General features: G+C 49.6%; 56 protein-coding genes and 1 riboswitch (1 of these 57 only partly in view). Of the genes, 24 read left to right on the top strand and 32 right to left on the bottom strand.

The genetic code is table 11. The features are described from left to right. Nucleotides 1–204: 204 nt before the first annotated feature. Nucleotides 205–588 (bottom strand): hypothetical protein, encoded by a 384-nt coding sequence (locus EKM75_RS01010; protein WP_125691278.1) that lies wholly within the window; start codon nt 586–588, stop codon nt 205–207. A 323-nt stretch (nt 589–911) separates the two neighbouring features. Here EKM75_RS01010 and EKM75_RS12680 point away from each other — a divergent pair, with 323 nt between their 5' ends. Then, nucleotides 912–1,073: a hypothetical protein gene (locus EKM75_RS12680; RefSeq protein WP_164508693.1), complete on the top strand. Its 162-nt coding sequence runs from the start codon at nt 912–914 to the stop codon at nt 1,071–1,073. Nucleotides 1,074–1,264: 191 nt separating this feature from the next. On the opposite strand, the gene EKM75_RS01005 is transcribed toward EKM75_RS12680, so the two are convergent. After that, the gene (locus EKM75_RS01005) at nt 1,265–1,531 is read right to left on the bottom strand and encodes a hypothetical protein (RefSeq protein WP_125683567.1); all 267 of its coding nucleotides are present in this window, start codon (nt 1,529–1,531) and stop codon (nt 1,265–1,267) included. A gap of 862 nt (nt 1,532–2,393) precedes the next feature. Between EKM75_RS01005 and EKM75_RS01000 the strand changes: the two genes are divergently transcribed. Further along, entirely contained in the window at nt 2,394–2,996 is a 603-nt protein-coding gene (locus EKM75_RS01000; protein WP_125691276.1) for a hypothetical protein, read from the top strand. Between the two features lie 134 nt (nt 2,997–3,130). Next, nucleotides 3,131–3,388, top strand: a complete 258-nt coding sequence (locus EKM75_RS00995; RefSeq protein WP_125683564.1) for a hypothetical protein — start codon at nt 3,131–3,133, stop codon at nt 3,386–3,388. A 54-nt stretch (nt 3,389–3,442) separates the two neighbouring features. Here EKM75_RS00995 and EKM75_RS00990 read toward each other — a convergent pair whose 3' ends face one another. Both EKM75_RS00990 and EKM75_RS00985 read right to left on the bottom strand, forming a co-directional pair. Beyond that, nucleotides 3,443–3,823: a MarR family winged helix-turn-helix transcriptional regulator gene (locus EKM75_RS00990; RefSeq protein ID WP_125683562.1), complete on the bottom strand. Its 381-nt coding sequence runs from the start codon at nt 3,821–3,823 to the stop codon at nt 3,443–3,445. A 238-nt stretch (nt 3,824–4,061) separates the two neighbouring features. Continuing rightward, the gene (locus EKM75_RS00985) at nt 4,062–4,850 is read right to left on the bottom strand and encodes a hypothetical protein (protein WP_125691274.1); all 789 of its coding nucleotides are present in this window, start codon (nt 4,848–4,850) and stop codon (nt 4,062–4,064) included. A 312-nt stretch (nt 4,851–5,162) separates the two neighbouring features. Here EKM75_RS00985 and EKM75_RS00980 point away from each other — a divergent pair, with 312 nt between their 5' ends. Further along, complete coding sequence (locus EKM75_RS00980; RefSeq protein WP_125691272.1) at nt 5,163–5,837, top strand: hypothetical protein; 675 nt, start codon at nt 5,163–5,165, stop codon at nt 5,835–5,837. A gap of 60 nt (nt 5,838–5,897) precedes the next feature. Here EKM75_RS00980 and EKM75_RS00975 read toward each other — a convergent pair whose 3' ends face one another. After that, nucleotides 5,898–7,268, bottom strand: coding sequence for a hypothetical protein (locus EKM75_RS00975; RefSeq protein ID WP_125691270.1), 1,371 nt, complete (start codon nt 7,266–7,268; stop codon nt 5,898–5,900). 948 nt (nt 7,269–8,216) lie between these two features. Between EKM75_RS00975 and EKM75_RS00970 the strand changes: the two genes are divergently transcribed. From EKM75_RS00970 to EKM75_RS00955, 4 genes are all read left to right on the top strand, one after another. Continuing rightward, nucleotides 8,217–9,485, top strand: coding sequence for a DUF5776 domain-containing protein (locus tag EKM75_RS00970; protein ID WP_125691268.1), 1,269 nt, complete (start codon nt 8,217–8,219; stop codon nt 9,483–9,485). 83 nt (nt 9,486–9,568) lie between these two features. Then, nucleotides 9,569–10,231, top strand: a complete 663-nt coding sequence (locus tag EKM75_RS00965; protein ID WP_125691266.1) for a hypothetical protein — start codon at nt 9,569–9,571, stop codon at nt 10,229–10,231. A gap of 99 nt (nt 10,232–10,330) precedes the next feature. Further along, nucleotides 10,331–10,915 (top strand): DUF5776 domain-containing protein, encoded by a 585-nt coding sequence (locus EKM75_RS00960; protein WP_125691264.1) that lies wholly within the window; start codon nt 10,331–10,333, stop codon nt 10,913–10,915. Nucleotides 10,916–11,013: 98 nt separating this feature from the next. Next, the gene (locus tag EKM75_RS00955; protein WP_125691262.1) at nt 11,014–11,760 is read left to right on the top strand and encodes a hypothetical protein; all 747 of its coding nucleotides are present in this window, start codon (nt 11,014–11,016) and stop codon (nt 11,758–11,760) included. Nucleotides 11,761–12,431: 671 nt separating this feature from the next. Here the strand turns inward: EKM75_RS00955 and EKM75_RS00950 are convergent. Further along, nucleotides 12,432–13,646, bottom strand: a complete 1,215-nt coding sequence (locus tag EKM75_RS00950) for an aminotransferase-like domain-containing protein (RefSeq protein WP_125691260.1) — start codon at nt 13,644–13,646, stop codon at nt 12,432–12,434. An 821-nt stretch (nt 13,647–14,467) separates the two neighbouring features. Here EKM75_RS00950 and EKM75_RS00945 point away from each other — a divergent pair. Beyond that, entirely contained in the window at nt 14,468–15,376 is a 909-nt protein-coding gene (locus tag EKM75_RS00945) for a LysR family transcriptional regulator (RefSeq protein WP_125691258.1), read from the top strand. 330 nt (nt 15,377–15,706) lie between these two features. Here the strand turns inward: EKM75_RS00945 and EKM75_RS00940 are convergent, their stop codons facing one another. The 3 genes from EKM75_RS00940 to EKM75_RS00930 form a co-directional block, all read right to left on the bottom strand. Continuing rightward, on the bottom strand, nt 15,707–15,961 hold the full coding sequence (locus tag EKM75_RS00940) for a DUF2922 family protein (RefSeq protein WP_125691256.1): 255 nt from the start codon (nt 15,959–15,961) through the stop codon (nt 15,707–15,709). A 36-nt stretch (nt 15,962–15,997) separates the two neighbouring features. Further along, complete coding sequence (locus EKM75_RS00935; protein WP_125691254.1) at nt 15,998–16,195, bottom strand: hypothetical protein; 198 nt, start codon at nt 16,193–16,195, stop codon at nt 15,998–16,000. A gap of 102 nt (nt 16,196–16,297) precedes the next feature. After that, nucleotides 16,298–16,858, bottom strand: coding sequence for a sigma-70 family RNA polymerase sigma factor (locus EKM75_RS00930; protein WP_125691252.1), 561 nt, complete (start codon nt 16,856–16,858; stop codon nt 16,298–16,300). Between the two features lie 324 nt (nt 16,859–17,182). Between EKM75_RS00930 and EKM75_RS00925 the strand changes: the two genes are divergently transcribed. Further along, nucleotides 17,183–18,295, top strand: a complete 1,113-nt coding sequence (locus EKM75_RS00925) for a hypothetical protein (RefSeq protein WP_191988779.1) — start codon at nt 17,183–17,185, stop codon at nt 18,293–18,295. Nucleotides 18,296–18,395: 100 nt separating this feature from the next. Continuing rightward, nucleotides 18,396–19,607 (top strand): hypothetical protein, encoded by a 1,212-nt coding sequence (locus EKM75_RS00920; RefSeq protein ID WP_125691248.1) that lies wholly within the window; start codon nt 18,396–18,398, stop codon nt 19,605–19,607. Between the two features lie 767 nt (nt 19,608–20,374). On the opposite strand, the gene EKM75_RS00915 is transcribed toward EKM75_RS00920, so the two are convergent. From EKM75_RS00915 to EKM75_RS00865, 12 genes are all read right to left on the bottom strand, one after another. After that, nucleotides 20,375–21,163 carry a CAP domain-containing protein gene (locus EKM75_RS00915; RefSeq protein ID WP_125691246.1) on the bottom strand — a complete coding sequence of 263 codons (789 nt, stop codon included), beginning with the start codon at nt 21,161–21,163 and terminating at the stop codon, nt 20,375–20,377. Nucleotides 21,164–21,560: 397 nt separating this feature from the next. Further along, nucleotides 21,561–21,689 (bottom strand): hypothetical protein, encoded by a 129-nt coding sequence (locus EKM75_RS12965; protein ID WP_263853478.1) that lies wholly within the window; start codon nt 21,687–21,689, stop codon nt 21,561–21,563. 12 nt (nt 21,690–21,701) lie between these two features. After that, the gene (locus tag EKM75_RS00910) at nt 21,702–22,091 is read right to left on the bottom strand and encodes a hypothetical protein (protein ID WP_125691244.1); all 390 of its coding nucleotides are present in this window, start codon (nt 22,089–22,091) and stop codon (nt 21,702–21,704) included. 275 nt (nt 22,092–22,366) lie between these two features. Beyond that, a complete protein-coding gene (locus EKM75_RS00905; RefSeq protein WP_125691242.1) occupies nt 22,367–22,759 on the bottom strand; it encodes a hypothetical protein in 393 nt (130 codons plus the stop codon). 14 nt (nt 22,760–22,773) lie between these two features. Continuing rightward, nucleotides 22,774–23,097, bottom strand: coding sequence for a hypothetical protein (locus tag EKM75_RS00900; RefSeq protein ID WP_225426617.1), 324 nt, complete (start codon nt 23,095–23,097; stop codon nt 22,774–22,776). Continuing rightward, the gene (locus EKM75_RS00895; RefSeq protein ID WP_125691240.1) at nt 23,075–24,373 is read right to left on the bottom strand and encodes a Y-family DNA polymerase; all 1,299 of its coding nucleotides are present in this window, start codon (nt 24,371–24,373) and stop codon (nt 23,075–23,077) included. The genes EKM75_RS00900 and EKM75_RS00895 overlap by 23 nt, the downstream gene beginning before the upstream one ends. Nucleotides 24,374–24,937: 564 nt before the next feature. Further along, a complete protein-coding gene (thiE, locus tag EKM75_RS00890) occupies nt 24,938–25,591 on the bottom strand; it encodes a thiamine phosphate synthase (protein WP_125691238.1) in 654 nt (217 codons plus the stop codon). After that, on the bottom strand, nt 25,591–26,406 hold the full coding sequence (gene thiD, locus EKM75_RS00885) for a bifunctional hydroxymethylpyrimidine kinase/phosphomethylpyrimidine kinase (RefSeq protein WP_125691236.1): 816 nt from the start codon (nt 26,404–26,406) through the stop codon (nt 25,591–25,593). Before thiD ends, thiE begins: the two co-directional genes overlap by 1 nt. Nucleotides 26,407–26,428: 22 nt before the next feature. Then, nucleotides 26,429–27,217, bottom strand: coding sequence for a hydroxyethylthiazole kinase (gene thiM / locus EKM75_RS00880; RefSeq protein WP_125691234.1), 789 nt, complete (start codon nt 27,215–27,217; stop codon nt 26,429–26,431). Nucleotides 27,218–27,636: 419 nt separating this feature from the next. After that, a riboswitch (TPP riboswitch) is annotated at nt 27,637–27,741 on the bottom strand. A 47-nt stretch (nt 27,742–27,788) separates the two neighbouring features. Further along, nucleotides 27,789–28,625 (bottom strand): oxidoreductase, encoded by an 837-nt coding sequence (locus EKM75_RS00875; protein WP_125691232.1) that lies wholly within the window; start codon nt 28,623–28,625, stop codon nt 27,789–27,791. A gap of 11 nt (nt 28,626–28,636) precedes the next feature. Further along, nucleotides 28,637–29,404: an ABC transporter permease gene (locus EKM75_RS00870; RefSeq protein ID WP_125691230.1), complete on the bottom strand. Its 768-nt coding sequence runs from the start codon at nt 29,402–29,404 to the stop codon at nt 28,637–28,639. After that, entirely contained in the window at nt 29,401–30,054 is a 654-nt protein-coding gene (locus EKM75_RS00865; RefSeq protein ID WP_125691228.1) for an ABC transporter ATP-binding protein, read from the bottom strand. Before EKM75_RS00865 ends, EKM75_RS00870 begins: the two co-directional genes overlap by 4 nt. Nucleotides 30,055–30,797: 743 nt before the next feature. Between EKM75_RS00865 and rlmD the strand changes: the two genes are divergently transcribed. From rlmD to EKM75_RS00840, 5 genes are all read left to right on the top strand, one after another. Next, the gene (rlmD, locus tag EKM75_RS00860; RefSeq protein ID WP_125691226.1) at nt 30,798–32,351 is read left to right on the top strand and encodes a 23S rRNA (uracil(1939)-C(5))-methyltransferase RlmD; all 1,554 of its coding nucleotides are present in this window, start codon (nt 30,798–30,800) and stop codon (nt 32,349–32,351) included. A gap of 82 nt (nt 32,352–32,433) precedes the next feature. Next, on the top strand, nt 32,434–32,883 hold the full coding sequence (locus EKM75_RS00855) for a hypothetical protein (RefSeq protein ID WP_125683016.1): 450 nt from the start codon (nt 32,434–32,436) through the stop codon (nt 32,881–32,883). Nucleotides 32,884–33,938: 1,055 nt separating this feature from the next. Further along, complete coding sequence (locus tag EKM75_RS00850; RefSeq protein WP_125691224.1) at nt 33,939–34,796, top strand: DUF368 domain-containing protein; 858 nt, start codon at nt 33,939–33,941, stop codon at nt 34,794–34,796. Between the two features lie 136 nt (nt 34,797–34,932). Continuing rightward, on the top strand, nt 34,933–35,124 hold the full coding sequence (locus EKM75_RS00845; protein WP_125691222.1) for a toxin HicA: 192 nt from the start codon (nt 34,933–34,935) through the stop codon (nt 35,122–35,124). A 19-nt stretch (nt 35,125–35,143) separates the two neighbouring features. Beyond that, the gene (locus EKM75_RS00840; RefSeq protein WP_125691220.1) at nt 35,144–35,545 is read left to right on the top strand and encodes a type II toxin-antitoxin system HicB family antitoxin; all 402 of its coding nucleotides are present in this window, start codon (nt 35,144–35,146) and stop codon (nt 35,543–35,545) included. A gap of 115 nt (nt 35,546–35,660) precedes the next feature. Here EKM75_RS00840 and glpK read toward each other — a convergent pair whose 3' ends face one another. From glpK to EKM75_RS00825, 3 genes are all read right to left on the bottom strand, one after another. Beyond that, complete coding sequence (glpK, locus tag EKM75_RS00835; RefSeq protein ID WP_125691218.1) at nt 35,661–37,178, bottom strand: glycerol kinase GlpK; 1,518 nt, start codon at nt 37,176–37,178, stop codon at nt 35,661–35,663. 135 nt (nt 37,179–37,313) lie between these two features. Beyond that, complete coding sequence (locus EKM75_RS00830; protein WP_225426616.1) at nt 37,314–37,862, bottom strand: endonuclease III domain-containing protein; 549 nt, start codon at nt 37,860–37,862, stop codon at nt 37,314–37,316. Between the two features lie 218 nt (nt 37,863–38,080). Beyond that, complete coding sequence (locus EKM75_RS00825) at nt 38,081–38,326, bottom strand: hypothetical protein (protein WP_125683000.1); 246 nt, start codon at nt 38,324–38,326, stop codon at nt 38,081–38,083. Nucleotides 38,327–38,486: 160 nt separating this feature from the next. On the opposite strand from EKM75_RS00825, the gene EKM75_RS00820 reads away from it, so the two are divergent. From EKM75_RS00820 to EKM75_RS00810, 3 genes are all read left to right on the top strand, one after another. After that, complete coding sequence (locus tag EKM75_RS00820; protein ID WP_125691216.1) at nt 38,487–39,221, top strand: gamma-glutamyl-gamma-aminobutyrate hydrolase family protein; 735 nt, start codon at nt 38,487–38,489, stop codon at nt 39,219–39,221. 76 nt (nt 39,222–39,297) lie between these two features. Next, a complete protein-coding gene (locus EKM75_RS00815) occupies nt 39,298–39,954 on the top strand; it encodes a hypothetical protein (RefSeq protein ID WP_125691214.1) in 657 nt (218 codons plus the stop codon). A gap of 170 nt (nt 39,955–40,124) precedes the next feature. After that, nucleotides 40,125–40,727 carry a hypothetical protein gene (locus EKM75_RS00810; RefSeq protein WP_125691212.1) on the top strand — a complete coding sequence of 201 codons (603 nt, stop codon included), beginning with the start codon at nt 40,125–40,127 and terminating at the stop codon, nt 40,725–40,727. A gap of 148 nt (nt 40,728–40,875) precedes the next feature. Here the strand turns inward: EKM75_RS00810 and EKM75_RS00805 are convergent, their stop codons facing one another. Together EKM75_RS00805 and EKM75_RS00800 are read right to left on the bottom strand one after the other, a co-directional pair. Beyond that, nucleotides 40,876–42,720 carry a S53 family peptidase gene (locus EKM75_RS00805; protein WP_125691210.1) on the bottom strand — a complete coding sequence of 615 codons (1,845 nt, stop codon included), beginning with the start codon at nt 42,718–42,720 and terminating at the stop codon, nt 40,876–40,878. Between the two features lie 256 nt (nt 42,721–42,976). Further along, nucleotides 42,977–43,864, bottom strand: coding sequence for an alpha/beta hydrolase fold domain-containing protein (locus EKM75_RS00800; RefSeq protein ID WP_125691208.1), 888 nt, complete (start codon nt 43,862–43,864; stop codon nt 42,977–42,979). Between the two features lie 164 nt (nt 43,865–44,028). On the opposite strand from EKM75_RS00800, the gene EKM75_RS00795 reads away from it, so the two are divergent. Continuing rightward, nucleotides 44,029–44,829, top strand: a complete 801-nt coding sequence (locus EKM75_RS00795; RefSeq protein ID WP_125691206.1) for a tyrosine-protein phosphatase — start codon at nt 44,029–44,031, stop codon at nt 44,827–44,829. Nucleotides 44,830–44,900: 71 nt separating this feature from the next. Then, on the top strand, nt 44,901–45,833 hold the full coding sequence (locus tag EKM75_RS00790) for an alpha/beta hydrolase (protein ID WP_125691204.1): 933 nt from the start codon (nt 44,901–44,903) through the stop codon (nt 45,831–45,833). A 376-nt stretch (nt 45,834–46,209) separates the two neighbouring features. On the opposite strand, the gene purB is transcribed toward EKM75_RS00790, so the two are convergent. Further along, a complete protein-coding gene (gene purB, locus EKM75_RS00785) occupies nt 46,210–47,508 on the bottom strand; it encodes an adenylosuccinate lyase (protein WP_125691202.1) in 1,299 nt (432 codons plus the stop codon). A gap of 274 nt (nt 47,509–47,782) precedes the next feature. On the opposite strand from purB, the gene EKM75_RS00780 reads away from it, so the two are divergent. Both EKM75_RS00780 and EKM75_RS00775 read left to right on the top strand, forming a co-directional pair. Then, entirely contained in the window at nt 47,783–49,069 is a 1,287-nt protein-coding gene (locus EKM75_RS00780; protein ID WP_125691200.1) for an adenylosuccinate synthase, read from the top strand. Nucleotides 49,070–49,096: 27 nt separating this feature from the next. Further along, nucleotides 49,097–50,083, top strand: coding sequence for a GMP reductase (locus EKM75_RS00775; protein WP_125691198.1), 987 nt, complete (start codon nt 49,097–49,099; stop codon nt 50,081–50,083). A 70-nt stretch (nt 50,084–50,153) separates the two neighbouring features. Here the strand turns inward: EKM75_RS00775 and EKM75_RS00770 are convergent, their stop codons facing one another. From EKM75_RS00770 to EKM75_RS00755, 4 genes are all read right to left on the bottom strand, one after another. Beyond that, a complete protein-coding gene (locus EKM75_RS00770) occupies nt 50,154–50,585 on the bottom strand; it encodes a universal stress protein (RefSeq protein WP_125682980.1) in 432 nt (143 codons plus the stop codon). 12 nt (nt 50,586–50,597) lie between these two features. After that, nucleotides 50,598–52,160 (bottom strand): Nramp family divalent metal transporter, encoded by a 1,563-nt coding sequence (locus EKM75_RS00765; RefSeq protein ID WP_125691196.1) that lies wholly within the window; start codon nt 52,158–52,160, stop codon nt 50,598–50,600. A gap of 192 nt (nt 52,161–52,352) precedes the next feature. After that, a complete protein-coding gene (locus EKM75_RS00760) occupies nt 52,353–52,784 on the bottom strand; it encodes a universal stress protein (protein WP_125682976.1) in 432 nt (143 codons plus the stop codon). Nucleotides 52,785–52,787: 3 nt separating this feature from the next. Then, nucleotides 52,788–54,374 carry an Nramp family divalent metal transporter gene (locus tag EKM75_RS00755; protein WP_125691194.1) on the bottom strand — a complete coding sequence of 529 codons (1,587 nt, stop codon included), beginning with the start codon at nt 54,372–54,374 and terminating at the stop codon, nt 52,788–52,790. 383 nt (nt 54,375–54,757) lie between these two features. On the opposite strand from EKM75_RS00755, the gene EKM75_RS00750 reads away from it, so the two are divergent. After that, entirely contained in the window at nt 54,758–55,414 is a 657-nt protein-coding gene (locus tag EKM75_RS00750; protein ID WP_125691192.1) for a metal-dependent transcriptional regulator, read from the top strand. Between the two features lie 29 nt (nt 55,415–55,443). Here EKM75_RS00750 and nhaC read toward each other — a convergent pair whose 3' ends face one another. Continuing rightward, nucleotides 55,444–55,455, bottom strand: the end of a protein-coding gene (gene nhaC, locus EKM75_RS00745; RefSeq protein WP_125691190.1) for a Na+/H+ antiporter NhaC. The gene runs 1,434 nt beyond the window's last position; the window shows 12 of its 1,446 coding nt (coding positions 1,435–1,446); its start codon lies beyond the right edge, outside the window; its stop codon occupies nt 55,444–55,446.

Genomic DNA, 55,455 nt, shown 5'->3' with positions numbered 1-55,455 from the left:
TTGGCATACGAAAATCCCTCCGTCATTGTCAGATGAATTATATTATTTCATCTGACAACCACAGAGGGATCATAACAGAGGGTCAGCGCTTGACTGAAATTCATTCTTTTAGTAAATACATTTCTCAAAACTCAGACTGATTTTAGCCGTTTGCTAAACAACAAGCAGTTAGAGTCGGCCTAATTCAAACCGCCTAAGCACATCTTACTTCTTTAGCTTCAACCATAGATACCAAAACACACCAAACCAGATAATCAACAGGCGCAGAATAAAATCGGTCCCCCAGTTACTTAACCGACTATCACCGCTGGCATCACCAATCCGCCCGACACCCGTGTGCCCAGTATTGGCGTAATTGGCTCCCAACCGCATGGCTTCCTGATCTGACTTAGGGTGAAACTGCTTGATTTGCTTCACACTCCCAGTCCGTAACCAGCCGTCCACCGATGGGAAAAACAAGCCATAGTTGAGCAATAGATAAAGACTCCACCAGGTCCAAACTGGCTCAACCCCTGAAACGTCGAGTTTAAAATTAATCACTAACAGACTAATTACTAATGGCATGAGTCCGCGTAGATAGCGCCGCATCGCAATCTCCTCCAATAATCACACTTATTTAATTTAAGAATAAACCATTCTCCCGTTAACCACAATGTAGCGGCTGATTAGCCGCAATTGAATTAACCGTTAACAGTTACTGGCTTCAAGAAACCACTGCGTACTTGGACTAATCCTACTGCCAACAACAATCAACCCGCCATAAAATTCAGTCACTAAAACACGATTGCCAACGCCATTACAAATCATTAATCAAGTCGTGAATTAGACGAAACAAAAGTCGATGCACTATGACTTCGTAACAAACGGTGATAAAATTTCCACCAGATGACACCAATAGGAGGTTAGCAACCATGATCAAAGAAAACGGACTGCCTTTCAAACCAACCAATGACACGCTAGCTGCAGATTTCAAGCAAGCCTTAAAGGAAGTCAAAAATGGCGAAACCACAATAGTTTCAATCGATAAATTCATGAAAATTCTCGATGACCCGGACGGCTATACTAATGATTAAGCGCATCGAATATGTTCTTGCGAAATTGGAAAAAGCTCAAAAAGAAACGATTTCGAATTAATTCTAAATTGGTTTAAACCATCAATTAGACGGCTATACAGTACAGGGATTCAGACACGTTAAAGTCGTCTGAATCCCTTTTTGATCGTCAAATTAAAAAACACCATGATCTCAGATCACAGTGCTTCACCCTAAATCAACATTAAGGTTACGCCTTCAACGGGGTTCAGGCTGTCGCCTAAGTCACCGAAGACCAGTTCCTTTTGGAAAACTGGTTGGGCTAATTCACGTAAGTTCGATTTCTCAATGGTCAGATGATAACGGCCATGCTTATCGCGACTTAACTCGTAGTTCACGAATTCTTGTTCTGGGGCGTAGTTCGCGAAATGGACGGCGTAATGTCCGAGCTGGTGGGAAACGACCAGACGAATCCCGTTTTCATCTCTAAAGATATGCAAAATTTGTTCACTCCTATATTCATTCGACATTTCGGTGGTGCACGGCGTGAGTAACAAAAAGGAAGAGTCGCTAGGCGCCCCCTCCTTGATATCGGCGTTCGCTCAATCAAAGATTCATGGAAACACACCATGAAGGTGACCATCACGGCCAGCATTGTCTCGATTGACCTACCCGCGCACAGTGATGTCAGCCTGCCAAACCACGTCCAGTTTGGTTTCACCAGAAAGTTCTCTATGTACTCTGATTGTACCATACTTACTGTAAAATGATTAGTAACCGCAAAAACTCCCAAGTATTTCACGATTTTTGACATCAAACGCTTGTCAGCACCCCATAAATAATGCTTCAATATTAATAACAACGTCATTTAATTATTAATTAGTGAAGACGCAAGCGTGGCAGATCCATCTATCCCGGTCATAACACTAAAGAAGCAATGAACGCCACGCATAGTTAGCAGAGAATAATCACCCGCATCATTAGGAAAACTAACACTGTTTAAAGATACTAGAAATTCAACCGAGCAAACTGACTTCACCAGCTGCTAGCAACTCCCACCAGACCAATCGCCACCGTGGGTTCACGCATCCAATGGCATCATACATCCACGGTAGCGCTTGGCTGGGCAGGGCAGAGCCCAGTGAAGGTGGTCTTAGGGCGGGCGGTTTACCCGGTCTTAGACCACGGGCCGGCCTTGGAAACTCGCGGGTTTGAGCGAGGTTCCAAGGCGCCTGGGAGACCGCCCTTTGGCTCCCAGGTCTGCCCCACAGGGCGGCGCCCTGCCCAGCCAATCGCGACAAGCAAGCACAGCACTAACCAAATCAACCAGTATCCATCAACCCACACGGAGGCAAAAAAAGAATGGCAAATACCAAGAACAGTCAGGCTGCCAAGATTCGGCAGCAAATTATCGCATGGCTTCAAGACGACACCCAAACGGAAGTCGTATCCGAAGAAAAGTTCCCGGGTATCCGGGGCATCCGAGCCGTCACCCTGCGTCAAATGTTAGGCGAACAGGGCTACGTCTCCTCCGTCGTGATGGGCGCAGTCTCAGCCGCCCCTTCGATCGACCAACGGATCAAAAAGGCGGCACTCAAGCCGCGTGAGGTCTATTATTACTTTGACGCCAGCACCCCCGCACCTAAACGCGTTCAGGCGGCCACCTCAGCCGCTATGGCAGCGTCAACGTCTCAAGTGTCCGCTAAGACAGCTTCAGCACCAGTCGTCCACACAACGGCTGTCAGTGGCCTTCCCGCTACAACGGCATTTGGTGAGGTGTTGGCCACCAATCAACAGCTCCGCCAACAGGTCGATGACCTGCTCACGGCTGCGCAACGTCAACGAGGATTAAGCGATATTGATCTGAAGTTCCTGTCTGATTTCGCCGCCCAGGTTACCCAACAAAGTGAGTTACTTCAAACGTTCGCTACCCAGTCACGTATCGAGGCGTTACGGCGCGGTTAGTTTGTTGAACTAATCACTTACTAGGAAATCCCCTGAATATTTTCGCTATATTTATGTTTTGGCCAAAAAGTCCTTGACATTTTTCCATGAGACCATTACTCTGTTATAAATTACTTTTATGGGGGACGATTGCCATGGCATTACATGAAGATAATCGTGTGTTCTGCGAAAAGACTGAATTATTCTCAGATGCTTTCTACGGAACCATTACTAAGACTTACGAACATTCTGCGCTGGTGAAAGTCGAACCAGATCAATTATCCAAAAAAGAAACCGATAAGATCGATTCCTTCGGTGACTTGGTCGTGATTCGCTACAGTGAACTTCAATTGGTCGACGCCGCTGGCAAACCAATGGAAGAACCCGCTGAAGAATTAGAAGCAGCCGAATAATAACGAAACGGGCCTGAGACGTGATTGTCTCGGACCCGTTTTTGTTATGCCAAACTATTTGAGAATCTCCCCAAGTTGGGACATCAAGTCTGGCAGCGCACCGGATAAAACTTCACTGACGTGCTCCTCGACCCGGCGTCCCCGCGGGGTGATCTGGAAAACGTGGTATCGCCGATCGGTCGGTAACGTTTCATCCTGGATAAAGCCACCGTTCAACAGTCGGCTAATCTGAATGGAGACCATTGATTGACCGACATTCAACCGACGGGAAAGTTCGCTAGTACTGATCTTTTCTCCCGCCAGTTCGTGTAAGATCCGGTATTGCTCAAAGGTAATCGCATCCCCGGTGCTTGGCCGTTTGATGAAGGGCCGTAGAAGTGAATTCAGTTGGTGAATCCGCTCGACATCTACGGCTAGTTTGTTCGCTTCCATCATGACTCTCTCCTCCTCGTGACCACCGGTGGGCTGCCACCCCCACCGGTTTGTCTAAACATAGTCATCGCGTGAAAATTAGTTAGAGGCCAAAAAGGTTGACCCCCAAGCTGCCTCTCTTAAATATCCTACCATAGATAACCGACTATATTATAAACAAATCACATCTTAGCCAAACTTTTTATAATAATCATTGTATTTGGACTCACTGAGAGTACGTCACTCCCCATCTTTCCGCACGTTACGTGCCTAATTCGTCGTCCAGATGGCGTAGCCGCTGATTCTTGTCCTGGAGGATTTCCGCCGTTAAATCGTAAGCTTTCTGCTCAGTGATAGCGTAGCCTGATTTCCGAATTAATTTGAGGGCAAAACTGTAGTACAGCTCAAAATTAAAATTTTTTAGTTCTTCCCTCGGCGGAAAATAGCCACTATGACTAGGTATATTCTGTTGGCTTGCGTAAGCGTGGCGCTCCTGTTGAAAACCAAGAATCTGGTGAGCTTCCCCCATCTTCTTCCCTAAACGACTGACCGAATCAGCAATCACCATGCTCAAACCACAGTGTAAGAGGATTTTGACCCGATTTTCTTGAAAGGTCTGATTCACGTTACTCACAGCGTGAACCCCTAACCAGCTGAAATGATTTCCTTGCTTATTCTCGCTGGTCTTAATCGCCATCGTCTTCCCAAGCACCATTGGTAGTGGTCGCGATAGCTCGAGGACCTTGGCAATCGTTCCCAATTCATGCCAGTTCTGCGTGCCCGCATTCAGTTGCTGGTTAATCAAAGAACCAGACGTAATCTCCGTGCGGAAGAAGCCGTCCTTAGCAGTCCAAACAATCGTGTCCAAACGTTGACCCGTACGCCGACAATTCTTGATATAGATCAATGATTCCCAATCCATTTCAAGCGTCGTCCCCGGAACAAAGCGTTCCACGTCTGCCAATTGGAGCTTAGTCAGGTCGACTTCCCCTGTCTTTACCACACACGCCTGATATTCGGGCGTTAAACCATATAGTAGTGCACTTGTCATTCTATGTTCTCCGTTATTTTCTCGAAGACATTAAGGCACCGAAAAGCTTACCATGGCTGTCTTGTGGCTCAGCTATACAATCGCACAAAAACCGAATAATAGCAAGAAAAATACACTTATTTTTTAAAATATACATTTCTTCTCATTCGCACCATTTAGCTGTTTTAACGGTGTTGGGGCAAAATTATTATGTATATTCCCGACGAACTATAATTAAAATTATATAGAATTAATTCGTTTTCTCACTCCTCTATCATGTTGGCCACAGGATGGTTTGTTATACTGGGCCAAAACCTAAAGGAGGCCATGACGATGGCAAACGACCGACATTCCTTGGGAGAGATTCTGACGGTAGCCCGGGTAATCATGGGCGCCAACGTGTCGCCAGACGAGGTGCTGGCGGATGTGGACGTTCCCGGCTGGTACTTACGTGAGCTGGAACGTGACTGCATCTCGGTCCCCAACCCCGACGACCTGGAATTGATTCTCATAAATTACCAACTGACACACGCGGACGTGGCGCGACTACGACGGGTGACCGACCTGCACGAAGCGACCGCCCAACTCTTCTATCAGCGATTAGAAGCAGTGTTCGCTGACTTAACCAACCCAAGCACGGACCCCCGCGCGGCGATGACTCGTTGTGCCTTCTTAAAATCACCGGCGCCAGCCTTAACCGACCCGGCTGTCTGTAACGATTACCCCACCATCCTGCGGTGCCTGCGCACCCAGGTGGAACCTGAACTGGCGGAGAAAGTGGCAACCAAGGTCTACGCCGATGGCGACTACTTAGCCGTTGAGAGTGGCGAACGGCCCTTTACCATGTATGATCTGTACATGCTGGAATTTCGACTGGGTACCCACGACATTGCCAGCCTGCTGTACGTCAAGGATTTAGTGGCGGCTATTTGTGACGCTGTCGGCGTTAGTCGCAGTGAGTTACCCTTGCAGTTACCGAATTCCCGGAAGCTGCTGGCAAATCGTTGAGTACGCAAAAAAGGCATCGCCGGTGGGCGATGCCTTTCGTGTATTATCTAATTGTACGACTTAGGCAAAGTAACTTGCGCTATTAGTAGTCGTAGTCGTTGGCGTGTCAACTGGTGAAGCACCGTCAACAACAGTAGCCTTGTAAAAGGCTTGAGCGTTCTTAGTCGTGCTGTAAGTACCAGCTACGGCATTGTTGAACGTGTACTTGGTGTATACTTGCTTGCCATTAGCGTCCTTGTATGAAGGCGTGTTTAACGTCGTCAGACCGTTAGTGGTCAAGTAAGTTTGTAAGTCACTGCCAGTGAAGGCAGAGTCAGCGGCACCAGTGAAGGCAGCACTAACCTTAGGGAAAACAACCGTCGTAGCAGTTGCAGTATCAGAAGTGTATGCCTTCAGTTGATCAGCACCCTTAGTTTGGTCGCTGTTCAAGCCGTAAAATTGGATCTTCGTGTCAGCGTTGGCGTTTTGGTTAACGATCAATGAAAGCGTGTCACCAGTCTTAGCACCTGCAATAGCTGAAACGTTCGTTGAATCAGCAGCGGTGTAAGTGTACCCAGTACCAGCTAATAAGGCCTTGCCCCAAGCATCAGTAGCCTTAGTCTTAACATCAGCACTAACATCAGTACCCTTAGCAGTTGCAAGCTTGTTGTCAGACCCATTTAAGTTGCTTAAAGTGGTTGAGGCAACAGTCTTACCAGTAGCTGAGACAAAGTTAACCTTAACGTCAGTCTTTTCGTTGTAAGTGTCAGTTGCTGGCTTAGTAGCAGTAACGGCACCGCTGTAGATCCAACCATTGATAGTTGGGTTCTTAGCATCTTCAACGTAGTAGTACAGAGAACCTTCACGGGTCTTCGTAGCTGCCTTAGTAACCGTCAAAGTATCCGTAGCAAATGGCGTGGTGTCCTTAACTTGCTTAGAAGCCTTGTATTGGGTGTTCTTAGGAGCATCCCACGTAACGTTGGACTTGCCAGGCTTAGTGAAGTAAACCGTCGTGTTTGAAGGTAATGAAGCGTCCTGCATCGTCTTAGCAGACTTGATTCCGCCAGCAAAGGTACCTTGCTTCTTACCACCGTAAACATATCCACGGTACTTACCGTCCATGGAAACAACTTTGTAGTAAACAGTCCCCTTGTTCGTTACTTGTTGGTAGTAAGCACGGAAGTAGTCAGCTGACTTCTTTGATGAAGCCAACTTAGCCATGGTAGCCTTGGATGCAACAACCTTAGCACCCTTAACAGTACCTGGCTTAGTGTATAAAGCGTTAGTACCAGTAGCTTCGACGTTACGTTCTGCAGCGTCAGCCTTTAAAACAGTATAGGCACCGGCTTTAGCATATGACTTAGCTGAGGCAGTAGTTGAAACTGCAGCAACTGAGGCAAAGCTTAAAGCAGCGAGGCCCAAGTAAAGTGATTTCTTTAAACTTGATTGCATAATCTTTCTTCCTCCAAACATAAAATATGTAATTTATCAAGCAAGAATAGTATAACTGAAATTAGCGCTTTTGTTAAGAAATATATTCTTTAAAAGTACTAACTCGTCTGCTATCCCCTAACTACGACTATGATTATAGCTTGATAGTTGCGGGGAAACAAGGATTATGCTCTTTTTGTCGTTGGAATGAAATAATAAGCTGGCTTCTGTAACAGTATTGACATCTTTTTAAAAGCGGTACCAGTTAATGAAAACCTCCTGAAACCTATTGTTTAAGCGATACTTAAACCTTTAAAACCGTTTAAAGCTTAATGCACCTTTAAGGAAGGTCACTTTACTTGCATTTCTTTTCGGCTGGGTCCATACTGCTGTTATTAAAAGAAAGGGGGTGATGCTTTTTGGCAACAGGAAATTATTACCTTAAAGTGATCGCTTCCGCGGAGAACGGAAACGATTAACTTCTTTAAGGTAAAGGGTCGGCGAAGTCATATTCGTCGGCCCTTTTTGTTTTGCCTTGAATTTGGCTGTTGATGGGCATCCCTGTAGAGAACGATTGGACAGTCAGACCCCATTATTAATGGTCAATAACGCAATTACTTCCTATTAGTGAGACTTTGTCCCTGCTGTCACTTAACAACCAATATCTTCATTATGTGGAATACCCCGCGCTGACATGAGAACGTTCTAATTCTCTCACTCCTGTATCCTTGTTGCCACTTTGCTTGTAATTGGACGAACAAGTCCATTGATCACGGTATTCTCCACCAGACAGTCGCTTCGTCGACAGAATAAATCACTTATCGTATTCATAAATGTTTTCCGGGAAAACTCGTTGTCCTTTCCCCCGGTCTAACCCTATACTCAAGCTATAGGATTTCATATATCTCTACATAAGAAGGGAATTGAGTATTTCATGACATTCAAAAAATTGAGTTTATCAGCTTTGCTTTGCTCTTCTCCGCTACGTTACTAACTGCTGGTGTTGCCGTTCAGACAAATGCAACCGCTTCATCTACTGATACGCCAACGACCGGGACAGCTACGGCCACCAATACAATTGACGCCACTCATGGCATTGTTGACGGTGCCCACACCGTTTGGGCTGATTTGCCTGCCGGCTCCGTGGCTATTCTGGCTTCTGCCGCAAACGGCATCCCCACGTACGACGACCACGGCGTACAGAATGGAACAACCCCTGGTCCTAACGCACAAATTGTCACAAAAATCGCTGTTAATCTTGAACCCGACAACACTGACAGTTTATTATTACAACTCCAAGGTAATCCTACCCAGTGGATTAAGTTAAATTCAAAAGTCTCTATTTACATTGGTGGAAGTTCCGATGAATTATACTCTACCGGTGGAAAATCACCGATTAACTTTACCGTTAATTTTGTCGATCAAAACGACAAGGCCATTCAAAATCCTCTAATAGTTCCCATTGATTCATACCTTGGAGAAGACGATCCTAATAGTCATGTCAACGACTCCATCAAAACTGCCATGACCAGCATTCGTGACGACCTGCCACAAATGACGTACAGCATCGATGGCTACACCCCACGTGCCACTGATCCAGTCACCACCGATGGCGACTACACGACCACGTTCCACTACGTTTCCAAGGAGACACCGGTTAACCCTGATACTCCTGGTGGCAACACTGGCAACAACACCAGCAATACCACCAACACCGACAGCAATTCCAGCTCTTCCAGCAGCGAATCCTCATCCGCGGACCAGTCTGCCAATCAACCTGCTCCCGTCAAAAATAAAGCTGTCTACGCTACCAAGGCAATCGGTCTCTACAAGACGCCAACCTTCACCAAGGCTAACCGGCAACACTTCTATAGTAAGCAGTCCCGGATCAACCGGCCCAAATTTATCGTCACAGGGTACGCTCGCTCTAAGAATGGTGTCCTACGCTACCGGGTTCGCGACGTCCACAACGCTAAGCTGACTGGCTACATTACGGCCAACAGTGCTTATGTCACGAATACTTATTACCAGAGCAATCCCAAGACTATCAAAGTTCTGAGTCGCCACGGTATCAACGCCTACAGTCAGGCTAGCCTGAAGGGTAAAGCTCTGAAGCACTATGCCCGCGGCACCAGTCTGAAGATCAAGGCCGTTAAGTCGTACCACCTGACGAACCGCTTTGTCTTACCCAACGGCCATTACATTTCCGCCAATAAAACGTTAGTCATTAAGAAATAACCGCTTTAATCAAAATTGCTCACGCCAGCTGGTAACTAAATTTAGTTGCTGACTGGCGTGACTCTTAGGAGATGAACTGTATTATGACAATCAAGAAAATTGGACTTTCAACTTTACTCTTCTCAGCAGTCTTACTGACTGCCGGCGCCGCAACACAAGTCCAGGCGCACGCCGCTACTGGGGATTCCACCACCCCCACGACTAAAATCACCGCCGACAGTAGTGACACGGCAACTCATGGGGTCATGCCTGGTACGACTTACGCTGTGTGGACCACAATGCCTGATCGTGCAGGCTATAATAACGTCATAACGCTTACCGCTGACGAAAACACGACCTACCCTATCTTTGACCCACAGGGAGTTAGCCTAGAAGAAGTCCTGAACGGACAAACCTCGTACTCGGTTGATCAACTGCAACTCAGCCTTCAGCCACGCAACCCGAATGACAGTAAAGACTACAACACTGCTGGCTTATTTGCTCGTACCAGCACCTCTGAATGGGTCAAAGTTGCTGGTCCTGGTGTCAAAGATATCGGCCTAGATGCTGGGAACAGTACTCTGACCAACAACGATGGTGGTCTCAACCCCACCAACCTTGTAATCAACTTTACCGACCAAAATGGCAAGGACGCTCAGGCACCACTGGTTCTACCAATCAGTACGCCTCAGCCTGGTGACCAGCCAAGTGTCCTGGGTAGCGATATGACCGACATGGTGCACACCCTGCAGGCCGACCTCACCTAGGCCCACTATGACATTCCTGGTTACACGCTCCGCGACAATGACTCCGTCACTTCCGACGGCTTCACGACCACCATTCACTACATCAAGAACGCTGATCCGGTGAAACCCGGCGGTGGCGGTAACAGCAGTAGTAACAGTAGTAGCACCAACACCAGTAGTTCGTCCAGCAGTGCGAGTGAATCATCCACGGCAGACAAACCGGCTACTCAGCCCGTGGCCGTCAAAGGTGAGGCCGTCTACGCCACCAAAGCAATTGGCCTCTATCAGACGCCAAACTTTACCAAGGCCACCCGCAAACATTTCTACGCCAAGGAAAGTCGGACAAAGCGGCCACAATTTGTCGTCACCGGTTACGCCCAGAGTAAGAACGGTACCCTGCGTTATAAGGTCCGTGACGTCAACCACACCAAGACAACCGACAAACTCCGCGGCTACATCACGGCAAACAAGGCTTACGTCGAAAGTACCTACTATCAATCAACGCCCAAACGCATCAAAGTGGTAAGTCGCCACGGACTGAACGCTTACAAAACCGCTAGCCTAACTGGCAAGTCGCAACGTCACTACACCCGCGGCACCGTCCTGAAGGTCAAGGCCGTTAAGTCATACCACCTGGCTAATCGGTTCGTTTTACCAAACGGGCATTACGTTTCAGCCAACAAAGTGTTGGTGATCAAAAAGTAGTCTGACATTAACTAATATTTCAAATTCTTTAAAGTGTTGCATTTTGGCCACCCTTTATCGGTCTTAGCGTTAAACTAGTTAGTGGAGGGGGAATTACCATGAAATCATTAATCGTTTTAGGAACCGTTACGGCGGCGTTAGCTTTCCCACTACTGGTTAGCCAACCAACCACCGCACACGCTTCTCAATATTCAGCGGCCCGGGCCAATTCCGTTCGCCTAGTTTGGCGGCGGAGTATGAAGGCGCACCAATTCCACACGATGCGTGGGGCCCGTTACTCAAAGCACCTGGGCACGCGCTATGCGTACAACCGGGATAACATTACCTGGGTGACCGACGCGCATGAAAAGCTGTACAACAAGCGCAAGCATACGTCAGCCATTTACTACCACGTTCATACGCTCTATAGCCCACATGGTGGCTGGATCTGGCGCGGTTATTTGACACCGGGTGGCGTTGAACCTAAGGTCAGTCCAGCTGAAGCAGCCCAGGAGAAACAGGAACAGGTTTTGGTCAACGATTTACATAGTCTCTTCCCGGGAACCACTATGGATCAACAGTTATCTAATGATGCCGATCAGATTACCTACCCAACCGACGGTGTCGACGCACAATACGTCACCGCTGGCCCTGGCCAGAAACTAATCAAGTTCTCCTGTCCAGGGACGCCAAGCAACTACCTGAAGACCTACAACAAACTGTTGAAGAAGCAGGGGTACCCGGCAGCTACGCGGGCACAGTTCAAGGGTTGGCACATTGGAATCAGTGTCCAAACCGATCCCGATTACTACGAAGGTGGTTCTAGCCTTGGCGATGTCGCCATCTTCTTGGAACCAGCTAAGTAGGAACTTTGGCTTAATATGATTTTAAAATAGAATCACCCGCACGTTGGCGAGACTCGTTGCCAGCGTGTGGGTGATTTTTTTGATTACTATCTAAAGGTTGAAAGTTCGAAAACCGTTATCAAGTCAAGAATAGCAAGGCGTTACAGACTTAAATTTCGTCTCACCAGCCACCTGCGGCCGTCAGAGATTCCGCCTGCTGTGGGGAACGCCTACGGCCTGAAAAGCGGTCCTTCGGCTCGGTTTGAAGCCTGGAAAAACCGCCAGTCTCCAAACACGTCCCACGCTGTAAGCCGAAAATCGGCTAACACCGTCGACACAGCTGGCTCCACCTCTGACAGCCTCCGGTTAAACGTGTTCTTGAAACTAAGCTAGTTTAAACACCTGAATGACAGCACTTATTCAATATTTGCCGTTCCCCTAGGTAGCCGAGAATGAATCAAATTTGGCGAACGGTAAGACGGCAATTTCCCACTATGTCTGACTTACCCAATCCTGGTTGTATCAGACACAGTGGGTGTCTCAGTACTTTCAACCCTTAGTTACCATGAAGATTGATATCCGAGCGGAAATTTGAATTTGCCGGTCGTTTTGGTGGTGAAGATTTAAAAAAACGGCGATTATTGCAAACTTGGTGGTAATTAGGCTGCTAAGTTTGCCTTTTTACGCTAGGTTTACAACACCGGTCGCACCTCGCGCACCGCCGCCTTGACCTGCTCGCCCAGCCGGCCCATGCCCGCACTGATTTCCGCTGGCGATAAGCCACTGAAGCATAACCGCAAGGAATTATGAACGTCACGCCCCGGATAGAAGTTCGTACCAGGTACGTAGTTGATGTGGGCCTGAGGAATCACCTGCTGGCTCAGGAGCGCCGCCGCATCCAGTTCTTCGGGTAAGGTTACCCAGTCGAAGAAACCACCCTTAGGCCGCGTGAAACTGACCTCCTCGGGGAAGTCGTTTTCCAGCGCTGCTACCATGGCCGTACACTGTTGGCGGTAGTGGTCCTTCAACACGTTGACGTGCTGGTCTAAATCGTTTTCTTCCATATAATTAGCAATCGCCGCGTGAATCACCCCATTGGCTTCCAGGTCGCTGGCTAACCGAACCTTCAGGATGGCGTCTAGAATGGGCCCATCGGCTACGAGCCAGCCCGTCCGCAGTGCCGGCATTAAAATTTTCGATAAGCTAGATACGAAGATGACGCGGTCCTGCGTATCAAAACTCTTGATGGCGGGTAACGGCAGGTTGGCGTACCCTAGGTCGCGGTACGGCGAGTCCTCTAAAATGATAAAGTCGTAGCGGTTCGCCAATGTCACCAAAGCTTGGCGCTTGGCCACACTCATGGTGATGCCGGTTGGGTTGTGATAGTCCGGCACCGTGTACAGTAGTTTGATACCGGGATGGCGTTTTAAGGTGTCCTCCAGCTCGTCGAGGTCGAGACCATCCGCTTGGAGGTCGACCGAGTAATACGTCGGCTGGTAGAGGTCAAAGGCCGCCAGTGCCCCCACGTAGGTTGGCACCTCGACCACCATTTCATCGCCGGGGTCGAGCAAGGCCTTCGCGACCAGTTCAATGGCCTGTTGCCCACCGACCGTGACCAACACATTATCAGCTGTCGTCGTGACGTGGCCCCACTTCTGAATCCGGGCGACTAGCTTTTCCCGCAGATTGAGGTTTCCTTGCATTGACTGATACTGAAAAAGGTGGGCGCCCTGCTGCTCAATGGCGGTGTTGAAGGCCCGCTGCATTTCTTTGACTGGGAAGAGTCGTTCGTTCGGACTCCCCGCCGCAAACGAGATGGCGTGGGGATCGGGGTCATTGACAAACAGCCCACTCAAGGCTGACGGGACATCGGGATTGACGCGCTGTGCTACTAAATTTTTCAACATGACGGTCACACCTTTCTGATTGGCTTACTGACTGGCCGAACCGCTGACTGAAGCTTCCTGACTGCTTACTGGTATGATAGAATACCGGTGACAGAAAGACTCGTTCAACTATCTAGAAATTGCATGAATGGCATTCATCTTTACTAAAGGTTGCTTTTTCTTCAATTGCCGCCGCTGGCGGTCAGGGACGGGGGCCGCTGTGGGGACCGGAGAAAGCCAAAGAGCGGTCTTTCTCCTTGACTTGAAGCCTCGGAAAATCGCCGAGGCTCCAAGCTCATCCCACGCTGTAACTTGGCTTAAAGCCCGCCAAGTAACACCGTCGTCACGGCTAGTCCCCCGTCCCTGACCACCTACGGCTACATTGGTCGTCAGAATCGACAATCGGTGGGGGGAAGACTGGCCTTCCGCTGAATGAACCATTTATGTAAGTGGTGAACGTGTCAGACACTCATGTTAATCAACACTTAGGTGAACATCTGTCAGTTAAAGTTTGTCATGCTTAATCTATATCTGTAAAAACCCGTGGCAGACTACTATTAATCTAACTAGCAAGATGTTAACGCCGCTACTCGCGAATTCAAGATGACGTTATCGTCGGAGGTTGGCTGGGCGGGTGACTGGCAGTGTCGGTGGTGTTAGTGCGGGTGGTTTTTCCCGGACTTACACCACGGGACGAGCTCGAAGACCGCGCGTACTTGGCGGGGGCTTCGAGTCGAGGTAAAAGACCGCCCTTCGGCTTTTACCGTTCCCCACAGCCAGTCACCCGCCCGGCCAACCGGAGACCAACTAACCACATAAAAACTAAAAGGAGGTGGCCGCACATGTTACCTTTTGCGTACCGTGTCTTTCAAGCCATCGTACAGGAACACACTTTCTACCGGGCCGCTCAGACGTTGAGTGTGACCCCGTCAGCCATCAGCCACTCCGTCAATCAATTGGAAAAGGAATTGGGCTTCCCACTCTTCATCCGTAACCGGGCTGGGGTTGAACTGACGCCCGACGGCAAGACCGTCCTTCCCCTGATTCAAGGCGTCATCAACGCCGAGGACCGACTAGAACAGGCCGCTGCGAACATCAACGGATTAAACGCTGGTTCCGTGCGGCTGGGCGCCTTCTCCTCCGTTTGTATTTCCTGGTTGCCGCCCATCATTCGGCGCTTCAAACAGGACTACCCGGACATTCAAATTAATTTGGAACAGGCGGGCTTCGCGGACATCGCCGCGGCGGTTAAATCTGGTCGCCTTGATTTAGGCTTATCGGCCCTGCCCGTTTCGGAAAAACTGACAGTCCTGCCGCTGGTCAAGGATGAAATCTACTGCATCACGCCGACCGACTTCATCCCCGCCAATCGCACGACGGTGACCGCGGCCGACCTGGTCGACCAAAACTTCATCCTCCAGCGCGGCGACTACGATAAGGACACCAAGGCCGCCCTGGACCATTACCAAATTCGCCCCAACGCCATCCGCTTCTCCATTGATGACCAATCCATTCTGGCCATGGTGGACGCCGGGATGGGCTTGGGAATTTTGCCCGAACTGGCGTTACAGAAGGTGACTGGCAACGTCCACGTTTACCCGTTTGATACGCAGTTCTACCGGACTATCTGTCTGGTGGTCAACGCGGAACAGGCGAAGGCTCCGTCAACGGCGAAGATGATCCGCGCCATCACCGAGTACGTCACCACCGCTTATCCCGATCAGGTGTTGCGTCATCCTCACGTTGGTTAACTTTTCAGTGTGAGGTTGGACCGCCTGCGGCTGCCAGGGGCCACGCTGTGGGGCAACCCTAGAGCCCCAAACCTGTGGGTCTCTAGGGCGCCTTGAAACCTCGCCAACACCGCGAGTTTCCAAGGTCGGCCCATGTTCTAAGCGGTAAAACCGCTAAGAACATCGACACTGCGTGACCCCTGACATCCTCCGGCTCAAACTAGTTTGACCAGTTAACCTGGTGGGCGGATATTGACCGATCACACAAGCGGTCAAGCTTCAGTCTAGCCAATAGTAAACGGCCGCCTCCTCACCGGGAGACGGCCGTTTTTAGGTTGCATTACAAGATCGTTAGGCGACCGGGGTGACTGGCGCCACCGGTGGTACGGCCAGTGGATAGATGGTCTGCTTGGTCGTTTCGACCACGTCGGCCGTCAACGGTTCGGCGTAAAGGTTCACGTCGTCCTTGGCGAACAGCTTGGCCGTGGCGATTTGCGCCATGATGGCCTCAACGTCGGCAGTGGTGAGTTCCGTGTTCACGTACTTCAACCGCAGGTGCTTGATGCGCAGGTCGGAGCCTTTAAAGTTCAATTCTAAGGTTTTCATTTAATAACTTCCTTTCAGTTGGCTGAGGGGCGAGCGTTAAGCAACGGCGTTTTGCGTGTTGACCGTGGCGGAGATGAACGGAATCCCCGTCAACGTGGCCAAGTAGCCACCGAACGCTTCGACTTGTTGCGTGGCTGGAGCGGCGATGGCATTTTGCATGACAATCTTAACGGGGCGGGCGCCTTCGTTGCCAAAGGTAAAGGTAATCGTCGTTTTCTTCCAGTTGTTTTGCATGGTGGTGCTCCCTTCGTGGTGCTGATTTTGGTAAGTGATTGGCCAACCCTTACACTCTTACTAACGAAATCCAAACGGAATTTGTAACCCCCTTTGGGCAAATTAATCTAAAAAATTATCTGGTGGCGTCAGTGTATGGACCAATCGGCGGAGTAACGATCGCCGCCACTTATAGACGGTATTGCGGCTGACCCCGTGGCGTTGGGCAATCTCATCGGCCGTTAGCTGGTCGACCAGCGTGCCCACTAGAAAGCGCCACTCGCCGGTCTTGCCGGCCCCACCCACTAGTTTCAACAAATATTGACGAAAGTCCGACTGGCCGATGGCGTCTAAAATATCCTCGTCGCTGGCCACCGCCGTCAGGAGTTCTTCCTGATCACCGGGTAACTGACGATCCACGCGTTTGCGCTCCTGCCGTAGCTTATCCAGCAACGCCCAGTATAGTTTCTGCTGTGCGTAGGCCAGAAATTGGTGTGGCTTCTCCTCGGGGTTCTCGGGAAAGGCCACGTAGATCTCTGGAAAGAGGATCCGGGCCTCCTGCAAGTAATCCTCGTAATCCGCACGGTTGGGCCGGATATGGAGTTGTTTCATAACTGCATATAGAATCGTCTCGTGGTCGCCGTCGTACAAGAACCGGTACGCGGCGGCGTGTGGTGTCTCCATTTTGTGGCATCATCCCTTCAAGTGTGATGTCCACGGCGCCATGGAACACCCCTACTTTACGGAAGTTGCTGGGAATTACCTAACGCTCAGTGGTGGCCAACCGACCCCCACGTTACTATGAAAAAAATAATCGTTCATTCTAACAATACTGATAAACGGACGTTCGCTTGAAATGGTCTAAATTGCCGCTACCCCGGGATTAGTGGCCGCTTGAACCTTTAACCAACTAAAATTTATTTTATTTTTTCCCACAGAAGCCGGTATTTTGTGGTATAAATGATTATGGAAACGTTTCAAATTTATACATACAGAGGGGTATTTGTCATGAAAAAAGCTGTTTTTCTCGCGGCCGCAGCCTCCGCTGCCCTACTTTTCGGTGGGACGACGACCCTGGCTCACGCCAAGACGTACACCCAACACGGTAACGCGTTGGCCAACTATAACGTCAAGAAGTACAAGACGGTCAATAACAAGAACATGTTCGTTAAGCGCTACTCATTTAAGCAGAGCTACGGCGACATCTTCCAGACCAGTCCAACTAAGATTTCCAGCACCAAGGGGAAGAAAGTCACGTTCAAGTCGAACGTCTTCCTGCCAGTGACCTACACCTACAACAAGTCCGCTGACTGGGGCAACCCACAGAGTGAAGTGCTTTCGAAGGATGGCAACACACTCTACGAACTGATCACCACGACATCCCAGAGTACTCGCGGCTGGATCGTGCGGTACAACTTAGGGGCTTTGCGGAGTAAATTTGGCATCAGCACCAGCCACATGGACGCCCTGCGTCGCGCCACTTACGACCACTCCGTTAAGCAGATGAGCAGCAAGGACAAGGCCATCATGAAGTACGTCAAGATTGGGCCTAAATTTAACACAGGCCACGGCCAATCACTGGCTATGAACCCTAAGAACGGCCAACTCTGGTTTATCGGCGCGCCCGTTAAGGTCCACTCCAACGTGCAACAAGTTTCAACGAGCTCATTGAAGCCAACCAAGAAGATCAACTTCATGTTGAAGAGTACCGTTACCATGGGCTCTAACCTGACGTTTGATAAGCACGGTAACGCCTACTTCTTCACCTACTCCAATGGTGGCTGGGCTCCTAAGGGCGCCATTAAGATCTACAAGGGGAAGATCAACAGCAAGTCTGTGAAATTCCACTTGGTTATGCAAGGCTTGCGTCATAATCCTGGGACTAAGCCACAGGCAATGTCCTACAACGCCAAGCGTAACCGCCTGTACTTCGTCTCCGACGGCAGCATTTCATCCATCCCCGCTTCTAAGTTGGGTAAGCTGAAGGCTAGCCAAGTTGAGGCCACGAAGTTGAACGGCCATCGTGAATTTGAAGGACTTCAATTTACCAAGAACGGTGCCGGCTACCTGATGAGCAACCGGGGCGCCGAACTGTTGAAGACCACTAGCAACAACTTCTAAGCTTTGATGCTTCGCAGAATCAATTGAAAATTAAATAGTCTGGCTGAGTCTTCAGTCAGACTATTTTAATGCTTATATTCTGTATTTCAGGGGAGAAATTATGATGCATAAATTAGTTAAAACATTGAGTGTGGCTGCTTTACTGGCAGCCGGTATCGGCGGCGGTTTGGTGACCGTTGACGGTTCCGCCAACGCCGCTAAGCTACACACGGTAAAGTGGAATAAGAAGATGAAGATGCACAAGATGGCACTTACACCGAAGTCTCGTACTAAAAAAGCCTACACGCTTAAGAAAGTACACGGGAAAAAGTACACCTTTAAGACGGCCTATAATCTTAAATACAAAAAGTACAACATGGTTTATAAAACACAACGCCATGCCAAAATAGATAACACAATCTACTACTACGTGACTGGATTTAATGGTTACTATACTGGTAAACGTGCTCATGGCGCCTGGATTGCCAAGAATTGCTTGGAATCCTATGGAACGGCCCCTAAACAAACTAAGAAGCGGGCAAGTGCCACTACTGCCAAAGCAAAGGCTAACGCCACTAAGAAAACCACGGGTAAAGCCACGGCAACCAGCAGTAAGACCAGCTCCAAAACGACCGGTTCTAAAACAAGTAGTTCTAAAAACGCTACTTCCAGCAAATCCGGCTCAATGTACATTGCATCAACTAAGCACATTACTTGGTCACAATGGCTGAACTTGCCTGCATTTGGTAAAGAAGGTAACGGCATTACACTGTACAATGTCGACAACGTTCCTTACGATGAAGACGGCTTCCCATACGTTTCAAACAAGATGGCCAGTTCTTCGCCAATTGTTGTCACACAGTTGAAGAGTGAGTTTACAGCATCTGCCTATGCGGCTATTCCTGATAAAGCCAATACTTACTATCTTGGCGATAAAAATGCACTGTATCATCCCACTAATCCAGAAGTCGGCCAAGCTATTCGTGACAAGATTCCCTCTGACACGAATTTTGACAATTCAAAGCAAAGCCAAGCGGAAGCAGGGAGCCGGGTTGGGTACATTTCATCTAATGGTTATATCATTGATTTGAAGCCCGGCGATAGTGAAGGAATTATCATGTGGGCCGGAACGTACGGGAATGTGCCTCTTACCGACTTACAGCGCAATTCATACACAATGACATCTGCCAACACCAGTATTGCCACGGTGCCGTCTAGCACTACTGATGGTAAATTCAATATCGTTGGTCATAGTAAAGGGAGCACTTCAATTACAGTTCGTAGCGTGAATAATCCAAACCTTAGTGAACGCATTGATGTGCACGTGCAATAAAATTTTTTGATAAGAGTGGGCCACAAGGCGGTTAGCTAGTGAGCATTAACGTCGAACGTCCACTAATCCCGGGCCAGGATTAGTGGACGTTCGGAGTTAAGCGGAACTGGCTGCCTTCTGGCGCACGTTTCGACAAGGTAAGCTTAGAAATAACAACGGCGCTGAGACATAGTCTCGGCGTCTTTGTTTTATTTTGCCGGTCAGCTATCAGCTAAAATTGACCCATTTCATAACAGAAAACTGCTCAAATTAATTTGAGCATGTTATACTTGCTTCGAGATGGGCTTGAACCCATCTGTGAAACACACCATAACTCAATCTCCAACAGGGGGCGTATCGATGCATGCTTGTCGTCGACACGCCCCCTGCTATTTTTCTTTGCTTAAGTTCTTAATGGCCGTCTGCGGCCGCCAGGGCGGGAATCTGCTGTGGGGAACGCCTGCGGCCAAAGTGCGGTCCTCCGGCTCGACTCAAAGCCCTCGCCAAGAACGCGCGGTCTCTGAGCTCGTCCCGTGCTGTAGGGCCGGCCAACCCACCCGGCCCAACACCACCGACACAGCCGACCCCCACCCTGGCACCCGCCGGCTACATTGGTTCTTTGCATTGTTGATAGCGGGGCGTTGTCAGTCCGGTAGTGACGAGTACGCTCAACCAAATTAAGATATGTGACGACAACAAAAAGACCGAATTCCAGGTAGGTGACAAACGCTTCGGAGCGCTTGCTAATCCCAGAAATTCGGTCCATTGATGTAGCTTAATGCTTTTACCTAGTTGTTGTGAGACAGCAGGACAAATTCATAGAGTTCTTGACCATGCTGCATGCCACCCACACCAACCTTCGTTTGCGCGGGGTTCATCAGATGAGGGATGGCACCGATATCACGCCATCTGTCTGTGATTCGCATCCAAGAAAACGCCATACCTTGCCCCCACTGCGTACCATTTTCAAAGCCGAGGATTGGGTCCTGTTTACTACTGGTGTAATTATCTTGAATCCAACCAGCATGTGGCGTTCCTTCAACTTTGCCTTCGAACGACTTGCCTTCCTTACGCATCCGATCAGCGTTCTTCTGGGCAATCTTGTCCAGCTTGGCATTTTCCTTCACAGGCTTGGCGCCGTCTTTAGCCCGAAATTCATTAAGCTTCTTCACGAAGGCCTTCCGGTAAGCGGTCACGCTGTACTTACCGTGACCCCACTTGTTGTAAACGTAGGTTGAAGAAACGTAGCCCTTCGTTTTGCCATTCTTGGACTTCAAATAATTGTATGTAACTTTTTTACCATTGGCCTGACGAACCGTAACCTTCTTGGTCGCATAAAACTTGGTATATAAGCATTTGGTCATGTGCTTGGTCTTCTTCGTCAACTTCGTACTGGAATACATCCAGCCCCCGGTGACGTGAACCTTGTGTTTAGACTTATAAGTAGTTGTTTTCAAAACCTTTGCAGCTTTAGACTTAGCCAAAGCAGTGTTAGAGCCACTCGTCATTGTGGTGAGCCCCATTGCGGCGACACTGAGAACCGTGAGCGCCGAAATCATCATCTTTTTTGCTTTCATTCTTGATACCCTCCGTTTATGCTAAATTTTTCAAAACTAGCGCTGCCTAAACCAAAAAATGACCGACTTATCACTTTACTTTCTGTGGCCGTGGCCTGGGTTCCAAGATGCTTGCGGGACTCCCCACGAATTAGGTTAAGCTGACTCTCTGACGGTCACCAAGCGCTAACTACCAGCGCGTAGAAATCGATTGCCAAAGAACTTCACCCACTAATAGAGTACACCCCATTAAACAAAAAAAGCAATAAGCAAACGGCTTGATTTATTAAGTCATCAAAATGTTTTCTCGCTGGCCAGCCGGCAGTGCTTTTGGCAGTCCTTGCGTGCACAAAAAATCCCACTCATTCAGGACTTGCCTGCCGACTTAACGGTGAGTGGGAGCGGTCGTTTCAGTTATTTATTGCAACTTGTACCAGATTACCCCAATGCTCGCTAGGACGGCGAGTCCTAATAGCTCATGCCAACATTCTCGTCGCGTCATTCGCCGAACCGTCAGCTTAACGTGCGGCGTCTCAATTAATTTCATTTCTAGTTACCCCTAACCTAGGTGCTCACGGCCCAGATAGTGAAAGTCGGGGTCGCGGCCAATCTTATAGCATGCAAAAGCCTTCGTCAGTTCATTGTGAAACGTGACCAAAATAGCGGGTGTGGCCCACGTGGACGCCGCCCAAAAGACGGTATCATCGGGTTCGCGCGGATCATTGGGATAACGGTAATACCCCCACTGTTCATCCCAAATCGTGCCCTGCGTGTTTAGCCAATCTTCCGCTAAACCGGCTTGGACGACCGCCATGACATCGTGATTATCCCGAATCAAAGCCGCTATTTTTTCCCAGTCCAGTTGCCGGTCATGTTCGCGGGGCAACTGATTCCGCGTTCCCAATGGCGTGTGACTCAGCGCAATCGGCTCTAAATCAATGAAGACCATGTTATCGCCTTCCCGTTTACGTTCATTCTAGCGCAAATGGGTGGCGTCAAACCACTGCTCAGTCAAATTCTTGGCTTAGCCCCATCATACAATCGTTGCTAGTCAATTGCGATGGTTATCGTATCTAGGGCCTTATCTAACAAACCACTGGTTAGTTAATCGGATAAGAAATTATCAAAAAAGGAGACCCAGATATTATCCCAGTCTCCTTCGACTATCCCCGAACACACATTGTAAAAACGCGTACCACGTAAGCTCCCCGCCCAGTGGCCCGCTTAACCCTTCTTCGATTGGTTGCCCACACACCGAATCTCTGTCAACGATAATTCCCGCCAGCGCCCGGACGCCAGCTGAATCACCACGTTATCTTCATGCACCCCTACTACGATGCCATCGACTTTTGCCAAAATCTGGTTATCATCCATCACCTTTAGCTGCAGGTGCACGGGTTGATTCGTGCGCCACGCTACCGCCAGTCGCTCACTGACGACTGATAGCGGTTGTTTCGGCAGCGGCTCTTCAACCTTCTCGGCCGCGTACATTTTTGCTAACGCACTGGTGTGATCCGAGAGATAAAAGCCGCCCCACTTTAGCATGCCCCGGTCATGGTAGTCGCGCTTAAAAAAGTTATTCACGAGATCATCATCGTGTACTTGGCGCAGAACCATGGGTCGTCACTTCCTTAACGAATCCAGCGTTGACTCAGGGGCCACCGGACCTGACCAAAATCAACAAAATTTAGTGTTAGTTGCGTCCCTTCTTGAACCGCCGAAACCACGCGTTCTAACGTTTCTAAGTCCGTCGTCTTGACCGTATGTAACGGAATCGACCGTTCTCGATGGTCCTTACGGCGAATATCCAAGAAGAAATTAAACTCAGCGCCGTACTGATTGTTGACCACGTCAATGCGGTACCGACAATGCCATTGCTTGGCAAACAACGGGTCGAGCCGCGTCAAAATAACGGCTGCTTCCTGTCGACAATCAATCAAAGCTATTCCCCCCATTATGGCCACCTACCAGCGATGCCCGACTAATCATGGTCCCGCCACGCATCAAACTGCTGGCTGGCACCACTGCAGTCTTCCCAAACCGGTCACGCAGATCATCGATGACCCGGTCAAAACGGTCGTTCTTCAGTTGCCGTTCGGGGTCCTGAAAAATGTCCAGTTGCAGGCTACCACTTACACTGAGGCGGGCAAGTCCCACCCCAATGTTGCGGACCGGTTGACCTTCCCAGTATTGCCGGAAGAGTCGCAACAATTCTGCGATAATGGTTCGCGCATTGTCGGTCGGTGCGATTCGGTGCGTATGGTGCAACCCACCCCGACCGTCATCGGCTTGGCCATCCCAAGCAAAGCCGATAAACAAACTGATACTACCAGCCTGCTGCTGATGGTGCCGCATCCGTGAAGTCACCTGTTGCCCAATTTCTCGAATCACTAACTCGATTTCACGTTGGACCTTATAATCTCGCGGTAAAACCTGAGAGTTACTCCAGCTCTTTTCCTTAGCTGGCCGGACCTCTCGTAATTTCGTTCGGTCGATTCCCCAGGACAGGGCAAAGAGCTGTGTCCCAATCAGCCCCATCTCGTGGCGCAACTCATACGGATTGACATGCGCCAAGTCTTCCATGCTGTGGATTCCCAACCGGTTGAGGTGGGCCGCCGTCCGATGGCCAATGCTCCAAACTTTTTCAAGATAGGTGATCGGCCAAATTTTGTCAGCAAACGATTCGTAAGTTAACCTGCCAATCAGTTCTTTATCGTGTTTGGCTTGCAGGTCTAACGCTAATTTGGCTTGCACCGGGTTTTCCCCAATTCCCACCGTCGTGTAGAGTCCCAGCTCATGCCGTACGGTGAGTTGAATCCGGCGGGCGACTTCTTCTGGCGTGTTCCCAAAGAGCCGCCACGACTTGGTCATATCCAGAATTGATTCATCAATTGAATACGGAAAGAGATCAGCGTCCGCCACAAACCGTCGAAAAATTCGGTTGATGGCCAAATTCTTTTGGATGTACAGATTCATTCGCGGCGGCACCACTAAAATGCGGGGGTCATCCGGCACTTCGTACTGCCGGGAAACGTTGCTGATTCCGAACTCGCGTTTGGCCATCGGCGAAGCTGCTAAGACCAAACCGCTCCCCGTGTTGTCGGCTTCAGACATCACAACCAGAACCGATTCCAACGGATTCAGTCCCCGTTCAACGCTCTCAACACTGGCATAGAACGACTTATTATCAATCATGAGAAACATCCCGTGCGGCTCATTCGAATAATCCATGCCAGCACCCCCCTTTCACTTGACTGTTATTATTATACGAACACTTGTTCTTAATTGCAAGCGAACATCGCAAAAAAATTTGAAATTTCAATTAATTTCAATCCATTCTTTAGCGGTTATTTACACCAATAAACTTACCCCATAAACGCCGTACTCCTTAAACTAATCCGCTTAGTAAATTCACATGCATTAATAACTATCCTCTTAGAGAAAAATAACAATATTGGTCTAATTTTGGTAGCTTTTGCTATCACCGCGTGTTAGAATGAACTTGTGAAGTTAGCCCTAGTCAACTAGCTTCCTCAACTTTTAAAGCGAAACCGATTTCCGCTGCACTTAAACACAGTGGATTATGGTTTCGCTTTTTTGATGTATATTTTCTTATTTTTCACCTGATAACTGTTTGTTACGAATTTTTTAATACGTTACACAGGAGTCGGCTAGCCGGCCAAAACATTCAGGGGTAACATGATAATTGTGGCCAATGCATTAATAGTGTAAAACACCCAAACAGCGCAGTGAACTGGGATAACATCCCCGTCACTGCGCTGTTTTTACTTATATTTAGTTGTGAAATGCTTGGCGCATCGCGGCCACATCTTTGGCTGGTGACGTGCTCCGGGTCAACAACGTGATGACCGCCACGCCGGCCGCACCGGTGGCGGCAACGGCGGCTAGCGAATCAACCGTAATCCCACCAATGGCCACGATTGGCACGTTCGCCTGAGCCACCAATTTCTCCAGCCCAGCCACGCCAATGACCGGATCAGCGTCGTCCTTGGACGTGGTTGGGAAAATCGGACCACTGCCTAAGTAATCCACGCCGGTCAACTGGTTCGCCGCAGCCACTTCAGCTGCCGTCGAGCAGGACAAGCCCACAAACATATTTTGCCCGGAGACTTCCTGAATCACCTGCTGAATTTTCTGGTCACTCTGGCCGACATGAATTCCGTCGGCGTGCAAGGCTAGCGCCATCTCCACGTCATCGTCCACGATAAACGGGACGCTGGCCGCGTGACACTGGTCGCGCAAATCCTTCCCCAACGCTAATCGTTGGTCGGGGGTCAATTGACTGTTGCCCTTGTCACGGAACTGAAAAGCCGTGATACCGGCAGCTAACATGGTTGCTAAGACTTTCCGCAGATCTTGATCGGGAACATCCTGACTACCGGCGACAAAGTAGGCCCGCAACAGGCCCGGTTCAAACGTAACTGACATTATTCGGCACCTCCCTGGCTATAAGCCCAATGATTCAATGGACCGTGGCCGTTACCAACGGCAATTGGGTTGGCAATCGCCGCCGTGACATAATCTTTACCAATGCGAATGGCCGATTCAAAGTCTTGGCCTTTCGCCAGTTCAGCCGTGATGCACGACGACAGCGTATCGCCAGTCCCGTGCGTCCGCACCGTAGCCACCCGGGGCGCCGTCAGCCAAAATGACCGACCGTCTGCCAGCAAGACAAAGTCACTGGCCTGGTCTGGTGTCGCCTCGTGACCACCTTTGATGACCACGTTTTTCGCTCCCATATTTTGCAAGGTAACCGCCGCATCTTCCATGGCTTGGTTGTCCTGAATGGTTCTTCCGGTCAGACGTTCCGCTTCCGGCAGATTAGGCGTTAACACGTCCGCCAGCGGCAACAGTTCATCGCGCACCGTTGCCACGGCATCATCGGCCAGTAACGCCGCCCCACCTTTAGCAATCATCACGGGATCGACCGTCAAGGGTCCAAAGTCATAGCGTTTCAAATTTTCCACAACGCCGTGCACGTGCGCAGCGTCCGCTAACATCCCCGTCTTGCAGGCGCGGATCTTCAAATCGGCCGCCAGCGAAGCGAACTGTTCGTCCACCAGCTTCTGCGGTAACGCCATGAAGTCCTGGACTCCCAGCGTATTCTGCGCGGTCACGGCAACGATTACGGCGGTACCGAAGACTTGCCGTTCCTGCATCGTCTTCAGGTCGGCCATCACGCCGGCCCCACCACCACTGTCGGTCCCCGCGATCGTTAACGTTTGTGGAAATTCATTTGCCATATTAACTCATCCCTTCTGATTCTTACTCGTAGGTCGCAATTGCCTCAATATCTGCGACCGTTGTCCTCTGTAAAGCATCTAATAATTTCACGATAAAACTCCCAGCACCCACGTCTGGCGACTGTTTGACTACTAATTGGCCAATCGCCGCGAAGACCAGGCAAGCCGTCTGTGCTGCTTCAAAACTGTCTTCTTCAATGGCACAGAACGCCGCCACAATACTGGATAACATATCGCCAGAGCCGACGTGGACCTGGAACAACGGCGTACCATTCAAGACCTTAGTCGTGCGGGTCCCATCGGTAATAATATCGGTCGGCCCGGATAAAATAACCACACACCCCTGCTTCTTGGCGCAGGCCTGCGCAATGGTCACCAGGTCACCGCTACCTTCGCCGGCATCAATACCTTTCGCCTGCCAATCAACGTCGGCCAACGCCGCAATCTCACCGGCATTCCCGCGAATGACATCCGGGTGAAAGTCGGCCAGTAAGCCCGTGGTGACGCGTTTCCGGTAATGAACGGCCCCCACCGCTACCGGATCGACCACCAACGGCCGCTTCTGTTGGTTCGCCAAGCGCCCAACCGTCCGAATTTGTTCGACCTGGGTCTGCGTAAACGCCCCCAGGTTCAGGCAAACGGCACTGGCCAAGCCAACCATTTCCTCGGCCTCACCCACTTCTTCAGACATGATCGGCGATGCGCCCAACGCGTTGATACCGTTAGCCACGTCCTGAACTGTGACGAAGTTGGAGATGTTAAAAACGATTGGATTCTGCTTCCGAAGCTCATTCAACAAGTCTACTTTCATAATGGTGAATCCCCCTATAGATTTTTCCAGAGTGAACCGGTCATGGTGAGACTGCAGCGGACATGTCGGTTGCGCCTGCCTAATCACAGTTAAATGGACACAGCGGCGATGACCACAGTAGTCCGACCACACCACACACCAGTGCTGGCGACGTTTTGCTTCAAGCACAACCGTAGCCGGAGGCTGGCAGGGTGGGTGACTGCTGTGTCGACGGTGTTACTTGGTGGTTTACCAAGTTACAGTGTGGGACGAGCTGGGAGACCCGCGGGTTGGGCGGGGCTGCCAGTCGAGGAAAAAGACCGCTTTTCGGCTTTTTCCGGTCCCCACAGCGGTCGCCCGCCCTGCCAGCTGGAGGCGACCAATTTAGCAACGAAACAAAGCGGGCCGCCAGCTCACGCGTGTGAACCGGCGGCCCGCTGTTCGGTGCCACGACACGTTCCCTCCGCAAGTCTGAACTTGACAGGTTCTAAGGGATCGCGGTCACCCGCGTCTCAGCCCAAACGTGGACACCCCTAGTGTTCTGGTTGATTTAAGTATAACAGGTTTCTGATTAACAGCAACGACACTCGGGTTAATGGGTAATCCGTTGTGCCGCTTCACCAACCACCCGCCACATCCGGTCGATCATCTTGTCGGACATAAATGGTTTCAAATAGAGTAACTGACTACCAGAACCGGCATGGTAACGGGTCTTTGGGCGCCGAGACAACGCTGCTCTGTCGGCCAACCGCGCGATGACCTGGGGCTTGCTGGAGAACTGTTTGACCGCCGCCAGAATCGCCACTGCGCGGTCCGCCGTTGGTTGGTACGGGCCCTTAGCAGAGGTCTCTTGCAAATGTTTCGTGGCAATGTCGGCCCACTCGGAGCGAATGGCCCCGGGTTCGATAACCACGGTGTGAATGTCCAATGGTTCCAGTTCCAAGCGTAACGCGTCAGAAAGGCCCTCTAAGGCAAACTTGGAAGCAACGTACCAACTAGCCAGCGGTTGGGCTATTTTGCCGTCAACCGAGGTAATATTGATAATGCGACCGGCATGTTGCTGCCGCATCATCGGCAGCACCGACTGGATCAACCGGGCCGCCCCAAATAAGTTCACGTCAAATTGGTCTTGCGCCTGTTCCAAGGGAACGTCTTCTAGCGCCCCCATCAGGCCGTAACCAGCGTTGTTGACCAGGATGTCCACCCGACCAGTCTCACTGACAATGCGGTCGACAACGTGTTCCACGCTGGCAGCGTCCGTGACATCTAACGGCAGTGTGGTAATCCCCAGGTCGTCCAGATCGTTCATCCGACTGACCCGCCGCGCCCCGGCGTAGACGATGACCCCGTTGCGGTGCAGACTGCGAGCAATGGCGTTACCGATTCCGGATGACGCACCAGTGACTAATGCAACTTTTCGTTGTGACATATGATTACCTCCTAATTTGACGGAATGACCAACTGTTTACGTTTATTATAGAATCCCCGGTATGCCAGGTAACAGGCCAAAACCGACCCAATACTGGTGGCTGACATCAACATGAAGACCACCATGATCTGATACTTGATAGCATGTACCGGGTCAACTCCAGCGAAAATCAACCCGGACATCATCCCCGGCAGACTCACGATTCCCATGGTCTTGGCGGAGTCAATCGTCGGCTGCATTCCCGTCTTAATGGAATCCCGCACGATGTCGCGTGACGCGTCCTTCAAGTCGGCGCCCAACGCCAATTTTTCCGTGACCGCCTGTCGCTCCAAGCGGAACTGCGAGTTGAGGTTGCGGTAACACAGACCAATGGCGACCATTGAGTTTGACGCAATCATCCCGGAAATGGGAATCATCTGCGACGGAATGAATTTGATAGCGCCGGACCACATCAGTACCCCCAGCGTCACGGCCGTGCTGGCCAGAATGGCGCCAATCGAAATTGGTAGTGCGTGTGGAATCCCATTGCTGCGCTGTTTAGCATTATAGCTGGCGTTAAAAATAATGATTAAAATCAGCGTGCTGGTCAGCCAAACGTTATCAACTTTGAAGACGTACTTCAACAGATACCCGACGATAAAGAGCTGCACGATGGCCCGCACCACGCCGATGATCATGTCACGGTCAATGCCTAATTTTTCTTTCCAACCGATGATGAGAGCGATGACCACCAGGCCCAGCGCCAGCATCAACGACTGATTATTGACTGCTAAATTCATTGGGCACCTCCCGCCACGATGCGGCCATTCTCAACCATCACTAACCGTTGCGCGTCGTCGATTTCCGACTGGTCGTGGGTGATGGCAATAATCGTTAGCTTATCTTCCTGATTAAAGTGCCGAATCATCTGCCAGACAAACGACTTATTTTCCGCGTCCAGCCCAGCCGTCACCTCATCCAAAATCAAGACTTCCGGATAGATCATGACGTTACGAAGCAGCGCCACCCGTTGCCGCTGACCACCGGAAAGGTCGATCACCGGTTTATCCAGGTCGCTGGCCGCTAAACCAACGTATTCCAGGGCATCGATGGCCCGTTGCTGGTCAAACGGCAACTGCCGAATCTGGTACGGAAAACTCAGATTATCCCGTACCGTTTGTCCGAACAAAGTCGGCTGCTGCACGCTGTAGGAAACGCGCCGCCGATACGCGATCGGGTCGTAGCTTTCGATGGGCTGCCCGTCAAACGTCAGCTTCCCTGCAGTTTTGCTTAAAAGTGAGGCAATGATTCGCACCAGAGTCGACTTCCCCCCGCCGGATGGACCGGCGATGGTGACCCACTCCTGTGCCTCGATGTCGAGGTCGATGCCGTTCAGAATTTGTTCGTCACCCGAACGGTAGCTGACCCCTTTCAATGAAATCAAACTCAATTATGTTGCCTCCTCTGATTTTCCGTTAATTACTTTGGTTCAGTCTGGTTTAATTGGCCGCCTCCGGCCGCCAGGGGTGATACCCGCTGTGGGGACCGCCTGCGGCCTGTGGTGCGGTCCTCCGGCTCGACTTGAAACCGCGCCCAAACCGCGCGTTTCCAAGCTCGTCCCGTGCTCTAACCTCGGAAAATTCACCGAGCTAAGACCACCGACACAGCAGCCACCACCCCTGTCGCCCTCCGGCTACGTTAAGTGACTCATGGCAGTGGTGGCGAAAATTCATGGACAACCTATCCCTCTCTATGTAGTCGAAATAGTCGCACCAACCAAAACCATTTAACCCCACCACGCCAATCACTTGGGAACCAAGCTGGTGAATGGTCAGTGTCAGCCGAGAGGTCGCAGCAGATGGGCTCAAGCGCCTCGTTATTCTTAGTGCCAGTGGTTTTCTGGCAGTTAGAATAAGACCAAGTTTTAAGACTCACGGGTTGGGTGAGGCTTAAAATTGTGTCGGCACCGTTCCAGCCCATCTGCTGCGACCGGCAAGGCGCAACCACCACCAAACTAGCTAGATACCAATATTGTACCTAAATCGACGGGACTTGCCTATGGAAACGGCTCCATTTTTAGGAAAAACGCCCCAACCCCCAGGAAGCGACAAAGTTTGTTATACTATTCAAGACCGTAACTGTTCGGTAGCAATTGAAGACACTTAACTAATGCGTTATAAAATAGGAGAAAATATGGCAAATTTTGATTCACGGAATCACCGCGGCACCTACAGTGACCGCAACGACCGGCACGAACACAGCGACCGGCGGAACCACTTTGACCGTAACGACCGGGGCCACAACGGCTTTCGGCGCAATGACAACCAACACGACCGCGGATTTAACGACCGCCAACGTGAAGCCCGGGAAAACCCAGGCGTCCAGGTCGAAATTGGTCAACGTTTCCCACTGACCATCAAGCGAATGGGTATCAACGGCGAGGGTATCGGCTATTACAAGCGGATGGCCGTTTTTGTTCCCGGCGCCTTGACCAATGAAGAAGCCGTGGTTGAAGTCACCAGCGTGGCGACCCGCTTTCTCCGAGCTAAAGTTCACCGCATCCGTAAGGCCAGCCCTCACCGGGTCGATCCCCGTGACAGCTACGCCGACGAAGTGGGTGGCTTTGAGCTAGAACACTTAGACTACCCAGAACAATTGAAATTTAAACGTGACATCGTGGCACAGTCCCTGGAACGTTACCAACCAGAAGGGTACCGGCACTATGATCTGCGGCCAACGCTGGGGATGGCTGACCCTTATGGTTATCGGAATAAGGCTCAGTTCCAAGTCCGCCGCAACGTCGAGGGCCAGATTGAAGCTGGTTTATACGCCGAACGCAGCCACGACTTGGTTGACTTAGCCACCTGTTCCGTCCAAATGCCCGTCACCATGACGGTTATGCGGGCCGTCGTTGCCATGTTACAGGACCTGGACATGCCGATCTACGATGAAGAAGCCGGTTCCGGAATCGTTAAGACACTGGTCGTTCGGGCCGCTGCCAACACCGATGACGTGCAACTCGTCTTCATCACCAACTCGCAAAAGCTCCCCCGCAAGCGGGAACTGTTGGAACGCATTGCGAAGGAATTGCCACAGGTAACCTCCGTTATGCAAAACGTTAATCCCGGCAAGACGTCACTGGTCTGGGGCGACGATACCCGCCATTTAGCTGGCGAAGAAACCATTACTGAAAAGCTCGACGGATTGGCCTTCAAGCTATCCGCCCGGGCCTTTCTCCAACTGAACCCTTCCCAAATGGAAGTTCTGTATGCCGAAGCTAAGAAGGCCCTCAACCTCCAACCGGGTGAATCCGTGGTCGACGCCTACTCCGGTATCGGCACGATTGGGCTGACTCTGGCCGACGTAGCCGAAGAAGTTCGGGGGATGGATGTCATCCCCGAAGCCGTAGAGGACGCTAACGAAAACGCTGCAGCCAACGGTATTACCAACGCCCACTACGAAGTCGGGACCGCTGAGGAACTCCTGCCAAAATGGGTCATGACCGGTTTCCGACCGGATGCCATCGTGGTGGATCCCCCACGCACCGGCTTGGACGGCACGTTGATCGACACAATTCTCGGTGTCCGGCCAGATAAACTCGTTTACATTTCCTGCAACCCATCGACATTGGCTAAGGACTTGGTTGAATTGACCCACGATTATCAGGTCGATTACATCCAATCCGTGGACATGATGCCCCAGACGGCACGGTGCGAAGCAGTGGTCAAACTAAGTCGGCGTCAATAGATTAATAGGCAGGGGCCACTTTTCGTGTTAGACTTTTATTTAACGAATTAGGAACGAAATTTTTAGAAAGTTGGCAAATGACATGCAAGATCCTTTCAAGGGCTTAAACAACGATGATGATGATCAAAATAACCAAAATGGTGACGGCCCTCAAGGATTCCCCTTGCCGCCCAACTACGCGACAGTCGTCAATCCTGAAACGGGCAACATGCGAATCGCCAAGGTTGGCTTCTCGTGGACAATGTTTCTCTTCCCACCGTTCCCAACGATTTTCCGGGCCGACTGGTACAACCTCCTGTGTATCTTAGGGGTTGAACTGGGGGCAGCGATGCTCATGGTGATGTACATTCCGGCAACGCAACTGGCGCAGTTCACTGCGACGGTGTGGCCATTTATCCAAGGAATCGTTTGGGGAACGTTGTACAACATGATGTACTTCAAACACTTGTTTAATAAGGGCTTCGTCCCAGCAGATGAACGGTCGCGGGACCTTTTGGCCCGGGCACATTACTGGTCCACGCCCAAAGAATAATTTCGTAAAAATTAAAAAAGAGTGGGGGCAAAAGGCGGTTAGTCAATGAGCATTAACGTCGATAGACGACTAATCCTGGTCTTGGATTGTTTGTCTATCGGGGTTAAGCGGAATTGACTGCCTGTTGTCGCACGTTTCGACTATTTACGTTCGGAGCACAAAAAGGGTTTGAGACTTTTGTCCCAAACCCTTTTTCGTTCAGTCCTGCATGGCGTAAATTCAAAAACCAGGGTAAATAAAAATCGTCCTCTAAACTTTGACAGGCGAAGAGACGATTTTTGTTTACTTCAACTGTCAGCCGTCTTTAACGGCTTCTACATTGGCGCGGGCAGTCAGATGCCTGCGCCTTTGTTGGTGCCAGTATACCACCGATTCACCCAGATTTCTTCACACACCCCTTCATATAATCCCATCAATATTAATTTAGCTAAATACTGATACGGAGGCGTTTGTCGTCGTAAAACCCTTCAGACCTGTTACACTGAATCTCGTAGAGAGTTAATGACGGTTGGCAAATCTAATTATAAGGGACTGGTGCCCATGACTTGAATAGTCGAGGCGTTTCACCATACCGCATGAAAGGAGGTTGTCTTGTCTTGGTTCGCTGTTACCTTACTTGATACGCTAATGACCTTAATTTTACTAGTCTCGCTTTGTACCTTACTGGTACGTCGCGTGACGAAGTTGATCAAGGCCATGGGGGGATTACGTAACGCATGGCGCAAATTTAAAAACCAGGGTAAATAAAAATCGTCCTCTAAACTTTGACGAGCGGAAGAGACGATTTTTGTTTACTTTCAACTGTCAGCCGTCTTTAACGGCATCTACATTGGCGCGGGCAGGCTAATGCCTGCGCCTTTGTTGGTGCCAGTATACCACAGGTACCGCTAACTCTGGTAAAAATGACTCGATCACTTCCCTTTCGTTCTCGTTAAATTATCTTACCAAATGTCAGAATTCTTAAAGAATCCTGTATTTACGGGCCGACTGATTGTTCCGACTCACCAATTCTGGTATCTTAGGGAAAACACGCCGAACCATTTAAGGAGAATCTTATGCAAACGACTCGACGCGATAGCCCACTGAAGCGCTTTTTTAAAGGCGTCATCATTGCTTTGGGCTTCATTTTACCCGGTGTTTCTGGCGGTGTCTTAGCCGCCATTCTAGGAATTTACGAACGCCTGCTAGGCTTCATGGCACACTTTAGAGAAAATTTTAAACGTGACTTTTGGTATTTTGTCCCCGTCGGCCTAGGCGGAATTGTGGGTATCGCCCTCCTTTCGGCCCCGCTAGAATACCTACTAGCACACTGGCAGGTCATTGTCCTCTGGGGATTTGCGGGGGCCATCGTGGGAACGTTACCGGCCCTGACACAAACGGCCAGTTCTCAGACGGCTCGCGATGGGGCCGACTACGCCTGGTTCTGGGGAACCCTGCTGATTAGTGGCGGACTCCTTTACTTTATGAGTGACCTCTTTGGCACCCTGCCCGCCAATTTTGGAGGGTTCATGATTGCTGGGGCTCTGATTGCCCTGGGGGTACTTGTGCCGGGACTCAGCCCGTCCAACTTGTTACTGATTCTAGGACTTTTCACGCCCATGCTCACTGGATTTAAAAACTTCGATATCCTAGGCGTCTACTTGCCCATTGCCTTGGGAGGAATCCTGGCCATGGCCCTCTTTTCCAAGAGCATGGACTACTTGATTCACCGATTTCATTCCCGTGTATACCATTTCATTTTGGGAATTGTCACCGCCAGTACCATCTTAATTTTGGTGCCCAATAGTCACGCCGCTGAAAGTATTTCATACGCTGGTGCCACCTGGCAAACGTTGATTCTCAGCGCCATCGCTTTAGCGGTCGGCACTGCCTTAGGCTACTGGATGAGCCAGTTGGAAGAAAAATACAAATAAATCAACGACTCCGCAAAAAAGCAACTCTTTTTTGCGGAGTTATTTAGTATCAGGGCGAGCATCACTCTGCGTACATCATACGTATTTGAATAACACGTATGATGCGCGTATAATCCAAGCCAGCAGGAGCGATTCAGTGAAGATAACTGCTAAACAAGTCATTGACCGACTGTATCAGGAAGGTTATCAAGAGACCCATGTTCGTGGCGACCACCATCGTTTCGCCGATAAACAGGGGCATAAGGTTTCTGTCTCCTATACACACCTCAAGGATGTCATTTTTCCAACGACCTATCGTTATATCAAGCAACAAGCTGACTGGCACTAGTCTCTCTAGGAGGTCCCTCATGAAAAAGCAACGCTTAGTCGTTTATCCCGCAATTTTGATTCCTGATAAGCACAATTCAACCGCCTATACCGTCACGTTTCCCGATGTTCCCAGTGCCATCACGCAAGGCATCGGCTTGGCCCCTGCTTTAAAACGAGCAGAGGAAGTTCTCGGACTCATGCTTTACGATGAATCAGATCTACCCGAGCCAACACCATTTCAACAAGTCACGGTAACTGAGCCCCATGGCTTTGCCACCCTGGTCGTAACCGACCTAGAAGAAACCAAGCGACGGGTAACTAAGACTACCGTCAAGAAAAATACAACCATTCCAGCCAACCTAGCCGCACTAGCTGAGGAGCAACACCTTAATTTCAGTGCGCTACTGACTAACGCCTTGAAAAAAGAACTCGACCGCTAAGATAATAATTACCAAATAGTCATGCAATCCAAATATATTTACTAGTACCCTAAAAGGGGCCCGCAACAATAACGTTACGGGTCCCTAGTTTTTGCTTCAATTAACGCAAAACTTCTTAGTCTTGATCCGGTTTAAATGCCCGGGTAGCGGCAACGGCCTGTTGCCAACCAGCGTACAACCGATTCCGGTGGTCCTCTTCCATGTTCGGTGTGAAGAGCCGACCTGCCGTCCGAATCTCTTTGACTTCATCCAGACTATCCCAGAAGCCGACGGCCAAGCCCGCCGCAATGGCAGCTCCCATCGCCGTGGTCTCTTCATCGGCCGCCCGTTGAACTGGCGTGTTGATGATGTCAGCCTGGAACTGCATCAGATAGCGGTTCCGTGAGGCCCCACCATCGGCCATTAACTCGGAAATTTGAATCCCAGTATCCTGTTTCATCGTCCGTAAGACATCCCGGGTTTGATAGGCAATTGACTGTAGCGTTGCCTTTACAAAGTCTTCCCGGTTAGTCCCCCGCGTCAGGCCAAAGACGGCCCCCTTAGCATCGGGATCCCAGTAAGGTGCCCCCAACCCGTTAAAGGAAGGAACCACGTAAACTTCATCGTCATCCGTAGAGGCCATGGCCGCTTGCCGAGACTCCGGTACACTACTGATAATTTGCATGCTTTCGTGTAACCAAGCTAGCGCCGTCCCGGCTACCAGGATCGACCCTTCAAGCGCGTAGGTCACCTTACCATCTAACTTATAGGCAATCGTCGTCAACAGATTATGTTCGGACAATTGCGGTTCGTGGCCGGTGTTCATCATGACGAAAGCCCCATCCCCGTAAGTGTTCTTCACGGTACCGGGGTCCAAGGCCAGTTGGCCCAACAGTGCGGCTGATTGGTCACCAATAATCCCAGCAATTGGGACTTCCACACCATAGAATTGGAAGTTCTGGGTAACCCCATAGACTTCAGAACTGGACTTCACTTCGGGCAACATGGCCGCTGGAATGTTCAACCATTTTAGAATATCTTGGTCCCACTGGAGGTCGTGAATGTTAAATAACATGGTCCGACTGGCGTTACTGTAGTCGGTCACGTGAATCTTGCCGCCTGATAATTTCCAGGCCAGCCAACTGTCGACCGTCCCAAATAACAGCTCGCCATCTTCAGCCCGCTTCTGAGCACCCGGCACATGGTCCAGAATCCACCGCACCTTGGTAGCACTAAAATAAGCATCTACGACCAATCCGGTCTTTTGTTTAATGGCTTCGGCCCGGCCCTCGGCCACTAGCTGTTTAGCGAGACTAGACGTCTGCTTACTTTGCCAGCCAATGGCGTGATAGATGGGTTCACCGGTCACTTTATCCCAAACGATCGTGGTTTCCCGTTGACTACTGATACCGATTGCCTGAATATTTTCTGGATGGATCGAAGCATCGATCAGTGCACTAGCAATGACCGACAGGACGCTGTTCCAGATTTCATTCGCATCGGATTCGACCCAGCCCGCATGGGGATAATATTGGGGAACTTCCTTGTATCCTTCAATCACCTTGCGACCCGTGTGATCAAAAATGAGCGCCCGGGTGCTACTCGTGCCTTGGTCGATTGCTAAGAGATATTTCTCCGGTTGTTTGAGTGCCATATGTAAATCTCCCTCCAAGTCTTTGCTTCGCGAACGGAAGCGGTTCCAAACTTAATGCACTTATCATAGCACGCTCGCTGATGTTGCGGCCAGAATTTGTTTCGCCCCACCGGTGGTTTGTGAATTTCTTAAGGTTTACAGCGTCAGTCGCTGCCCGGCCAAAAAGGACTGGGCGAAGTCTTCTTCGGACTTAACTTGCTTGCCAAACTCATCGATCAACGCGTGAAATTCTTGGTAGTCCGCCAATTCCAGTGAGAATCGGGCCAAGACTTGTTTCTGAAACGCCGGATAAGTCTTCGGCATGGTCGCTCCCAGCCACGCAAATAATCGCCGTGCATAGGTGTCGACCATGAACGTCCCGTGGTCGAGAGTGTACATCAAAATATAATCAGCCGTTTCGTTGCCGATGCCAGTGATTCCCAGCAGGTCGTGCCGTAAGCTGGCCCCATCCCGCTGCTTGAGTGCGACCAGGTCATCAGCAGCCTGACCAAGCCAGTCGGCCAAGGCTAAAATCGCGGCCCCCTTCCGCTGGTAGAACCCACTGGTCTTGATTAGTGGTACCAACGTCTCGGGCGTGAGTTGGCGGATTTGTGCGGGATCAAAGCCCGTTTCCCGTTTCAAATTGATCAGGGACGGCTCAACGTTTCGCCAGTTGGTGTTTTGTACCAGGATGGCGCCCAGCATGATTTACACCGGAGTTTCGGCCCACGGGGTCCCTGGTTTGAGCCACGGTTGCGGCCCCATCTGCTTCGCCATTGTGCGGTACAATTCTTCAATCGTCATTCCAACCGTCCTCCTAAAATTAAGGTTACAAAAAGGAGCTGAGCAGACGGCTCAACCCCTATGTCTCGTGTGCCAGTAGAAAACAGCGACTACTTAGCTCACGCTTGTTGCTTGTTGAACTAGTTACGCTTGATAACCAATCGAATATCGGCGTCGCCTTCAGGGTTCAATTCTTCTTGATAATCAAAGTCAGCACTCTGGAAGTATTTCTTGATTTCATTGTTCAATTCATCGACCGAGCGTACATCTTGTTCCTGCCGCTTCAACAAAAGCGTGTATTCCTTAGAATCCTCATCGACGTTTTCAAAGCTGTATTCCAACGCTTCGGAATTCAAAATTTCTTGAATCACTTGCCGTTCTGTCATCATGTCTACCTCGCTTAAATTTATTAGTCTACTACCTTACTATAGAATTAAATCCTTAATTTGTTAACTATTTCATCATATCTATTTTCTCGGCTTCGTGACAAATAACCGTGGGAGTGGGTATACTAGTCGATAAATAGCACTGAAAGGAAGCGACGCTATGCGCCCACGAATTGCCTTACCCGCCGACACACTCGACGAAGCAACCAACATTATCAACGAACGAAACGCGGCCTTCGCGCCCCGTCCCGTCATCGAAGCCATCGTGAAGGCTGGCGGGCTTCCCGTCATTTTGCCTAGCGTGGACCCCGAAGACGTTGCCGACTACCTGCCCCTTTTTGACGGCATTGCCTTCCTTGGCGGTTTTGACGTCGATCCCACCTTTTTCGGTCAGGAACCTCACCTGCGTTTGGGCAAAACCTACCGGAAGCGCGACCTCTTTGAAATTGAATTACTTAAGCAATCAGTCGCTGCCAACAAGGCCATCCTGGGTATCTGCCGGGGCCTCCAGTTGATCAACGTCGGCTTGGGCGGTACCTTGTATCAAGATCTCAGTGAAGACCCAACTGCTGAAATCAAACACAGTCAGGCCGCAGCAGGCAACCAACCCAGCCACCACATCACCGTTGTGCCCGGCAGTACGCTGGCCAAACTGACTGGTGTCCGTCCCTACGTGAACTCCCGACACCACCAGGCTGTTAACCAAGTGGCGCCATCCCTGGCGATTACGGCGCAAGCAGACGACGAGGTCATTGAAGCCTTGGAGTCCAGAAACAGCGACCAAATTGTCGCTGTGCAGTGGCACCCTGAAAACATGTACAAACACCACGAAGAGTCACGGCAAATTTTTGAAAACTTTGTGAACCGAGCCGCCGCTCGGACCCCGGAAGTGTAAAATTAACGTAAAGGTCTTTTACTTCCCTCGTCATTCGGCTAAACTAGAAAATAGACTAATGAAGAGGTGAACGGTAGTGGCGAAAATGAAGGACTTCGGGCAACGGATGCGTTTTTTGACGTTCTCCATTTTACTTAATTCCGCCGCTAACGCCCTCACCATCTCGACCAATCTCGGGAGTGCGGTGTGGACCGGTTCATCTGTGAACCTGGCAAACTGGATTCACGTGCCCCTAGGAACAACCATGTTCGTTTACGGGGTCGTCATCACCTTGATGAACCAGCTGTTGCTTGGGCGATTCGACCGCAAACGGTTCGTCTCCAACATTCTCTACATCATCCCCTTCAGTTACCTGGTCGAATGGATCGGGTACTTCTGGAACTGGGTGGGTGTGGGCAAGTTGAACCTGACGGGCCGGGTCATCGTTGACATCATTGGGCTGATTGGCGTGGCCTTCGCCGTGTCCATCTACCAGCGCTGTAACGTCATCATGCATCCCAATGACGACGTGGCCTACATCCTGCGTTTCCGGTTCCTACACGGTTCCGCCGTCATCGCGCAGTGGGCCAGCTACGTCCCACCGGTCACCATTATTATTTTGTCCTACATCTTCACTGGTGAGCTAAACGCCATCGGTTTCGGGACAATTTGGGCGCTAGTCACTCAAGGTATTGTTATGGCTTGGGCGGACTACCACGTCTTTCCGTCTTTAAAACATCACGTGGATGTCTAATTTTAATTGTTAAGGAGGTTCGAGCCAACTGGCTCGAACCTTTTTTGATGGCTGTAACCATTCTACTCACAACGGCTAAACCTGGTATTGTAGATTGACCTAGTCTGACTTAAGCTAGCAATGGACAAACTTTTAACTAATCAATTCAGCTACGGAAAGGTCGGCTACTTATGAATTCATTTGTCACTTGGTTCTTCATCGCTTGGGGGATCCTCTTAATCTGGACCAACCTACGCCAACCACGTAAAGGCTGGCAAATTTGGGTCGGCATCTTATTTTTGTTATTCGCTCTGGGCATGAATATCACCACCCACCATAAGCAAGCCAATCCCTTACCAGCGGGTGTTTCCAGTGGTAAGGCGGTCGTTCAACTGGCACTTAAGCAATCCAAACTAAGTTATGAACCCAAGATTGCCACGCAATTTGGCAATACTGACCTAAACGATACCGACCAGGTAAAGGTCAAGGTTAACCCCCGGACCAAACGTTACGTCTTTAATTACAGATTTCATCAGAAGAAGATTCCAGTCTACGCCGTTTACAGCAAGGTCCCAGCTGGTGGTGCCAACGCCTATCTGATTCCCGTCAAAAAATCCAGTAAAATTGCCAGCATCATGACCGACAGCAAGACGGCTAGCCGGCAGATCAAAACTAAATCAACGAAAAATTACAGCTATGAGGACTTGACCACGTGGATGCCCACCAACGCTTTCACTGGTACCGACTTTCCCCATCAAAAGGATTCAGGCGATTACAGCATCGTCTACAAATAAATGACTCGGCAACACTTAAGCAACTACAAAATCAAAAATGGCCTGGAATAAGCTCCCAGGCCATTTTTTCATATTCAAATCTATATTGCTGAAACGTGCGCTAGACGGCAGCTAGCTTCGCTTAACGCCCTCTAGCCCACTCTATTTTTTATTGGAAAACGTGTGCTAACTCGTCAAAGTTCACGGTACCCAAACCGGCAGCTTGATTGTAAGTCTTACCAGGCTGGCCCACGTAGAACAGATTACTGTTATTGGTCGTCGCATCCAGTTGGGTAAACGGTGACTCAGATGTTTGCGCCAAGGCATAGAGCTGCGGGTTCCACAGGCCCATCCGGTGCGTCCGACTTCCATTCATTAGAGCCGTCATGGCTGCAAACTGCGGTGCCACAACGCTGGTTCCCCCAATGACTTGCCAGCCATCACTGGAGGTGTAAGAATCATAGCCCGTAAGTGGGTCGGCATCGGCCACAACGTCTGGGAAGTTTCGACCACTCTGATGGCCTTGAATCAATTTAGGATTCAGCCGAGGCAAGCCACTAGCAGACAGGTACTGCCGGGCATTGTAAGTGTTGACCCCCGAAACCCCTTGTTGATACTTCGGTGTGCCATACAGCGTAGAAATCCCGCCGCCACTACCACTCTGCAGCGTATCCATGGCGTCCGAGTTTTCTTTAAAGAAGTCCGGATCACGATGGTACGCATTAAATAACGCATCGCCACCCCAAGTTCGTTCTTGCTTAACGGTGACGTGATTACCGTTCTGCAAGTCTCCAGAAAATGGCAACGTCGTTCCACCAGTCGCCGTGACCCACGGGTTGCTGGCTGGGAAGTTGGCGTAGATTCCCTCGTTTACGTCACCGTTAGCCGCTAGTTCTTCTCCGTAGGCACCACTGTCCCCAGAAGCCGCAAAGGTTGACACCCCTTGCGTCGCTCCCTGAGATAGTAGCGTGCTCATGATGCTTCCGTATAACGGCGTTAACAAGTGATACTTACTGAGACTCTGGAGAACACCTTCGGACAGGCCCCAGCTCAGAGAGAGGGTACTCGCCTTATTTTCACCAAAGGCGCTAGCAAAGGCGTTGATCCACCCAACATCACTAAGTGACGCGGTGTAGACCCGAATTTTGGCCTTCGGTGCCAGCGCGCCGGCCTGCTCGACATCCAGCGAAGTTTCGGCGTTACCTGGATCAACGTTTCCCCAAACATTCATCCCGCCAGTCGACTTCACACTGATGCGGTTGGCGGAAGTCGCAACACCCTCTTCTGACCAGAAATGAGTGATATCAGCCGTTTTCACCTTGCTAAAGCTAATGATACCAATGGTTTGACCCTGGCCCTGATTGTTGGCGGCCAAGTCTGTGGCATGATACTGCGAAAGAAAGTTCTTGGGCGCGCCATCCGCCGTCGGTCCATCGCTCGCCGTGCTCCCAGGTTCCGATAGACCCGTGAGTTTAACCAAATTGGTAATACCGATGACCGCTTCAATGGGTTGCGCCACGTTCTTTGGTAATCGCGGCGTCTTCTTAGAATATTGCAGTTTTTTGCCGTGATAGCTCGCCGTCTTTAGCTTAGTCGCGAACGTAGCATCAATCGCGGCAGCTGACCCCTTCAGCTGCATCACTAAGCCATCATTAAACGTGACGACCTTCAGATGCCGGGCCTTGAAGTAAGTTGTCAGGCGTTTGGTCGTGCTAGCTGATTGACCAAACTTAGACCGAAATGTGCTCGGTGTTAGGAATTGCTGAAATTGCGAATTCCCTGGCGTATTAACGGCTAAGGCTGTCGACGTTAGCTTGTTGGCGTTACGCGTCTTCAATACCAAGTCCAACGTCACCGTTTTCCCCTTAGCGACCTGTTTAACATTTTTAAGCCCAGTTAACGAGCTCTCCCGATATGGTGTGGCCAGCGACGTTGTCTGTGCTGCACTGGCTTGCGCGCCTGTAACCCCCAACAGCCCAACTACTAGGCTAGCCACAATTAAACGTATTTTCATGAATCCATCCCCTTCGTATGTTCATATTATACGCCGTTGGCCACAAAAAGAATGGGGAATTACTGGTTGGTTACCGATAAATTAGACGGGTTAACAAAGACGAATGCTACGACAGTTGTTGAGGCGCAGAACTAGTTGGTCGTCACTATTATCTCCCTCTTAATGTACGCCAAAAAAGGCCGTGTCATTCGACCCGGCCTACTGGTTCCTTATTTACATCAAACAGTTTCCAGGATAGATGGTCCTGCAACCCCGCCTAATCCAAGTCTCCCGTTAAAATAAACTGCTTAACTTCCTTCAACGTTCGTTTGGATTCTGGTAATTTATTCCACAAAATATAATCGTGAAGCATCGACTTCAACCGGCGGGCCTTGATGGGCGTTCCTTCAGCTGCTTTAAGTTTTTGCAGCAGCCGTTCATCATCGGCAGCTAGTAGTTCATTAGCACCAAAATACAATTGAATCGGTCCTAAATTATCAAAATTCCCATAGATGGGACTCACCAGCGGATCCGTCACTGGATGATCACCAGCGTACGCAAACCCAATTTTCTTTAACGTGGCTAGCGTTAAATATGGATCGTGCTTGGCAGCAGTCTTCAAATCCGGATTCATCATACTCAAGTCCGTCCACGGCGAAATCAAAATAGTCCCGGCAGGAAGCGGTTCTTGGTGTTCCTTCAGCTGTTGTAACAACGAAAGTGCCAAACCACCACCGGCAGAGTCACCCATTAAAAAGAATTGGTCGTCGGGATACTGGGCCCGCAAATAGCTATAACTATTCATCGCAAACACCAGCGTATCATCCACAGTTGCCTCCGGAACCAACGGATAATCTACATATGTGATTCTGAGGTTAGCTTGATCGACCAACGTTTCCATTAATTTACGGTGACTGTCGATTCCCTGCATGGTGTACGCCCCACCGTGAAATAGCAACACGTGTTGCGGTAATGGCGCACCCGAGGCCACGGTCAACAACCGCCCACCGAAGACCTCGCGTTCCTTAGTCACCATATTGGCTGGGAACTTTTCGGGGACTACGGCCCGGTTTTGCCGACTAGGCTGTAAAAACGCTTGCTGGATCTGTTGCTTAAGTTGACTATGCTGGGTCTTGAAAAGTAACCATTTCCCACGCAAACTCACGACTATCACCCTATCTTTTGCCTTCTACAATTCTCACTCTTAATTGACAGTATACAGCCTTTTTGCCGAAAACGCCCCTTCTTAAACCAATTGCTAGGTAATTTTCTGGAAAACCGGTAAAATAGAAAGGGTAACAACTTATGACTGAAAGGGTGGTAAAACGAATGACAGACAACCAACGAATTTTAAATGTGACTGGCGGTCGGAATTTTCGGGAGCTTGGCGGCTACCGGACGATTGACGGGCACACGGTCAAGTGGCACAAGTTGTTGCGGACCGCTGGGTTGGCTGAGCTCACCCCGGAAGATCAACAAATGCTAAGTAATTACGGTGTCGTGGCCGACGTCGATTTCCGTTCTAAGGACGAACAGGCTCAGTCGCCAGACCGCGTGCCAGCAGGCGTCACGTACCATTTTCTCCCGGTTTTCCCCGCAGATGACCAGACGGATGCTTCGGCCAGCGAGGCTGATTTACAGAAACGCTTTTCTAGTGATGGTCACGCTGGTCACGATCACATGGTCGACGTCTACCGCCAAATGGTGACCTTAGATTCAGCGCAGAGTGCTTACCACGACTTCTTTGCGACGTTACTGGCGAACGAGGATGACCAACAATCCGTGTTGTTCCACTGTACAGCTGGTAAGGACCGTACCGGGATGGGCGCCTTCTTTGTGTTGAGTGCGTTGGGAGTTGACCCCCAGACGATTCGTCAAGACTATCTGATGACGAATGAAACTTCAGCAGAGCACATTAAGCTGGTTACTACGGATGCCTTAAAGAAGGGCTACGGTGAGGCCTTTGCTTCGAACATTCGGGCCCTGTACTCCGTTAGCAACGATTACTTCGATGCTGCCAACAAAATTATCAATACGCAGTACGGTGGCACGCAAGACTACCTGAAGGATGTCTTAGGTTTATCCCACAGCGACTTAACTAATTTAAAACAACTTTATTTGGACGCCTAGTCCGTGCCAGACTAACCGTGTTAGCGGGCAGTCTGGTTTTTTAACAATAATTCGAAAGGACCTGATTAACGATGAAGAAAAAAACGCTGACCTGGACCCTCCCCCTACTTGGGATTGCGGCCACCTCATTGATTGCCAGCGAACGCTTATTCAGCTTTGCCTTTAAGCGGGTCAACTACGTTCCCGAAACTTCGGCTGACAAACAAAAATACGCTGACGCCTACTACGCGTATGTCGACTGGTTCCAACACGTCGACAAGGAAAAATGGTACCTGCACGAACATGACCCACAAAATCGGATGGTCGCAGAATACATTCCCGCTGAAACCCCCAGCGACAAGACTGTCATCATTTCTCACGGTTACAAGGGTAACGGTGAAACCATGGCGAACTTTGCCCAAATGTACCACCGTTTGGGCTTTAACGTCCTCTTACCAGACGACCGGGGCCACGGTGAGAGCGCCGGCAAGTACATTAGTTTTGGCTGGTTGGACCGACTGGACTACCTCCAATGGATTCAACAGGTCATCGACCGCGCCAACGCTGACGTGAAAATCCTTATGTTTGGTGTCAGCATGGGGGGCGCAACCATGGAAATGTTATCCGGTGAAAGTTTACCCCCACAAGTCAAAGAAATCATCGCTGACTGTGGGTACTCCAGCATTGAGGCTGAATTGACCTACCTGTTAAAACGGCAGTTCCACCTTCCAAAGTATCCAATCGAACCGTTAGTTAGCACCATTTCCAAGCGCCGGCTAGGCTACTATCTCGGCGATGTAACTGCTACCGACCAGCTGAAAAAGAACAAACGCCCCATCCTTTTCATTCACGGCGAAAAGGACGTCTACGTGCCGGTTGGTATGGCCTACGAAAATTACGCGGCTACACACGCGCCTAAGCAACTTTGGATTGTGAAAAACGCTTCACACGCCGAAAGTTTCTGGATCAATCCGACTCGTTATCAGCAACACGTTGAAGAATTTTTACAAACTTACTTCAACTAACTAAGTAACCTTAAGCCTAACTTAACGGTATTTGGGACGTATTCGAAGAATCTTCACACTTTATTTTTTCTTTACCAATTTATCAAAAAGTCGTCACGGCTTTTGACCTTTTCTATTCACAATCTCCGGGTATAGTAATAACCATAGTAATTAGCTAATAACTATTACTAATCAAAATCTATATCCAATCCCCTTTTAGATTCTCTCCCCCTAAGAGAATCATTCCCTGGTTAGGTTCCCTCAAGCCTAACCAACTCCTCTAAACTGCGTTCGCACCCCCCTTATGTGAACGCACTCCTCATGAAAAGAAATCGCACCGTTCTTCCCTAAGAACGGTGCGATTTTTTTGCGTTACGGTTCAAAAAAAGAAACGTCTCTACTTCGTTAACCCCAGTCGTTGAAAGATGAAATCAACCCGGCGTAAATGGTAGTGATAGTCAAAGGCATCGGCGATCTGTTCGGGAGTCAAGCGATCCGTAATTTCTGGCTTGGCTTCAACCAACGGCCGAAATTGCTTTTGTTCATCCCACGCCTGAGCTGTTAACGGCTGAACCAAATCATACGCGGCTTCACGACTCAGCCCTGATTCAATCAGTTTAAGCAACAACCGTTGACTGTAGATCAACCCATAGGTTCGTCCCATATTGGCTTTCATCGTTTCTGGAAAGACATCCAAGTTGCTGAGAATGCTGTTCATCCGATGCAGCATGTAATCCAACAACGTCGTACTTTCCGGTAAAATCATCCGTTCAGCAGATGAATGAGAAATATCTCGTTCATGCCAAAGGCTTACGTCTTCGTACGCGGTGACCATGGTACCTCGTAGCACCCGCGCCAATCCCGTAACGTTCTCCGAACCAATCGGATTGCGTTTGTGTGGCATAGCACTGGAGCCCTTCTGACCAGGGTTGAAATGTTCTTCCACTTCATGAATTTCCGAACGCTGCAAACTCCGAATCTCCGTCGCAATATTTTCAACACCGGTCCCAATCAGGGCCAACGTGGCAATATAATCGGCATGTAGATCTCGTGGCAACACCTGACTAGCAACTGGCTGCGCACTGATACCTAACTGGTCGCAAACGAACGCTTCAACTTCTGGTGGCACGTTAGCAAACGTCCCCACGGCCCCACTAATTTTCCCAGTCTCAACGGCCGCAGCAACCCGGTCAAACCGGTCTAGGTTGCGTTGCATTTCAGCGTAGAAACGAGCTAACTTTAACCCAAATGTCGTAGGTTCCGCTTGAATACCATGTGTCCGACCAATCATGACTGTCTCTTTATACTGAAGAGCTAATCGTTTTAACGTCGCGATGATGGCAACCAAGTCCTGACGTAAGACTGCATTAGCTTGCTTCAGTCGGTACCCCTGAGCCGTGTCGACCACGTCGGTACTCGTCACACCAAAGTGAATCCACTTACGTTCAGCGCCCAGGGACTCAGAAACATTACGCGTGAAGGCTACAATATCATGGTGGGTCACAGCTTCAATTTCAGCAATGCGCGCAACGTCAAATTTAGCATTCTCCCGGATTTTTTGAACATCTGCAACTGGCACTTCGCCTAACTGCGCCCAAGCTTCATCAATGGCAATTTCAACAGCTAACCAGGACTGGTATTGATTCTCAAGGGACCAGATTCTGCCCATCTCTGGTCGGGTATAGCGCTCTAACATAGTGTTTTCCTCCCGTGAATTCAGGTAAAACCCGAACATTAAAGACTTTATTCGTTTTTTCTCCACAGATAATCATATCACAGAATATCCCACTTTAGCTAGTTATTTCACCTTTATATCTTTATATAATTAGTTGTTTCCCTTAATTAAAAGAACTTTAACTTAACATAAATAAATAATTCTTCGTTTTTTGCTTGCTTTTCCCACCCGAACTTGATACACTTATTTCTGCTGGGCGTTCGGCCTAGCAAATAATAACGATGAGGTGTTTGCAATGTCATCAACAGTAGTAGTTGGTAGTCAATGGGGCGATGAAGGTAAAGGAAAGATCACGGATTTTCTGAGTGAGAAGGCTGATGTCATTGCCCGCTACCAAGGTGGTGACAATGCCGGTCATACCATCGTCTTTAATGGTCAGACGTTCAAGTTACGCTTGATTCCTTCAGGGATCTTCTACGCCGACAAGACTAGTGTGATTGGTAACGGTGTCGTCTTAAATCCAGAATCTTTAATTGAAGAACTGGCCTACCTTAACGAACATGGCGTCGCAACCGATAATTTACGAATCTCTAACCGTGCCCACGTCATCTTGCCTTATCACATCCTGTTAGATCAGGCGCAAGAAAAGGCCAAGGAAAACAAGATTGGGACTACGAACAAGGGTATCGGCCCTGCCTATATGGACAAGGCCGAACGAATTGGTATTCGGGTGGCCGACTTATTGGACCACGATATCTTTGCTGACAAGCTGCGCCAAAACTTAATCGAAAAGAACAATGTTTTAACCAAATTATATGATGAAGAACCTTTAGACTTTGACGAAGTCTTCAATAAATACTACGCCTTAGGGCAACAAATCAAAGGCCACGTTACCGACACTTCCGTTGTCATCAACGATGCCATCGACGCCGGTAAGAACGTCCTCTTTGAAGGTGCTCAAGGGGTCATGCTTGATATCGACCACGGAACGTACCCATTCGTCACATCATCCAACCCAGTTGCAGGTGGTGTTACCATCGGCTCCGGTGTTGGCCCTACCAAGATCGACCACGTTGTCGGTGTTTGCAAGGCTTACACATCCCGAGTTGGTGACGGCCCATTTCCAACTGAATTATTTGACGAAATTGGCGATACGATTCGCGAAGTTGGTCATGAATACGGAACGGTTACGAAACGGCCTCGCCGAATCGGCTGGTTCGATAGCGTTGTCCTTCGTCACGCCAAGCGGGTTTCCGGTTTAACTAGTCTTTCATTGAACTGTTTAGACGTTTTAACCGGGTTAAAGACCTTGAAGCTATGTACCGCTTACGAATTAAACGGCGAAACCATCTATCATTACCCAGCTAGTTTGGTCGACTTGGACGCTTGCCAACCAATCTACGAAGAATTCCCTGGCTGGACGGAAGATATCACCCACTGTCATTCCGTTGAGGAACTGCCCGTTAACGCACAAAACTACGTGAAGCGTTTGGCTGAATTAGTCGGCGTTGATCTGGCTACTCTTTCCGTCGGTCCTGACCGGGAACAAACCAACATCTTACAAGACGTCTGGAACGCCTAACCTAACTAAGTACAAGGAGTGACCCACATGCATCCTGCTGAAGTATTTGATTACGAAGACATCCAATTAATTCCCAATAAATGTATCATTGAAAGCCGTAGTGAAGCTGATACCAGCATTGAATTTGGCCCTCACCGGTTTAAAATTCCAGTAGTACCAGCCAACATGGAAACGGTAATCAATGAACCGCTGGCTATTTGGCTGGCGCAACACGATTACTTTTACGTGATGCACCGCTTCCAACCTGAAGAACGGCGCGGATTTATCGAACGGATGCATGAAAAATCACTCTTTGCATCCATTAGTGTTGGGGTCAAACCCGATGAACAAGCTTTCATTGAAGAGCTGGCCACCGCTAACTTGGTGCCAGAATACATTACCATCGACATTGCTCACGGCCACAGTGACGCCGTGATTCGCATGATTAAGCAAATCAAAACGCACCTGCCAGACAGCTTCGTTATTGCCGGTAACGTCGGCACCCCCGAAGCTGTCCGTGAACTGGAAAATGCTGGTGCCGACGCTACTAAAGTTGGTATTGGTCCTGGTAAGGCCTGCATCACGAAGCTCAAGACCGGCTTCGGGACCGGTGGTTGGCAACTAGCTGCCTTACGGCTATGTGCCAAAGCTGCCCGCAAGCCAATCATTGCCGACGGTGGTATCCGGTATAACGGGGACATCGCTAAGTCAGTTCGATTTGGCGCTAGCATGGTCATGATTGGTTCAATGCTGGCCGGTCACGAACAATCCCCTGATAGCTTACTGACCATCGACGGTCGGACCTTCAAGCAATACTGGGGTTCCGCCTCTGAGAAACAAAAGGGCGCCTACCGTAACGTCGAAGGTAAGCAAATGTTGGTCCCATTCCGTGGTGATATTGCGAACACGCTCAACGCTATGAAAGAGGACTTACAATCTTCTATTTCCTACGCGGGCGGTCGTAATCTCTTGGATATTCGAACGGTCGACTACGTCATCGTTAAGAGTTCCATCTTGAATGGCGATAGTTATTAATTAAACAAAAACACGCCGTGAAAATCAGGTAACCTGATTTTTACGACGTGTTTTTTCTATTCTAATAAAACTACCGAACAACTAATACCGAAACGGGTGCGTATTTGGCCATGTAGGCCGCCTGACTGCCAAAGTGTCGACTGACACCCTTCTTAGCAATCGATCCGACCACCAAAATATCTGGCTGCACCTGGGGAATCACATCCTTAACGATCGTTTCACCGGGCTCACCCTCCGCAATCATCATCCGCACATGCTTAACCCCGGCATCACGAGCCTGTTGCTGGTAACGTTGAATGTGCGCCTTCAATTCATCATATTCGCCATGAATGTAGTCATTGTCCAAAACTTGATAGACACTCATCGTTTCATTTTCTAGGACAGACACAATCACTAGCTCCGCCTCATCCCGAACTGCTTGATGAATCGCGTAATCAAATGCTAGTAAGGCGTCCGCCGAATCATCCACCCCAACTAAAATCCTTTTGAAAGTTGTTGGCATGTATCCTTCCCCCTACTCTGAATCCTTAGCTTTGGCTGCCGCCAACCGCCGATTACCGCGGTGTAAATCAACGACCGTCCACGTTAACAACGCCAACACTGCAAAAATCAAGCCGTACGCAATACTATTGGCAAGCAGCAGCTTGTCGCCCGTCACATTGCTCCCGAAAAAGCCTTGGACCTGGCCCGGCAAGCCTTCCATATTCAAAAACGTCAAACTAATGACGGAGAACCATCCCAGAATCTTTAGCCACCAGGAATTCTTGAACCGTTCCCCCATCTCTAACTTGCTATCCGTCATCATCAGCAACGGTAACATCGAGAAGGGCAACGCAAACGCCAGAAAAACTTGTGAGTTGTTCATTAAGTCGTTGAGGGCCTCGTGTTCAGCAATGTCGCTCTTCCCACTGGTCAACATGACACAGATCAAGACAGGAATTACGGATAATAGCCGGGTCACCAACCGCCGCAGCCACAATGGCATTCGCATGTGAACGAAACCCTCCATAATAACTTGCCCAGATAACGTCCCAGTAATTGTGGAATTTTGCCCGGAAGCTAGCAAGGCCACCGCGAACAGCGTAGATAAAACACCGGTCCGTGCAACGCTGCTCAATAACCCGTTGCTCATGGTACTGGTATCTGACAACGCGTGGAACAGCCCGAAGAACGAGGGGTCCTTGACTGCACCAGTCTTGAAGACCGCGACCCCCATGATTAGGAGTAAAGCATTGACGAAGAAAGCAAAGGTCAACTGAATATTTGAATCCAGTCCTGCAAATTTAACCGTCCGCGCCACATCGTCCTCATCATCATGATCGATCGACCGGGTTTGAGAAATAGCAGAATGCAAGTATAAGTTATGTGGCATGACGGTCGCACCAATGATGCCCAATGCTCCGTTCAACGGCGTCATCCCACTGACCTGCGTACCCGTGGAAAAAGTTTTAGTCGTTGGGATCAGTCCTTTGACCACCCCCAACCAGTCTGGCTTGGATAGTGCAACTTGATAAACGAAAACGAACAGAATCACCATGATCAAACAAACAACAATGGCTTCAATCTTGCGGAACCCCACCTTCGTTAAGAGTAAAAGCAACAGGACATCAAACACCGTGATAAAGACGGCAATGACCAATGGAATGTGAAAGAGTAGGTACAACGCAATTGCCGCGCCAATGACTTCAGCAATATCCGTCGCCATAATGGCTAACTCTGTGAGTAACCACAGAACTACCCCTAATGATTTACTGGTCCGCGCCCGAATAGCTTGGGCCAAATCCATCTGACTCACGATGCCAAGTTTAGCTGCCATGTACTGTAAGAGCATCGCAATCAAACTTGACATCAAGATGACAGACATCAACAAATATTGAAAGTTTTGACCACCAGTAATGGAAGTTGACCAGTTTCCAGGATCCATATACCCCACGGCAACCAACGCACCAGGTCCTGAATAAGCAAACAATGTTTTCCAGAATCCTAGATCTTTGGGAACCTTAACCGTGCCATTGATCTCTTCCAGCGACCGTCCGTTAGCATACTCAATCAGCTTGTGTTTCTTTTCCTTGTCCATCCAATCACTCCCCCTAACGACCCACCTTACCTGAGCCACGGCAAGTGTAAGGCTAGTCGCTCACGAAAAGTACCGTTTGCCGTCCCATTTGAAAATTTTTTCGGTGCCACCAAACAATCGGTCGCAAAAAGCCGGCCAGGCTGGACTTCCAGCTTGACCGACTTCGGATAAGTCATTTTACTTTCGTAATGTTTAACGGACTACCATAACCGAAATTTTGGCGTACTTGGCCATGTAGGCGGCCTGACTCCCAAAATGCCGGCTAACACCCTTCTTGGCAATCGAACCAATCACTAGTAAATCCGGTTCAACGTGAGGAATCACATTCTTCACGATTGTTTCACCAGGTTCCCCCTCAGCGATGATCACCTTAACCTTGGTAACGCCTGCCTCTTCAGCCTGTTGTTGATACGTTTTAACGTGTTCCTTCAGTGCATCCCGCTCCCCATGGATGTAATCACTGTCTAATGCTTGGTACACGTTCATTTCATCATTTTCCAAGACGGAGACAATGACCAGTTCAGCATCGTCCTTCTTTGCCTGGTGAATCGCGTAATCAAAGGCTAATAAGGCGTCCGCCGAATCATCGACCCCCACTAAAATCCGCTTAAAAGTCGTTGCCATCGCTTAGGCCTCCTCTTTCGTGGTTGCGTCCTGTTCAGCACGGAGCTGAGCGGCAACCCGCTTACTACCACGGTGTAACTCAAGAACCGTCCAGATCAACATAGCAATGATTGCAGCATCCAAGACATAGGCCAAATTGTTTGCGAAAACCTTTTGACCAGCTGTAATCGCATCTCCATAAAAGCCTTGAATGGACGCTGGCATATTAATCAGGTTCAGGTAGGTCAGGGCTAACACAGAAATCCAGCCTAGAATCTTGACCCACAGAGTGTTCTTGAACCGCTTACCCATTTCCAACTTGCTATCCGTCATTAGCAACAACGGCAGCATGGAGAAAGGTAACGCAAATGCCAGAAAGACTTGCGAGTTGTTCATTAAGTCGTTCAAAGCTTCGTGTTCAGCAATCGCACTCTTGCCACTCGTTAACATCACACAAATCAGAACTGGAATCACAGAAATCAATCGGGTGACTAACCGCCGTAACCACAGTGGCATCCGCATGTGAACGAAACCTTCCATGATAACTTGACCCGTCAAAGTCCCTGTGATAGTTGAGTTTTGCCCAGAAGCCAGTAAGGCAACGGCAAACAGTGTTGATAGAATTCCTGTTTTAGCTACTCCAGCCAGGACACCGTTACTCATGGTGCTCGTATCGGATAAGGCTTGGAACAGGCCGAAGAACGATGGGTCCTTCACGGAACCACTCTTGAACACAGCAACCCCCATGACCAACAGTAAAGCATTGACGAAGAAGGCTAAGGTCAACTGAATGTTGGAATCCCAGCTGGTGAACTTAACTGTACGTGCAACATCCTCTTCATCATTGTGGTCGATTTCCCGGGTTTGCGAAATCGCTGAATGCAGGTAAAGGTTATGTGGCATGACCGTGGCCCCAATAATTCCTAATGCCCCACTGATTGGGGTTTGACCACCAACCTGTGGTGTCGAAGAAATCGTCTTAGCGCTTGGCACTAAACCGCCAATCACGCCACCCCAATCGGGATTAGACAATGCCACTTCGTAGGCAAAGACCACTAAGATAACCAGAATCAGACAAACTACGATGGCTTCAATTTTCCGGAAACCAATCTTAGTCAGCAGTAATAATAGCAAAACATCTAATACCGTAATAAATACCGCAACAATCAATGGAATGTGGAAGAGCAGATACAGGGCAATCGCCGCCCCAATAACTTCCGCAATATCCGTGGCCATAATCGCAAATTCTGTCATGATCCATAAGACAATTCCCAAGGACTTACTTGTCCGGGCCCGAATAGCTTGGGCCAAATCCATCTGACTCACGATACCAAGTTTAGCCGCCATGTATTGCAACAACATCGCGATCAAACTTGAGATCAAGATAATCGACATTAATAGATATTGGAAATTTTGCCCACCAGTGATGGACGTTGACCAGTTACCTGGATCCATGTAACCAACCGCAACTAACGCGCCAGGCCCGGAATACATAAATAATGTTTTCCAGAACCCTTTCCCCTTGGGTACTTTAACCGTACCGTTAATCTCTTCAAGTGAGCGCCCGTTGGCGTACTCAATGAGTTTGTGCTTCTTTGGTGTATCACTCAAAACGAAGACCCCCTTCTATTTCCTACAAGACCCATTGTAACCCAATGTTTTGCTAAATCAAACACTTTTTTAGGGGCACTTAACTCTTTAATACGCCTAAGTTAATTTTAGCTTTAGTATTTTAAGCGCTTTCATCACTGCTAGTCCAGTCATCATTTCACTGACCAAAATACCCGAAGATTTATTCAAAAATAATTTTAAATCAGTGAAAGAATGCCCAGTCTACGGCATTTACTTTCTAAAAGTACGCACAATTAGTCACCAAAATTATGGTTAGAAAAAGATAACTTGCAACGACTGCCACTTACAGGTAAACTTTTAGTTGGAAAAACATTTTTTTAGGGGAGATTAACATTTTCTGGTCTTACTGGGGAGTTGATTAGATGCAACACCAGCGTCATTCATATTTAAAAATCATTGCTGAGTGCAGTTATGCTCGGCCACGAGTCAGCAACAAACAGATTCGCCACTTCGCCAATGTTTCACCCGCCACTGTGACTGAAACCACGCGACTACTACAACGTGACGAATTGGTCGACCGCCGTCGCTACACTGGGGTCACCCTCACCGACCGAGGGCGCCACCTCGCTTGCCAACTACTACATAACTACCGGCTTTGTGAGGTTTTCTTAACACAACAATTGAAATTGCCTTTATCAGAGGTTCCGGCTCAGGCCTGGGCCATGGCAGACACACTGACACCGGCAACCGCCGCTGCCCTTAATTCTTATCTTGGCCGACCAGAACGTAGCCCCTTTGGCGGCATTCTGGCGCCCTGTCACGTCCTGGATGACACCCATATCACCCGCCTCAGTGACGTGGTGACCGGCCAGCAAGTCATTTGTCAAAGTTACTTAGAAACAGCCGACTTGGTGGACTACCTGCAAGAGATTGCGTTGCCATTGGACGTTCCCGTGACAATTACCAAATGTGACCGTAACTTGAATCTGTTGTATTTGGAATTGCCACAACACCGGGAAATTACGCTAAACCTCAACGCCGCGGACTACATTTACACAAAAAAAATCCAACACCTCTAAGGTGCTGGATTTTTTTATAAAATTATTGATTAACGGCCATC

It is taken from the genome of Levilactobacillus tongjiangensis (assembly GCF_003946345.1).
In the GTDB taxonomy this organism is placed as follows: Bacteria; Bacillota; Bacilli; order Lactobacillales; family Lactobacillaceae; genus Levilactobacillus; species Levilactobacillus tongjiangensis.
The sequence above is the reverse complement of the archived record's forward strand: the minus strand, read 5'-3'. Positions and strand labels throughout refer to the sequence as shown.

What these genes read in the sequence shown, in the direction of transcription:
- EKM75_RS01010 (WP_125691278.1), bottom strand. Translation starts at nt 588, where the DNA reads ATGCGGCGCTATCTACGCGGACTCATGCCATTAGTAATTAGTCTGTTA.
- EKM75_RS12680 (WP_164508693.1), top strand. Translation starts at nt 912, where the DNA reads ATGATCAAAGAAAACGGACTGCCTTTCAAACCAACCAATGACACGCTA.
- EKM75_RS01000 (WP_125691276.1), top strand. Translation starts at nt 2,394, where the DNA reads ATGGCAAATACCAAGAACAGTCAGGCTGCCAAGATTCGGCAGCAAATT.
- EKM75_RS00995 (WP_125683564.1), top strand. Translation starts at nt 3,131, where the DNA reads ATGGCATTACATGAAGATAATCGTGTGTTCTGCGAAAAGACTGAATTA.
- EKM75_RS00990 (WP_125683562.1), bottom strand. Translation starts at nt 3,823, where the DNA reads ATGATGGAAGCGAACAAACTAGCCGTAGATGTCGAGCGGATTCACCAA.
- EKM75_RS00985 (WP_125691274.1), bottom strand. Translation starts at nt 4,850, where the DNA reads ATGACAAGTGCACTACTATATGGTTTAACGCCCGAATATCAGGCGTGT.
- EKM75_RS00980 (WP_125691272.1), top strand. Translation starts at nt 5,163, where the DNA reads ATGGCAAACGACCGACATTCCTTGGGAGAGATTCTGACGGTAGCCCGG.
- EKM75_RS00975 (WP_125691270.1), bottom strand. Translation starts at nt 7,268, where the DNA reads ATGCAATCAAGTTTAAAGAAATCACTTTACTTGGGCCTCGCTGCTTTA.
- EKM75_RS00965 (WP_125691266.1), top strand. Translation starts at nt 9,569, where the DNA reads ATGACAATCAAGAAAATTGGACTTTCAACTTTACTCTTCTCAGCAGTC.
- EKM75_RS00955 (WP_125691262.1), top strand. Translation starts at nt 11,014, where the DNA reads ATGAAATCATTAATCGTTTTAGGAACCGTTACGGCGGCGTTAGCTTTC.
- EKM75_RS00950 (WP_125691260.1), bottom strand. Translation starts at nt 13,646, where the DNA reads ATGTTGAAAAATTTAGTAGCACAGCGCGTCAATCCCGATGTCCCGTCA.
- EKM75_RS00945 (WP_125691258.1), top strand. Translation starts at nt 14,468, where the DNA reads ATGTTACCTTTTGCGTACCGTGTCTTTCAAGCCATCGTACAGGAACAC.
- EKM75_RS00940 (WP_125691256.1), bottom strand. Translation starts at nt 15,961, where the DNA reads ATGAAAACCTTAGAATTGAACTTTAAAGGCTCCGACCTGCGCATCAAG.
- EKM75_RS00935 (WP_125691254.1), bottom strand. Translation starts at nt 16,195, where the DNA reads ATGCAAAACAACTGGAAGAAAACGACGATTACCTTTACCTTTGGCAAC.
- EKM75_RS00930 (WP_125691252.1), bottom strand. Translation starts at nt 16,858, where the DNA reads ATGGAGACACCACACGCCGCCGCGTACCGGTTCTTGTACGACGGCGAC.
- EKM75_RS00925 (WP_191988779.1), top strand. Translation starts at nt 17,183, where the DNA reads ATGAAAAAAGCTGTTTTTCTCGCGGCCGCAGCCTCCGCTGCCCTACTT.
- EKM75_RS00920 (WP_125691248.1), top strand. Translation starts at nt 18,396, where the DNA reads ATGATGCATAAATTAGTTAAAACATTGAGTGTGGCTGCTTTACTGGCA.
- EKM75_RS00915 (WP_125691246.1), bottom strand. Translation starts at nt 21,163, where the DNA reads ATGAAAGCAAAAAAGATGATGATTTCGGCGCTCACGGTTCTCAGTGTC.
- EKM75_RS12965 (WP_263853478.1), bottom strand. Translation starts at nt 21,689, where the DNA reads ATGAAATTAATTGAGACGCCGCACGTTAAGCTGACGGTTCGGCGAATG.
- EKM75_RS00910 (WP_125691244.1), bottom strand. Translation starts at nt 22,091, where the DNA reads ATGGTCTTCATTGATTTAGAGCCGATTGCGCTGAGTCACACGCCATTG.
- EKM75_RS00905 (WP_125691242.1), bottom strand. Translation starts at nt 22,759, where the DNA reads ATGGTTCTGCGCCAAGTACACGATGATGATCTCGTGAATAACTTTTTT.
- EKM75_RS00900 (WP_225426617.1), bottom strand. Translation starts at nt 23,097, where the DNA reads ATGGGGGGAATAGCTTTGATTGATTGTCGACAGGAAGCAGCCGTTATT.
- EKM75_RS00895 (WP_125691240.1), bottom strand. Translation starts at nt 24,373, where the DNA reads ATGGATTATTCGAATGAGCCGCACGGGATGTTTCTCATGATTGATAAT.
- thiE (WP_125691238.1), bottom strand. Translation starts at nt 25,591, where the DNA reads ATGTCAGTTACGTTTGAACCGGGCCTGTTGCGGGCCTACTTTGTCGCC.
- thiD (WP_125691236.1), bottom strand. Translation starts at nt 26,406, where the DNA reads ATGGCAAATGAATTTCCACAAACGTTAACGATCGCGGGGACCGACAGT.
- thiM (WP_125691234.1), bottom strand. Translation starts at nt 27,217, where the DNA reads ATGAAAGTAGACTTGTTGAATGAGCTTCGGAAGCAGAATCCAATCGTT.
- EKM75_RS00875 (WP_125691232.1), bottom strand. Translation starts at nt 28,625, where the DNA reads ATGTCACAACGAAAAGTTGCATTAGTCACTGGTGCGTCATCCGGAATC.
- EKM75_RS00870 (WP_125691230.1), bottom strand. Translation starts at nt 29,404, where the DNA reads ATGAATTTAGCAGTCAATAATCAGTCGTTGATGCTGGCGCTGGGCCTG.
- rlmD (WP_125691226.1), top strand. Translation starts at nt 30,798, where the DNA reads ATGGCAAATTTTGATTCACGGAATCACCGCGGCACCTACAGTGACCGC.
- EKM75_RS00855 (WP_125683016.1), top strand. Translation starts at nt 32,434, where the DNA reads ATGCAAGATCCTTTCAAGGGCTTAAACAACGATGATGATGATCAAAAT.
- EKM75_RS00850 (WP_125691224.1), top strand. Translation starts at nt 33,939, where the DNA reads ATGCAAACGACTCGACGCGATAGCCCACTGAAGCGCTTTTTTAAAGGC.
- EKM75_RS00840 (WP_125691220.1), top strand. Translation starts at nt 35,144, where the DNA reads ATGAAAAAGCAACGCTTAGTCGTTTATCCCGCAATTTTGATTCCTGAT.
- glpK (WP_125691218.1), bottom strand. Translation starts at nt 37,178, where the DNA reads ATGGCACTCAAACAACCGGAGAAATATCTCTTAGCAATCGACCAAGGC.
- EKM75_RS00830 (WP_225426616.1), bottom strand. Translation starts at nt 37,862, where the DNA reads ATGCTGGGCGCCATCCTGGTACAAAACACCAACTGGCGAAACGTTGAG.
- EKM75_RS00825 (WP_125683000.1), bottom strand. Translation starts at nt 38,326, where the DNA reads ATGACAGAACGGCAAGTGATTCAAGAAATTTTGAATTCCGAAGCGTTG.
- EKM75_RS00820 (WP_125691216.1), top strand. Translation starts at nt 38,487, where the DNA reads ATGCGCCCACGAATTGCCTTACCCGCCGACACACTCGACGAAGCAACC.
- EKM75_RS00810 (WP_125691212.1), top strand. Translation starts at nt 40,125, where the DNA reads ATGAATTCATTTGTCACTTGGTTCTTCATCGCTTGGGGGATCCTCTTA.
- EKM75_RS00805 (WP_125691210.1), bottom strand. Translation starts at nt 42,720, where the DNA reads ATGAAAATACGTTTAATTGTGGCTAGCCTAGTAGTTGGGCTGTTGGGG.
- EKM75_RS00795 (WP_125691206.1), top strand. Translation starts at nt 44,029, where the DNA reads ATGACAGACAACCAACGAATTTTAAATGTGACTGGCGGTCGGAATTTT.
- EKM75_RS00790 (WP_125691204.1), top strand. Translation starts at nt 44,901, where the DNA reads ATGAAGAAAAAAACGCTGACCTGGACCCTCCCCCTACTTGGGATTGCG.
- purB (WP_125691202.1), bottom strand. Translation starts at nt 47,508, where the DNA reads ATGTTAGAGCGCTATACCCGACCAGAGATGGGCAGAATCTGGTCCCTT.
- EKM75_RS00780 (WP_125691200.1), top strand. Translation starts at nt 47,783, where the DNA reads ATGTCATCAACAGTAGTAGTTGGTAGTCAATGGGGCGATGAAGGTAAA.
- EKM75_RS00775 (WP_125691198.1), top strand. Translation starts at nt 49,097, where the DNA reads ATGCATCCTGCTGAAGTATTTGATTACGAAGACATCCAATTAATTCCC.
- EKM75_RS00770 (WP_125682980.1), bottom strand. Translation starts at nt 50,585, where the DNA reads ATGCCAACAACTTTCAAAAGGATTTTAGTTGGGGTGGATGATTCGGCG.
- EKM75_RS00765 (WP_125691196.1), bottom strand. Translation starts at nt 52,160, where the DNA reads ATGGACAAGGAAAAGAAACACAAGCTGATTGAGTATGCTAACGGACGG.
- EKM75_RS00760 (WP_125682976.1), bottom strand. Translation starts at nt 52,784, where the DNA reads ATGGCAACGACTTTTAAGCGGATTTTAGTGGGGGTCGATGATTCGGCG.
- EKM75_RS00750 (WP_125691192.1), top strand. Translation starts at nt 54,758, where the DNA reads ATGCAACACCAGCGTCATTCATATTTAAAAATCATTGCTGAGTGCAGT.